This window comes from Winogradskyella sp. (assembly GCF_965228925.1).
In the GTDB taxonomy this organism is placed as follows: domain Bacteria; phylum Bacteroidota; class Bacteroidia; order Flavobacteriales; family Flavobacteriaceae; genus Winogradskyella.
Window position 1 is genome coordinate 1,557,128 of sequence record NZ_OZ245845.1, and the last position, 57,671, is coordinate 1,614,798.

Genomic DNA, 57,671 nt, shown 5'->3' on the forward strand with positions numbered 1-57,671 from the left:
TCAAACACTGGTGAGGAGGCTTCTAACGAACCAGTGGTGGAAGCTAATGATATTGAAAAAGTAGAGCCACCCCATTGGTGGATCGGATTTAAAAACCAAAACCTACAGCTTTTGGTCAAGCATCCAAATATTGGCGGGGCGACACCAGAGATTTCACATTCAGGAATAGCACTAGTTAAAGTGCATACTGCGGATAGTCCTAACTATTTGTTCTTGGATTTAGAAGTTTCGGAAGCGGCTAAGCCAGGTAAATTCAATATTGTGTTTAAGCAAGCAGATGGAACGGAGCTGACACAAACTTATGAGTTGAAGGATCGCGAAAAGTCTGCTGAAGATTATGTTGGTTTCAATAGTTCTGATGCGATCTATTTAATTACTCCAGATCGCTTTGTTAATGGTATTACCACCAATGACACACCATTGGGTATCGAGGGAAAACCAACAATGTTAGAACGAACTATAGATAGAACAGATGATTATGCAAGACATGGTGGAGACATCGTTGGCGTTACTAATCATATAGATTATATCCATGACTTAGGGTTTACGGCCGTTTGGCCACAGCCGCTTCTTACTAATGATATGAAACAAGGGTCGTATCATGGTTATGCTGTGACAGATTTATATGAGATTGATCCGCGTTTCGGAACACTAGACGAATATAAAGACTTATCTACCAAGCTTAAGGAAAAAGGTATGAAGCTTATTATGGATCAAGTAGCAAACCATTGTGGCTTATACCATTGGTGGATGCAAGATTTACCATTTAAAGACTGGGTAAATCTTCAGAAAAACTATGAGGAAAACATTGAAAATTGGGGCAATGCCTATACCATCAACTCTAATCACAGGCGTACAACCAATCAAGATATTTATGCTTCGGAAGCCGATAGAAAAGGCAATAACGAGGGGTGGTTTGTCGCCGCTATGCCCGATTTAAATCAGCGTAATCCCTTTATGGCTAAATATATCATTCAGAATAGTATATGGTGGATTGAAACGGCGCAGTTAGATGGTATTCGTCAAGACACTTATCCCTATCCAGATAAAGATTTTATGAGTGATTGGGCCGGAGCTATTATGACCGAATATCCTAACTTTAGTATTGTAGGAGAAGAATGGAGTTACAACCCATTATTAATTGGCTATTGGCAAGAAGGCGCCAATAACAAAGATGGTTACGATTCAAATCTAAGGTCCACAATGGATTTTGCGATGCAGCGCAAAGTTGTTGAGGGTCTTAATGAAAAAGAATCATGGGATAAAGGCTTAGTGAAAATTTATGAAGGTTTAGCTAACGATTTTCATTATCCAAGCCCAAAAGACATTTTGATATTTCCGGATAACCATGATATGAGTCGTATTTTCACGCAATTGGATGGCGATATAGAAAACACCAAAATGGCATTAGCGACCTATGCTATGATGCCTAGAATCATCCAGATGTATTATGGTACTGAAATCTTGATGAATGATTTTGAAAAACCAGGGGATCATGGCCTTGTAAGAACGGATTTTCCAGGCGGCTGGCAAGGCGATGCTGTCAATGCTTTTTCAGGTGAAGGTCTTACTGAAGCACAAAAGGACATGCAGTCTTTTGTAACAAAACTGTTTAATTACAGAAAAAACAGCAAGGCTATACACGATGGTAAAACCGTGCACTTTGCACCATTTAGCGGTACCTACTTTATGTATAGAACATTAGGTGATGAAACCGTTGTTTTAATCCTGAACAAGAATGAAGACATTATCACGATAGATCTCAATTATCAGGAGGAAATGGGATTAAAAGGTAAAACGCTTAAGAATATCATAACTGGCGAAACTGTAAAATGGGGAGACGTCATGGATTTAAAATCTAAGGGAGTTACCATACTTACTACAAAACTTTAGTCATGAAAAAAGGGATATTTATTTTAGGGTTTTGCATCGCGTTTTTTTCGTGTAAAAATGAAAAAACAAAAGACATTCCAGATGAGAAAGATACTTTAAGTCTCGCTTACAACGTAGAGCCTGTTAATGGAGCTAAACTATATGGTGGACAACTCATGCGAATTGATAGCTTTCCATCAAAATATATCACACCAAGACCAGTGGATGTTTGGTTGCCAAAAGGTTACACAGAAGACAAAACATATGCGGTCCTGTATATGCACGATGGACAAATGCTATTCGATAGCACAGCGACGTGGAATAAACAAGAATGGAAAGTTGATGAATGGGCAAGTCGACTTATGGATGAAACCAAGACCAAAGACTTTATTGTTGTCGCTGTTCACAATATTGCAAAGATTCGTTGGCAAGATTTATTTCCTCAAAAAGCCTTTGACTATATCGATGATACTGTAAAAGATTCTCTGGTAGACATTGCAGGTAAAGGGAATATAAAACTCAATGGTGATAATTACCTAAAGTGCATAGTGAAGGAAATTAAACCCTTTATCGATAAAAAATATGCGGTGCTTACAGACCCATCAAATACCTATGTTATGGGGTCTAGTATGGGGGGCTTAATGTCCATGTATGCCATTTCTGAATATCCTGATGTTTTTGGAGGTGCAGGATGCCTTTCAACACATTGGGTAGGTGCCAGACCTGTAGATGACAATCCTTATCCAGAGGCCATATTTAAATATATGAGCGATAATTTTCCTAAGGCAGGAAACCATAAAGTCTATTTTGATTATGGGAACAAAACCTTAGATCAGTATTATCCCCAATATGCGCCTAGAGTCGATGCGATTTTAAAGGAAAAAGGATTTACAGATGTGAATTCTAAAAACCTATTCTTTGAAGATACAGAGCATTCTGAAAATTCATGGAATCAAAGGTTAGATCAACCCTTACAATTTTTATTGGGTAAAGATTAATAGCAAATCTCGGACCTCATAGAGAGTTATATGTTCTATGAGGTCTTTAAAGTCTTAAAATGAAAAAAACGATTCTCTATATAGCATATGTGCTGTTTGCGACTTCGGTAACAGCTCAGAATTACGAACGTACATTTGAGTCTTTTTCTAGAACAGAAGATGGAGCGCCACGTGTAAAAGTAGATGATGGGACTTATATTTTTTTAGCCTATTCCCCTGAAATTGTCGAAGTCACTTTTCTGCCAAATGGAGAACAATGGGATAAAGATTCACATGCCGTTATCCTAAAACCTGATGTTTCAAATTTTGAAGTTACCGAAAGAGGGGAAGACATAGTATTGAGAACAAGTGGAGATCTCTATATTACAATAGATAAAAGTCCATTTCAAATCTCGTATTATTATAAGGAAAAACTAATACTTTCCGAGAAGCGTGGCTACTATAAGAGTCAGCACGACCCCATGGATTTGGTAAAGGACAATGTTGTCGCCAATGAAACCGAAAAGATAGAGTTTAATCTAACCGATGACGAAGTTTTATACGGTGGCGGCGCCAGAGCCTTAGGAATGAACCGACGCGGCTATCGTTTACCATTATTCAATAGGGCACATTATGGCTATCAAACCCATAGTGAGCTAATGAATTACACTATGCCCATTGTTGTATCGTCAAACCAATATATGATTCATTTTGATAACGCCCCCATAGGGTATTTAGACCTTGATAGTAAAAAGGATAATACATTAACCTACGAAACTATTTCTGGTCGTAAAACCTATCAAGTTATCGTCGGTGATACATGGTACGACCTTATCGATAACTACACAAATTTAACAGGAAAGCAGCCTCTGTTACCGCGTTGGGCACTTGGGAATTTTTCGAGTCGCTTTGGCTATCATACCCAAGAGGAAACGGTGAATACAATTAAAAAATTTAGAGAATACAATATTCCTGTAGATGCCATAATACTCGATTTATATTGGTTTGGGAAAACCATTAAAGAGACCATGGGCAATCTTGAGTTCTTGAGGGATTCGTTTCCTAATCCGAAGCAAATGGTAGCGGATTTAAGAGCTAAGGATGTTGAAACCATACTTATAACTGAGCCTTTTATCCTAACAACATCCAATCGATGGGATGAGGCGGTAGAAAAAAATATCCTAGCAAAGGATACTCTAGGTAAACCTGCAACCTATGACTTTTATTTTGGCAATACCGGAATCATCGACATTTATGATGACAAAGGTTATAATTGGTTCAAGGATATCTATAAAGATTTAACAGATTTTGGCATCACCGGATTTTGGGGGGATTTAGGAGAACCCGAAGTGCATCCTAACTGGGTGCAGCATGCCACAGGATCGGCTGATGAGGTCCACAATATCTATGGACATGATTGGGCAGGACTCGTTTATGAAGCAAGCTTAGAAGCCAATCCTAACCAAAGACCATTTATTCTGATGCGAGCAGGTTATTCAGGGTCTCAGCGCTATGGCTTAGTGCCTTGGACAGGAGATGTGAGCCGTAGTTGGGGAGGATTTCAACCACAACCAGAAATTTCCTTGCAAATGGGTATGCAAGGTATTGCCTATATGCATAGTGATTTGGGCGGATTTGCAGGTGCTAACCTAGATGATGAATTATATGTACGGTGGTTGCAGTATGGGGCGTTTCAACCTATTTACAGACCACATGCAAATGAAGAGGTGGCGAGTGAACCCGTTTATAGAAGTGAAAAAGCGAAGCGACTAGCCAGCTATGCCATACAAATGCGCTATCGACTTTTGCCTTACAATTACAATTTAATGGCCATTAACCATATGGAAGGTGCGCCTTTGATGCGACCCTTATTTTTTGAAGAGCCAAAGAACAAAGACTTGTTTACCTATTCAAAAACCTATTTATGGGGTCAGGATATTTTGGTGTCACCGGTTTTAGAAGCGGGTAAAAAAGAGCAGGAGGTCTACTTTCCTAAAGGCTCTAATTGGTTCGATATAGAATCTGATGAGATCATAGAAGGTGGTCAAACAAAAACGGTGAAGCTCAATGAAGCTTTTATTCCGGTATATGTTCGCGCTGGTGCTTTTATACCACTTGCAAAAGCCATGCAATCCACAAAAGATTACGATGATAGTCTCATTCAATTGCAGTATTATCACGATAGTACAGTGCTAGAATCCGAACGTGAATTTTATTTCGATGACGGACAAACTGTAGATGCTGTTGAAAAAGAAGCCTATCAAATGCTGGAATTTGAAGCGGAAATAGAAGGGCGTTGGTTAGAAATAGATTTAGAAGCAGAAACAGGTAAAAACTATTCGGCAGAAACGAAAACCATAGAATTGACCATTCATAATATTGAAACACAACCCAAGCGAATAAAAGTGGATAAGGAGAAGGTGAATGGCACTTATAATTCAAAGTATAGAACCTTAACACTTAACATTACTTGGGATACGTCAGAAGAGAAAGAAATACGAATTAAACTCGGTAAATAGAATGTCAGGCTGAGCGCACGCGTGTCGCCATAGCTTTTCAGCCGTCGTAGCCTTTTGCTACTATGGCGAAGTCGGCTAGCGTAAGCACAGTCGAAGCCTCATTATATATAATAAACATGAATAGAAATCTTATATCCACAATTGCACTCATGCTAATATTTACCGTGGCATGCAAAAATGATCCAAAAGACACCACTATAGCTACTGCCAAAACTGAAGAAATAAAGTCAGAAATGAAGAAAAAAGAAGTTGTTTATCAGGTTTTTACACGACTGTTCGGAAATACCAATACGACCAACAAACCTTGGGGTACACTTGAAGAAAATGGTGTTGGAAAGTTCAATGATTTTACGGATAAAGCGCTTTCTGAAATTAAGGACTTAGGCGTTACACACATTTGGTATACGGGTGTGCCACACCACGATGTTATTACCGACTACACTAAATATGGGATTTCTAATGACGATCCGGATATTGTAAAAGGTAGAGCAGGCTCTCCTTATGCGGTGAAGGACTATTATAATGTTAATCCAGATTTAGCAGAAAATGTAGAGAATAGACTCCAAGAGTTCGAAGCTTTGATAGAACGTACGCACAAAGCAGGACTTAAAGTCATAACCGATATTGTGCCCAACCATGTGGCAAGGAATTATCAAAGTTTAACTAATCCAGAAGGCACAAGCGATTTTGGTGAGGAAGATGACAAAACGATAACTTATAGTGTAAATAACAACTTTTATTATAATCCTGGAGAAGCTTTTGAAGTGCCTGTCTGGAAAAACGATTACCAACCTTTAGGAGGTGAAAACCATCCATTGGCGGATAGCAAATTTGATGAAGTCCCAGCAAAATGGACGGGTAATGGATCAAGAGCATCACAACCCGATATGTACGATTGGTATGAGACGGTGAAAGTTAATTATGGTATTAGTCCTGAAGGAAAAAAAGATTTTGACGAGTTGCCCGAAGGTTTTGAAAATGAAGATTACAAAAAGCATTATGAGTTCTGGAAGGATAAAACGGTACCAAGCTCGTGGGTGAAATTTAAGGACATTGCACTCTATTGGACGGCCAAAGGCGTAGATGGTTTTCGATTTGATATGGCGGAAATGGTACCCGTAGAGTTTTGGAGTTACATGAATTCGCATATTAAAATGAAAAATCCAGATGCATTTTTATTGGCGGAAGTGTATCAACCACATTTGTATCGCGATTACATCAAGAAAGGAAAAATGGATTATCTGTACGATAAAGTACAATTGTACGACACTTTAAAACATGTAATGCAAGGTCATGGTAAAACGGATCACATCCCGCCAATTCTAGATGAGCTGAGCGATATAGAACACCACATGCTCCACTTTTTGGAGAACCATGATGAACAGCGCATCGCTAGCCCGGATTTTGCAGGTGATGCTTTAAAAGGAAAACCGGCTATGGTTGTTTCAGCGACATCAACAACAGCACCAACTATGGTATATTTTGGTCAGGAGTTTGGTGAGCCGGGAGCCGAGGACTTAGGATTTGGAGATCCAACACGTACGACAATTTTCGACTATGGTTCAGTGCCTAGTATGGTACGTTGGGTCAATAACAAAAACTTTGATGGAGGTCAATCGACCAAAGAGGAATTAGAGTTGCGCGACTTTTATAAGCGTTTGCTCAATTTTACCATTAACAGTTCTGCATTAATGGGTAACTATCAAGATATTCACCTGTATAATCAGCAAAACACCGAATGGTATAATGACAAAGTATTGAGTTTTGTGCGTTGGTCAGATGATGAACAGTTAATAATGGTTTCAAACTTTAATGCCCAAAACACCTATGGTTTTGAGCTGCAGCTACCGGAAGATCTGGTCAATCAACTGAAGCTTCAGGATGGTGAATATAAAGTAGAAGACCAGTTGTATAATACCTACAGTTCTACCTTAAAAGTAGAGAATGGAAAGGCTCAGGTGCGTATAGATATTAAACCTTTAGAGTCGTTTATTTTAAGAATTGAAAAAGAATAATGTCACTTCGAGTGCTACGCCTTTCTCAGTCTTATAAGGCGGGCAGACAGTCCAGAAGTTTCATCTAACAACAAACAGATATGAAAAAAACAGTCACATTAATGATGCTTTGCTTTATGCTTACAAACTGCAAAAATAACCCGTCAAAAGAAGAAGTTGATGCCAATGTTGTAAAGCCTACAAGTTCTGTAGATACACCATTTGTCTGGGAAGGTGCTAATCTGTATTTTTTGCTAACGGACCGTTTTAATAATGGAGATCCATCTAACGATATTAATTTCGATAGAACTAAGAAAACAGGTAAGCTTCGAGGTTTTGAAGGTGGTGATATAAAAGGTGTTACTCAAAAAATTAAGGAAGGCTATTTTACGGATTTGGGCATCAATGCCATTTGGATGACTCCGATTGTAGAACAAATTCATGGAGGTACAGATGAAGGTACAGGAGTGACTTATGCATTCCATGGCTATTGGGCTAAGGACTGGACCAATATCGATCCCAATTATGGAACCAAAGAGGATTTGCATGAGCTGGTTAAGGAAGCCCATGCAAAGGGCATTCGGATAGTTCTGGACGCCGTTATTAATCACACGGGTCCAGTGACAGAAAAAGATCCTGTTTGGCCTAAGGAATGGGTGCGTACCGATAAACAATGTTCGTACGACAATTACGAAAATACTGTCAGCTGTACTCTAGTAGCCAATCTACCGGATATCAAAACCGAAAGCAATGACAATGTAGAGTTACCGCCACAATTGGTAGAAAAATGGAAAGCCGAAGGTCGCTATGAGCAAGAAGTCCAGGAATTAGATACATTTTTTGAAAGAACAGGTCATCCGAGAGCACCGCGATTTTATATCATGAAGTGGTTAACCGATTACATCACCGAATTTGGTGTAGATGGCTATCGTGTCGATACCGTAAAACATACCGAAGAATATGTATGGCAGGAATTCAAAAAAGAATGCGATTACGCTTTTGCTCAATTCAAGAAAAATAACCCTGAAAAAGTAGTTGATGACAATAATTTCTATTTAGTTGGTGAAGTGTACAATTATAACATTAGTGGAGGCCAATTATTTGACTTTGGCGATAAAAAAGTCAACTATTTTGACCCACCAAGTTTTCAAAGCTTAATCAATTTTGAATTTAAGTGGAACGCCAAACAAATGGGTTATGAGGATATGTTTAAGAAATACCACGAGCTTTTATCTACGGATTTAAAGGATTTTGGAACCTTAAATTATCTGAGTTCTCATGACGATGGAAGCCCCTATGACGCCTCACGCAAAAAACCATTTGAGACCGCTAATAGATTATTATTATCTCCAGGAACCTCTCAAGTGTATTACGGTGACGAATCTGCACGACCCTTAGTCATCGAAGGGACTGAAGGAGATGCGACATTGCGGTCTTTTATGAATTGGGGTGAGATTGAAAGCAACAACGAGACAAAAGATGTGTTAGCCCATTGGCAAAAATTAGGGCGGTTTAGAGCAAAGCATCCCGCCATAGGTGCTGGAACACATCAAATGATTACTCAAAAACCTTATGCATTTTACCGAAGTCTGCAAAAAGGCGATTATAAAGATCATGTAGTCATCGGTTTAGAACTGGACAAAGGAGAAAAAACTTTAGATGTATCTAAGGTCTTTGAGAATGGGGATGTGTTACACGATGCTTACTCAAATCAAGATATCACAGTTGCCGATGGAAAAGTGGTTATTAATTCGGCGTATGATATTGTTTTATTAGAGAAGAAATAATAAAGGTCTTTTCTAGTTAATCACTGAGGTTTTTTGCTTTTCCAAGCTCTTGCAGATTGCAGACAGACGGGTACAAGTTAACAAGTCTCAGTAGTGCAATTTATGCAGACAACTTTTAAACTAATAGTATCATCGTTGACTGTTTGTTAGGGTTGTGTGCTAAAGTAGAATTGAATAAGCTACCATAGTCATAACAAACTATTTGAAATACAGGATTTTACTAGTGAGTTTTGTTAAGAAGTAAAATAGGGTCCATAGTCCTGTTATATAGTAGTAATTTTTTTGAAATTTCCTGTAACAAACTGTATGTAAGGTAGTCTTACATAAAACGACTATTTCAAATATTCGTAACTTTGCATTAGTTATTGAGTGATACTATGGATATAAACGACCAAATAGAATCCCCTTTCATCATAAAAGTTAGTTTTAATAAACTATTTAATGAGTACGAAAATCTCATCGCTTCAGACAATGATTACGTGACTACTAATGCGCGTAGGGTACTGAAGATTGCAGAGGATAATCCTGTATTGCGAGAGGGCTTTAGTGATTTAACTTTTTTAGATACCTATAAGTCCGAGATCAATGATATTTTACATGATGCTTTTAATCCCTTGTTAACGCGCAACGAAATAAAGTTAGCAACGGTTCCTTTCCAAAACCATGTATTTAAAACTTCAGAAAGGTTCGATTCTATTTTAGAAACTGTAGGGTCTGATTTTGAGCTTAAGGTAAAGAATATGCCTTTAGATCAAAGTTATATCATAGCTTGTGCTATAATTTTAAAGGCCTGTTATGGTTACGACCTCAATTTTAAGCGTCCTTTCTTTTACGAAATCCCAGATGCCAATGGCATTATGCGTTATTATAAGATATTGTATAACGCAGATTTTATGGAAATCAATCCTAGGGAAAATGCCCAACCCATAACACAAGAGGATTTTGATGAGCTATTAGATAATTTCGAGAATATTGATCTTTGGAAAGAGAAGTTCCCAGCTGATAGTTATGAATTTAAAGGGTTTATAATATCCAATATTTTCGACGTTACCGATGACCAATCCATTTCAAATATTAAATCCTCTCTGATTGGTGAAGATAAGCGCAACGATGAGAGTTTTATGGAAGGATTTTATGAAATTTTCCGCTCCTTATTCGGGTTTAAGAATCTAGAGGTTGGCTTTTCGATTTATAATCAAGAAGAGAGCACTTTTGAGCGCGTTTATGGCGTAGGAATGAATAGCTTCTTATTAAACAACCAAGATGCGCTATCCTGTGGAGATGCGCTTTGTGAGTGGTCTTATAATAGACTCATCAGCGAAAAAAATTATTTCTCGGTGTCTGACGTCGATAGGGCTTATAAGCATTCTAAAGGTCATGCCCCTCATGTCAAAGTTCTACATGATCAGGGTTATAAGAGTGCCATTTTTGCTCCAATTGCAAGCGATGAAGGGCTCATGGGTATTTTAGAGATCGTTTCTAAAGAGCCCAAAGTTTTAAACAGCATAAATGCCAACAAGCTAGTAGATGTGATGCCGTTTATTATATCGGCTGTTGAACGTTCAAAAAATGATGAGGTAAACCTTATCGAAGCCATTATTCAAAAAGAATGTACATCGATACACCCAAGTGTGCATTGGAGGTTTGAGAAAGAAGCGCGAAACTTTATTAAAGACGAGCTGAATGGTAAGGAGCCAACCTTTAACAAAATTGCATTCGAAAACATTTATCCGCTCTATGGGCAGATAGATATAAAAGGATCTTCCGAAGCGCGAAACTGGGCAACCAAGGAAGATTTAACCATGCAATTGAAAACCATAAAACGCATTTTAGAAAAAGCATCACAACAAGAAGAGCTACCGATTTATGATCAATATATCTATCAGATAGATGAATTTTTATCTGGACTCAAGAATTCTTTTCAAGTCGATAGCGAACATCAAATTTCTGCTTTCTTTAAGGATGATATGGAATCTGTATTAGGCCATTTATCTAAAAATAGAGCGTTGCAGTCTTTAATAGAGGATTATTACGAGAGTATTAATGACGAATTAAATGTACTATATCACCATAGAAAAAACTACGATGATACCATTGCTCTAATCAATAGAGAGATGGCGGCGCTGTTGGATCAGAAGCAAGTTGGTGCTCAGGCCATGTACCCTCACTATTTTGAACGCTTTAAAACAGATGGCGTAGAGCACAATATGTACATCGGTGAGTCGATTACCAAAGAGAATAGCTTTAATCCAATATATCTCTACAATCTTAGATTGTGGCAATTACAGGTCATGGTAGAAATGGAGAACGCTTACTACCAGATGCAGTCCGAATTTCCTGTAGCATTAGACGTGGCTTCTATGATTTTGGTGTTCAACCAACCATTATCTATTAGTTTTAGAATGGACGAAAAGCACTTTGATGTGGATGGGACTTATAATGCACGCTACGAAATCGTAAAAAAACGAGTAGATAAAGCTTATATCAAAGGTACCACCGAACGTGTGACTCAAAAGGGAAAAATCACTATTGTCTATTCCCAAAAAGAAGACGAAAGAGAGTATTTGCGATACATTCAATTTTTACAATCCAAGAAGTATTTGGATGAGGATGTTGAGATTGTTGAGCTAGAAGATCTTCAAGCAGTAACGGGTTTAAAAGCGCTACGAGTGAGTGTGCTTTATCATAAGGACAAAGATGATAAAGCCTTCTATACTTACGATGATTTAATGAAAGAAATCAAGTCCTAAAGAAGCGACGCCGTTTCAACAATAGCTTTAACATTATTTTCTGCACCAGAAAACTGAAATGCTATCGCAAAGGCGATCACGCTTATGATGATGCCTATCGCAAAGACGGTATACGTCAGTCGCAGGAGGCTATATTTTCTATTAAGTACCAATCCCAAAAAGTATAAATCTTTGGTTAGGGACCCATAAAGGTATTCTTTATCCTTCATCATTTCTTGCATGGCCCATTCAAATTCCGGTAGACTCATCTTATGAAAATTCCCAAAAAATAACAGGTTCACCTTTTTATTAGCAACATCTTCTTTGGTAAATTTCCCGCTGGTAACGTTTGGTCTTGTTGCAAGTACGGATAATATAATGGACACCACAGTAGAAGCAGCAAAAATTGCCGTAGGCCAGATTAAATAGGTGTTAGATGGGTTGTCTAATTTGGATACTAAATTCGATAGTACCAAAGAAATGATAATAGCATTGACGGACAATAAAATATTGGCCTTAGTGTCTGCAATATCACTTAGTGTAATATGATTCCTTAAAGCCACTCTAAACATGGTTTCAATACCACGATCAGGTAGATCCAATTTCTCTTTCTTAAAGTTGAGTTCTGCTTTTTTCTGTTTCAGCTTTTCGCCGTCAGCTTTAATCTTATTTTGACTTTGAAGCAGGCTGGCTAAATTTTTACTTTTCCGACCTTGCCATTTGCGGGTTGCCAGATCAGTATTGAAACTATGACTTGTTAGGAACTTAATATTCTCTTGCAGCCAATCGGCCTTAGAAACTTTTTTATCCATGGTTAATTCCCATTCTTTTCGCAACAATGCAGCGTAATCACTGTAATTTTTACTGGAAAGATGGGCGCAGTCAGCATCTCTAATATAACCTTCAAGTTCATTTTTAGGTTCATGGTTCATTTCGGTAGCCAAAATAAGATTAGTTATGGCCTTTATATTTTCGTCAGAAACCTTGTGTGATTTTAAAAAATCAGAAGCAATACCTGCACCTACTTTTTCATGGCCTTCAATGGTTTTGGTAAATCCTGAATCGTGAAACCAAGCCGCAAGAATCAATTGTTGTTTTTCGATTTCGCTTATAGCACTATCTTCAGTAAGCTCTTTAATTTTATTGACGACCCGTTGGGTATGTGCTAGATTGTGATATACAAATGAGGGGTCTAAATTTTCATTCAAATGTGAGGTTATGAACTTCTCTGCTTCAAGGATGATATTTTCCATATACTAAAACTATGAGCCTAATTTAAGAATAATTTATAACCTTTTTCAATTCCTAAATTGGTAACTTAGCCAATGAGTGGCTTGATAAGATATTAGACTCTTTTTCGACTTAAGGCTTAGACGTAGCAAACCCGATTTAATTACCGTACTGAAACTAGATTTTAAAATTTTGATGGGACTTTATGAAATTGAACATTGAAGATACCTTTACTAGAGAATTGCCTTCGGATGCAAATATCGAGAATTCGAGACGACAAGTATTTGAGGCTATGCATTCCTATGTTAAGCCCAAAGTTCCGTCAGATCCAAAATTGATTCATGCATCTTTAGAAATGGCCAAGGCAATTGGCTTAGGCGAAAAAGATAGCAAATCCCAAGACTTTTTAAATATTTTCTCAGGATCTGAGATTTATCCTGAAACCCAACCCTATGCGATGGCTTATGCTGGCCATCAGTTTGGCAATTGGGCAGGCCAACTTGGCGATGGTAGGGCCATAAACCTATTTGAAGTTGTACACGACCAAAAACGTTGGGCTTTACAACTAAAAGGAGCAGGTGAGACACCTTACTCAAGACAGGGCGATGGCTTAGCAGTTTTAAGATCTTCCATACGTGAATATTTGTGTAGCGAAGCTATGTTTCATTTAGGTATCCCTACAACCCGAGCCTTAAGTCTTATGTTATCTGGTGATGACGTACTAAGAGATATGCTTTACGATGGCAATGCAGCCTACGAGAAAGGAGCTATTGTTTGTAGGGTGGCACCAACGTTTATCCGCTTCGGAAACTTTGAGTTGTTCGCTGCAAGACAGGATTATAAAAATCTAAAACGACTTGTGGATTATACGATAAAGTATTTCTATCCAGAACTAGGAGAACCTTCCAAAGCGACTTACATAAAACTTTTCGGAGAAGTTGCCAATAGAACTTTAGATATGATTATCCATTGGCAGCGTGTTGGTTTTGTCCATGGGGTAATGAATACCGATAACATGTCCATCTTAGGGCTGACGATAGATTATGGGCCCTATGGCTGGCTCGAAGGCTTTGATTTTGGTTGGACGCCAAATACGACTGATAGACAAAACAAGCGTTATCGCTATGGTAATCAACCCAATATTGGACTTTGGAATTTATTGCAACTGGCCAATGCGCTTTATCCATTGGTAGAAGAAGCAGAACCCTTTGAATCCATTTTGAAGCAATATCAAACCGATTTCGAGACCAAATCCTTAGAGATGATGAGATCAAAGCTAGGTCTAATGATTGAAGACAAGAGTGACGTTCATCTAATTAAAGATTTAGAGGATTGCCTATTACTCTCAGAAACAGACATGACTCTATTTTTTAGGTTGTTGTCTAATTATTTAAGAGGTGACGAAGAGCGTGGATTGAAAACGATAAATGAAGCATTTTATAACCCGACTGAGATTTCGGACGCTACAGCTGAACAATGGAAAGTTTGGTTTAAGTCTTACGACCAAAGGTTACAAAAAGAACAACTAACAGATCAAGAACGTCGAGCGTATATGAACAGGGTCAACCCAAAATATGTGCTTAGAAATTACATGGCACAATTAGCTATAGATGAAGCAGATAAGGGCAATTATCATCTAATTGATGAGTTGTTTGGGTTGTTTAAAAAACCCTATGACGAGCAACCAGAATTCCAAAAATGGTTTGCTAAGCGACCAGAGTGGGCAAGACATAAGGTGGGATGTTCAATGTTGTCTTGCAGTTCTTGACATTAAAGTATGATATATGAAAGCTATATGGAATAATAAAGTCATTGCAGAAAGTAATGATACGGTCGTTGTAGAAGGAAATCACTATTTCCCTCACGAAAGTATAAATAAGGAATTTTTTAAACCAAGTGACACACATACCGTTTGCCCTTGGAAAGGGACAGCATCGTATTACACTGTTGAGGTCGATGGACAGCAGAATACTGATGCCGCCTGGTACTACCCTGAAGTATCAGAATTGGCAAAAGGAATTAAGAACCATGTGGCTTTTTGGCGTGGCGTAATAGTTGAAAATTAAATCTAATGTTGTTTCGGGCCCGCCTGTCGGCAGACGGGTGTCCTTGCTATAAATGTGGGGACTGCATCGAGAACTAATATTCGTATAATGAAAAGTACCAAACTAAAAATAACCAATCGAAAAGGCTTAACCCTTAATGCCCAACTCGAACTGCCAGCCAATCAAAAACCCAACTACTATGCTATTTTCGCGCACTGCTTCACGTGCAGTAGTAGCTTAAGCGCGGTACGGCATATTAGCAGATCGCTAGCACAAGACGGTTTTGCTATTGTGCGTTTTGATTTTACAGGTCTAGGGCGTAGTGAAGGCCAATTTGCAGACAGCCATTTTTCCGCAAACATTGATGATTTGTTAGATGTCCATGCTTATATGGCAGAACATTATGAGGCACCAAGTTTATTGGTGGGGCATTCTTTGGGAGGCGCTGCAGTACTCGTTGCTGCTTCAAAATTAGATGCTGTTAAAGCGGTCGCCACAGTTGGTGCTCCGGCTACGGTAACTCATGTAAAGCACTTATTTTCTCATGGTATAGATGACATCGAAGAGAACGGAGAGGCAGAAGTGAATATAGGTGGACGGCCTTTTAAAATCAATAAAGACTTTGTAGATGAGTTCGATAAAACCGACTTACCCACAATTGTAAGGAAGTTAAGAAAGCCATTGCTTATTATGCATTCCCCATTCGATAAAATTGTCGGGATTGAAAATGCAGAACAATTATATAAAACAGCTTTTCATCCAAAGAGTTTTATAACCTTGGACAATGCCGATCATTTATTGACAGAAGAAAACGATAGCCAGTATGTTGGTGAAGTCATTGGTACATGGGCAAAGCGTTATTTTCCTAAAGTCGAAAATAGAATGTTAAGCACAGAAGGAGAGCAATTGGTGGGTCATTTAAATATAGTTGAAGATAATTTTACGACCTCGATTCAGACCAAAAATCACACCTTAATAGCTGACGAACCCATCGATATTGGCGGTAGTGATTTTGGACCTTCGCCCTACGAATATCTTAATGCTGCGCTAGCTGCTTGCACGGTAATGACCTTAAAGATGTACGCAGAGCGCAAACAATGGGATTTACAGGAAGTCTTTGTGTATATATCACATTCCAGAAAGCACAGTGATGATTTGCAAGTCGATGTCGATAAGCCAAAATACTTAGATCATATTAGTAAAAAACTAAAATTTGTTGGTAACTTAGATGCTAGTCAAAAAGAAAGGCTCAAAGAAATAGCTTCACGTTGTCCAGTACATAGAACATTGGAGAGCGAAGTCATCTTCGAAACACAAATAATACAAGAATAATAGTGCAAATTGCTTTATCTAACCCAATCACAACAAAACGGTTTCTAAATATTAGAAATCGAACCGAACTAATTTGTCAATCTTTACAGCCAGAGGACGTATCCGTACAACCTGTAGACTTTGTATCCCCTCCAAAGTGGCATTTGGCGCATACGACTTGGTTTTTTGAAGAATTTGTCTTAGCTCGAAACAAATCTGATTACAAGCGTTTTAATGAAGACTATGCCTTTTACTTTAATAGTTACTACAACAATGTAGGAGAACGTGTTATAAGAGCCAACCGCGGTTTAATGACTAGGCCAACGCTTGAAGATATTTTGAATTACAGAACTCACGTCAACCAAAATATGGCTCAATATCTGGAAAGTGAAGTTGATAAAGAGGTTTGTAACGTTATTGAAATAGGTTTACAGCACGAGCAACAGCATCAGGAGCTCTTGATTTACGATATTAAATACATACTTGGGCATCAGCTTTCATTTCCGACCTTAGACTTTGAAATACAACTAAGGCCAGAACATCAAAACCAAGGCTTCGTTAAAATAAATGAAGGTGTCTATGAAATAGGTCATAAGGAAGATTGTTTTTGTTGGGATAATGAATTGGGAAACCATAAAGTATATCTTCATGATTTCGAAATCTCAGACCGATTGGTCACCAATTTGGAGTTTATTGAATTTATTGATTCTGGGGGTTATGAGGACTTTAATTTATGGCATGCCGATGGATGGGACTGGATTAAAAACAACGGTGTAAGTGCGCCAATGTATTGGCATAAAGTAAATGACAAATGGATGTGTTATAGCCTTAACGGTTTTAAGGAAGTCGAAGCCCATCTTCCGGTGAGTCATGTCTCATTTTATGAGGCCTTTGCCTATGCACAATGGAAAGGCATGCGTTTACCTACAGAGTTTGAGTGGGAAATAGCCTCTCAATATTTGGACTATGGCCAACTTTGGGAATGGACCAATAGTGCCTATTTACCTTACCCTAATTATAAGAAAGCCGAAGGTGCTATCGGCGAGTATAATGGCAAATTTATGGTCAACACTATGGTGATGCGTGGAGCCTCTATAGCCTCTCCCAAAGGACATTGTAGACCGACCTATAGAAACTTTTTTGCGCCAGACAACAGATGGCAATTTTCAGGAATAAGACTCGCAAAATAGTATGATAGATATATTTGCACAAGATGTGCTTAAAGGCTTATCGGCCAAGAACAAATACTTGTCCTCAAAATATTTTTACGATGATAATGGCAGTCGCATCTTTCAGGAAATTATGAATATGCCTGAATACTATCTCACAGATGCCGAGTTCGAAATCTTATCAATGCAATCCAAGCAAATTGTAGAGGCCTTACAGTTTTCCCAGCCGTTCAATATTGTAGAACTTGGTGCGGGGGATGGGTTTAAGACCTTTAAGTTGTTGGAGTACTTAAGCAATAACAAAATTGATTTCAATTATGTGCCAATAGATATCTCAAGAGAAGCTATCGATGCTTTAACTCAAAGGCTCAAAGCGCGTTTGCCAAACATGAGTGTAAAACCACAAGTCGGCGACTATTTTGAAATTTTAAAGCAAAATAAGAAAAGTGATTTTCCTAGCTTGCTATTATTCCTGGGAAGTAATATAGGCAACTACCAAGAAGATAAAGCCATTGAACTATTAAGGCTTTTCAATGAGAATATGAAAGTCAACGATAAGCTGCTTGTTGGTTTCGACTTAAAAAAGAACCCCATTACGATTCATAATGCGTATTATGATAAACACGGCATTACAAAGCGCTTTAATTTAAACTTGCTCCTAAGAATCAACCGAGAATTGGATGCCGATTTTAAGATTGATGATTTCGATTTTTATTGCCACTACAACCCATTATCTGGCGAAGTAAGGAGTTATATAGTCAGTTTAAGGCAACAAGACGTTGTGTTGAAGACATTAAATACAACCATCAGTTTTGACTATAATGAACTGATTTGGACCGAACTTTCTAAAAAATACAATTTAGAGGAAATCGGTGAATTGGCCTTAGCATCAAACTACAAAACGGTAAACAATTTTTTGGACTGTAAACATTATTTTACCGATAGTCTTTGGGAAAAGGTCTAAACTTAAAGTAAGAGCGTCCATTATTTTACGAGTCCAGATGATTTTTATGAGGTCTGAAGCTTTGGCAACATGGTTTCATTTTTCTCATGGAGTGATTCCATATCACTGAGAATGACGTTGAGTAATTTTAGAACTTCCAAGATATAAGGCCCTTTATTTAGCATTACACATTCGGCCTTAATTGAGTTGGCAGCGTCCGTAATTTCAGAACGCGAAGGAAGCCCTTTTTTAGCAAAATTTTCAAGTACTTGGGTCGCCCAGACTACTGGAATATGAGCTGCAGCGCAAATGGATAAGATTTCCTCTTGGATTTTTCCGATGTTATTCCAGCCCGTTTCCACGGCCAAATCACCGCGTGCAATCATGACTCCGATATGTTTAACTTTCATAGCGGTCAATAGAATATTGGGTAAATTATGGAATGCCGCTCGTGTCTCGATTTTTAGAATAATGCTTAAAGTATTGATAACATTAAGACGTTTCAATTCAGTGAGTAACTCATCGACATCCTCAGAAGAATTGACAAAGGAAAAGTTGACGATATCCGCATGCTGAGCTACAAATTCAAGGTCGATTTTATCTTTAGGGGTTAAGCCGTGTATGCCCAATTGCGTATCGGGGAAATTCATTCCCTTTTCGGCCTTGAGCTTAGAACCTTGAAGTTTAGCTCGTGTAATAAGCACATCGAATGAATCGGTATTAAGCGCAATAATTTTTCCTTCTATTTTCCCATCATCAAACAAAATGCGATCTCCATGTTTTATGAAGTCAAAAACCTTAGGGAGTTGACAGGAAATACGTGCTGCTTTTAAAGTATTTCCATCATCGTCATAACTGGCAGGGACTCCTAAATGGGGCTCCTTAGTGATGATGAGCGTATCCCCTTCTTTTAAAATTAGAGCTTGTTCTACAGCCGGTAATTCCCCAACAGTTAATAGTTTTGTTTCATCGTTCGAAGCGGTCAAGACCATACCTGTGGACAAATAAGAGGTTTCATAACAATGCGCGACGGCATAATCGTCTAATAGCTCAACAATCTTTACGCTTCGCGATTTATGCCGTGTGTCAATAAAGGCGTAGTGCTCGCCTAGCTTTAAACTTGCGAGTCCTGACTTTGATACGGGTAAACAGTTATTTTCAGAATCCACTTTTAAAACGTCGACCAAAACAATTTTGGCGGGTTGTATAATTTGACCAATATCATCGCGCTCTGGACTGAATTTGCGGACTTGCGGTCCAGGAACAATGGCCCCAGTTCTAATTTTAGGTCCAGCGAGATCCATAGCAATTTTCACTTTTTTAGATTGCTGCTTAGAAGCTTTCTTTACATTTTGGATAATGCGCTCCCAAATGGCAATGTCATCATGGGCACAGTTAATGCGTGCACAATTCATACCTTCTTTAACCATCTGATATACCAAGTCATAATCAAAAGCAGCTTGTGTAGGCAAAGTGACCATAATACGCACGCGGCGACCTTTTGACCGAAACCCAAGAAGTTCTTTAGTGTGTTTATTGAGTAAACGCTTTCCGTTTTTTAACGAAAGTCCTGCTTTTCCTAAGGCCTTAGGATCTTCTTGTTTTAAACTGTAAAGTAGTTTTAATGCTTTTAACAGACTGGCTCTAATATGTGCTTCGGCATTTCCAAAACGCGTGATGCCAAGGTTGCGTAACTTCTTTTGTGTAGCTCGCAAATCGTACTTTCTAAAGGTCTGATAGTGTATTAAGTTCCTCGAGCTTTTTCGATAATCGGGATGCGCCGCATCTAAAGTAGGTTCAAAATTTACTTCCTCAACCTCCATGGCTTCTAAGATAGCGTTCAGCTGATCAATGATAGAATCGATTTTTTTAATATTGGTTTTTGTCATTGGTATACGCAAATAAAAAGTATCTAAATTTAAGTGCTTTGGTTATGATGTATATTATCTACAGGTTAAATTGTTTGAGATGTTATCCCGCGCTATAAACTAAAGACCTTGTATACTTACTTTTTTTGGACACTGTAAAATATATAAGAGCTTCTGTAAAATGTATACGTTAAAAAGCAGTGCCCTAGGTAATTTTGTACCGTAAAATTAATAAAATAGAAAATGAAAACTACAGCATTAATAACAGGAGCTTCGAGTGGTATAGGTAAAGAACTAGCAAGAATTCATGCTGAAAAAGGAGGAAACCTCATTATTGCGGCAAGACGGCAAGAGAAGTTAGATGAGCTTAAAACTGAATTAGAGGAGAAATTCAATGCTAAAGTAACAACAATAGTCAAGGACTTGAGCAAACCAAATGCAGCTAAGGAATTATATAACGAAGTCAGCAAATTAAATAGTAACGTCGACTATCTCATCAACAATGCAGGGTTTGGTCTAAGAGGCAAGTTTCATGAATTGTCTTGGGAACGCCAACAACAGATGATTAATCTTAATATGGTCGCATTAACAGAATTAATGTATTTGTTTTTGCCTGAAATGATAAAACGTAATAATGGCAAAATATTAAATACATCATCAACAGCGAGCTTTATGCCGGGGCCATTACAAGCTATATATTTTGCTACCAAGTCGTATGTTACATTTTTAAGTAATGCCGTTGCGGAAGAATTAAGTGATACCAATGTAACGGTCACTAATTTAATGCCTGGAGCAACAGAAACAGAATTTGGCAAAACTTCCGGAATGGATGAGACAGGCTTATTTGAAAAAACAGTCACTGCGCGTTCTGTGGCTGAGGATGGCTATAACGCCATGTTGAAAGGTAAGTTAGACGTGGTTTCAGGATTAACATTTGGTCAAAATCTTATGATGAAGGCCATTCCTTTTACACCAAAAAAGGTCTTACTCAGACAAATAAGACAAATGCAAGAAGTAAATTAATTATATTAATAATCACTAAAAAACATAAAAAAATGGGCAAAACAATTTTAGTTACGGGAGCAAGCTCTGGTATAGGGAAAGCAACGGCTGAGCATTTTCAGCAAAAAGGATGGAATGTAGTAGCCACTATGAGAAATATCAATGATGGATCAGATTTAGCACAGTTGGACAATGTTCTAGTAACACGTTTAGATGTTACAGATGACGCCTCTATTAAAAGTGCCATAAACGCCTCTATTGAGAATTTTGGAACTATAGATGTATTAGTTAATAATGCAGGTTATGGCGCGGGTGGACCTTTTGAGGCGATATCGATGGAAAAAATAAGACGCCAGTTCGATGTCAATGTCTTTGGACTTTTAGCAACCACTCAGGCAGTTTTACCAACCATGCGTCAGCAAAAATCTGGTACAATCGTCAATATTTCTTCGATTGGAGGAAGGGTAACATTACCCATGTTTAGCATGTACCATGGCACAAAGTGGGCTGTAGAAGGGATTACAGAGAGTTTACAATATGAATTAGAACCAGTAGGGATTAAACTAAGAATCGTCGAGCCAGGAGCTATCGCAACGGATTTTGCTGGGCGTTCGCTAGATTTTAATAATGATGAAAGTCTTACAGAATATCAAGGTGTTGTCAATGCCTTAATGAGTGCTATGCCCGAAATGGTTGGAAATGCAAGCCCTGCAAGCAAAGTAGCACAAGTTATTGACGAAGCCATTCATGGGGATCAATTGCGATATCTTGTAGGTGAAGATGCAGAGCAAATGATGCAAGCCAGAAACACCATGTCTGATGGAGAATATTTGCAGATGAACAAGGAGCGATTTGGTTTAAACTAAGATTATAAATTACTGAAGCAGGTAAAAGATTGTCTTTTGCCTGTTTCGTGGTATTAAGTATACATCTGATGAATGAAATTATACAAGTAAAATCAATTACTGAAGCCAGTAAATTATTTGGTTTACCATCACCTAAACACCCTCTAGTAAACCTAGTTTGGGCTAAGGACATGCCTGATTTTAGTCCGTATTTTGGAATTAAATACAACATGGATCTGTTTGCGATTTCATTAAAGGATGGCGTAGAAGGCTCATTGGGATATGGGCGCAACAGTTACGACTTTACGGATGGGACTATGGTGTTTTCTAAACCCAATCAAGTATTGTCCGTAGAGGAAAAAACGATTTCTAGTGATGCCAAAGGCTGGATGTTGGCCTTTCATCCAGATTTAATTCGTAAATCGGTATTGGGTAAAACCATAAGCCAATATAACTTCTTTGATTATGAAGTGCATGAAGCTTTGCACCTATCCGATGATGAAAAAGCAACGCTTACGGATTTGGTAAAAAAGATAGAAACCGAGATCAATCAGAATATCGATAAACACAGCCAGAAACTCATTATCTCGACCATTGAGTTAATTCTAGATTATTGCAATCGTTTTTATGATCGACAGTTTTATGTGCGAACTAATTTGCACCAGGATCATGTCACAGAGTTTGAGAGTTTTTTAAAAGGCTATTTCAACTCGGAAAAGCCTATGGAATTAGGATTGCCTTCGGTAAAGTATTGTGGTGAGCAACTTCATATGTCCTCCAATTATTTAAGCGATTTACTAAAGAAAGAAACAGGTAAAAGTGCTAAGGATCATATTTATGCCTTTGTAATAAATAGAGCTAAGAATAGGTTGTTGGGCAGTACAGCATCGATTAGTGAGATTGCTTACGATTTAGGTTTTGAGTATCCACAGCATTTCAGTAAACTCTTTAAAAAACAAACTGGGATGAGCCCGGCGAAATATCGCATTCAAAATTGATACCATGAAAAAGGTGATTATAACTGGTGCTACAGGAATGGTCGGAAGTATTGTACTTCAGCATTGTTTACAAAGTGATGAAATCGAGACCGTGGTTTCAGTTGTTCGTCGAGCATCTCACATCAAGCATAGGAAACTAAGGGAGATCGAGCATAACGACTTCTTAAATTATGAAGTGATTAAAAATGTCTTTAAAGGAATAGACATTGCTTACTTCTGTATTGGGGCTTATACCGGCGCTGTTCCAGATGCTAAGTTTAAGGAGATTACGGTTGATTATACAAAGGCTTTTGTCAATGCACTCAAAAGCGAAAGTCCACAAGCGAGGTTTTGTTTTTTAAGTGGTGCTGGAGCTGATCGAACAGAAAAAAGTCGCACTTCTTTTGCACGTTATAAAGGGATGGCCGAAAATTTTATGGCCAATTCAGGTTTAGAGTTTTATAGTTTTCGTCCAGCCTATATTTATCCAGTTAAAAAAAGAAAAGAGCCCAATCTCATGTACACCATAAGTCGTAGCTTATATCCTATGATTAAACTTTTTGGAACAAATGCATCCATTAAATCTACAGAATTAGGGGCGGCCATGTTTAAGGTAGGACTGGTTGGCGCTGAGAAATCATTTTTAGAGAATGCAGCCATTTTGAAGGTACTTCAATGAAAAAAATAAAGAAAATATTAAAGGGTATGTTATTATCAATTTTAGGATTAGTAGGAATGCTTGTTATCGCTTATGTACTATTCGTTAATTTTTATCCAAGTTTTGGAGGTGACGTTTCCAAAGAAAGACAAGCAAACTATCAATCGTCAGAGCAATTTGAGAACGGAAAATTTGTCAATAAAAAGGATGTGCCCAAAGACCCGAGCTTTGCTGAAATGTTGAAGATCGCAAGAAAGTTTTTCTTCGAAAAAGTGGAAAACGGAAGGCCAAATAAAGCATTAGCCATCCAAAATATAGATTCTATTTCAGTAGCAAATTACGATAATGGAACACGACTGATTTGGTTTGGACACTCGGCATTTCTCTTGCAAATGGATGGTAAAAACATCCTCATAGACCCCATGCTTGGCGAGGTGCCCGCACCACATCCTTGGCTTGGTGCTAAGCGTTTTAATAAAACATTACCTATTGAAATCGAACAATTACCAAAGATAGATGCTGTAATTATCTCACATGACCACTATGACCACTTAGATTACGAGTCTATAAAACGGCTAAAGTCCAAAGTGGAGCATTATTTTGTGCCTCTTGGAGTTGGGGTGCACCTAGAAGCCTGGGACATAGATACCGACAAAATAGATGAATTGGATTGGTGGCAAGAAACCGAATATAAAGATATCCAATTGGTATGCACACCAGCACAGCATTTTTCAGGAAGAAAGTTTAGTAATGGTCAGAACACTTTGTGGAGTTCTTGGGTCATCAAGTCAGATAGCAAAAGTTTATTTTTTAGTGGGGATAGTGGCTATGGGCCGCATTTTAAACAAATCGGGGAAACCTACGGACCTTTTGATTTTGCCATGATGGAATGTGGTCAATATAATAAGATGTGGCCAGATATACATATGTTCCCAGAGGAGACGGCACAAGCAGGAGTTGACGTGCAAGCAAAAGCTATGATGCCCATACATTGGGGGGCATTTAAGTTGGCATTGCATTCATGGACTGACCCCATAGAACGCGTGAGGAAGAAAGCAGAAGAGTTGCGATTGCCTGTAACAGCCCCAATGATAGGTGAGTCCATTGATGTGGGTAGTCCGAATACGAATAATACCATTTGGTGGTAGAACATTTTTTGTGTTAGAAAAAAACAGTAACTTTATTAGCTACATAACTAATCTCAATAAATGAAGTTCAGGAATAGTCTCCCTCTAATTATATTTCTATTTATAATAAATTCTTGTGCGACTTACAAGGCACAGTATAATGACGAACATCAACAACAAGCGCCACCCGATAAAGACGTTAAGCATACCTTCTATTTAATTGGAGATGCAGGAAACTCTAAGCTTGGTCAAACAGATAAAGCCATACTGGCATTTGGTAAGGAGCTTGAAAAAGCTTCAAAAAATAGTACAGCAATTTTTTTAGGTGATAATATTTACGAAAAAGGCCTGCCAAAAGCATCTTCAAGTGAGTATGAATTGGCAAAGCATAGGCTACAAGTACAAATAGATGCTGTTAAAAACTTTAAAGGTGAAACGATTTTTATAGCAGGTAATCATGATTGGTATGCTGGGGTAAAAGGCTTAAAACGACAAGAAAAATTTGTTGAAGATGCTTTGGGGAAGGATACCTTTTTACCAGAAAATGGTTGTTCTATCGATAAAATTCATATTGCAGAAGACATAGAATTAATCCTTGTGGATACCCATTGGTATGTTACCAATTGGGACAAACATCCAACAATAAATGACGATTGTGATATCAAGACGAGGAGCGATTTTTTGGATGAATTTGATAGCCTTATCAAAAAGGCTAGAGGTAAGACAACTATAGTTGCACTGCACCATCCCATGTATACCAATGGCTCTCATGGCGGTCAATTTACATTTGGGAGTCATATGTCACCTGCACCAATACTGGGAACACTTAAGAATGTGATTAGAAAAACAAGTGGTGTTGCCAATGTTGATCTTCAACATCCAAGATATAATGAGCTCAAGAAACATCTTGTGACTTTGGCTCAAGTCAACGAAAAAGTAATTTTTGTTTCAGGGCACGACCATAATTTACAATACATAATAGAAGATAATTTACATCAAATTGTATCTGGTTCTGGCTCTAAAACCTCTGGAGTAAGAAATGTAGGAAACGGTAAGTTTGGATATGGCACTCAAGGGTATGCGAAGTTGATTGTATATGAAGACGGCTCATCCCATGTGTCGTTTTACTCGGCTGAGGATGAAAAAGAAGTATTTCAATCTGAGGTATTTTCAGAGTACATTGACCATACCAATGGGGATTTTAAAACCAATTTACCGACGCATTCTTCAGCTTCTATATACAGCGAAGAAGAAACCGAGATTAGTGGTTTTGGAGCGTTTTTATGGGGGAAGCGTTACAGACAATACTATAGCACCAAGGTTAAAGCACCTAACGTTATGTTAGATACGTTGTTTGGAGGTTTAAAACCAGTTCGAAAAGGCGGTGGCAATCAGTCAAAATCGTTACGTCTCGAAGATAAGAACGGTGCACAATATGTGATGCGCGCACTAAGAAAACAGGCCTTACAATATTTACAGGCCGTAGTTTTTAAAGACCAATATATCGAGGGCCAGTTCGATGATACTGAGACCGAAGCACTCATTTTAGATGTTTTTACGGGTGCACATCCTTACGCGCCTTTTGTGGTTGGTGACTTGGCAGATGCTATTGGAGTATATCATACAAATCCGGTGCTGTATTACGTACCTAAACAAAAAACCTTGGGTAAGTACAATGAGGACTTTGGTGACGAGCTTTATATGATCGAAGAACATACGTCTGAAGGTCATAGTGATCAGGCGAGTTTTGGATATCAGGATAAATTGCTAAGCACCAATGACATGATGGAGAAAATTCATAAGGATGAAGATATTGTCGTTGATGAAGCTGCTTACATAAAAGCCAGATTATTCGATATGTTGATTGGAGATTGGGATAGGCACCAAGATCAATGGCGATGGATAGAGTTTAAGGAAAACGGTAAAAAAGTGTACCGCCCTATGCCTAGGGATCGCGATCAGGCGTTTTCAAGAATGTCGGACGGTTTTTTATTGGGTGCAGCGGTAAAATTAATACCAACAGCACGTTTGTTACGAAATTATTCTGATGACCTTGAAGATGTAAAGGGCGTCAATCTTGAGCCTTATCCATTGGATATGGAAATTATTGCCCAATCTGAAAAGGCTGTTTGGGATGCAGAGGTAAAGCATATACAAGACAATATCACTGACGAGAGTATTGAAAAGGCATTTTTAAATATACCTGAAGAGATTAGGGATGAAACCATTGAGGAGATCAAAAGAACATTGAAGGCGAGACGGGCCAATCTACAGAAAATTTCTGATCGCTACTTTGCCCTCATTAATAGATTTGCAGTGATAAAGGGTACAAATAAAGACGATTGGTTTGATGTAGAGCGCTTGCCCGATGGTAAGACCAAAGTCACGGCCTATAGAATAAAGGATGGTGAGAAAAAAGACATTTTCCACCAACGCACATACAACCACGATGATACCAAAGAAATCTGGATTTATGCCTTAGATGACGATGATGTTTTAGAGGTGTTTGGAGATGGTAAGCAATTGATAAAAGTACGGCTAGTAGGTGGTCAAAACAACGACACCTACAACATTAAAAACGGAAAGCGTGTTGCCTATTATGACTATAAATCAAAAAAGAATACTGTTGTAACGAATAAAGGCAAGAAAAAATTCTCCGATACTTATGATACGAATGTTTATGACTACAAAAAATTAAAGAATAATACCGTCCAGATATTACCAAGTTTTGGAGCCAATCCTGATGATGGATTAAGAATAGGGGCTAATACTGTTTGGACCAATTATGGATTTGAAAGAAACCCGTTTACCTCACAACATACATTATCTGCAGCTTACTACTTTGCAACTAGTGGTTTTGATTTTAACTATACTGGGGAATTTGCGAATATATTTCCCAAGGTCAATTTTGGGATGGAAGCCCATTTCAATAGCCCTAACTTTGCGGTTAACTTTTTTGGTTTTGGAAATGAAACACCAAACCCAGAAGCCGATGAAAACGATGGTCTAGATGTAGATAGAGACTTTAATAGGGTTAAAATAAGAACCTTAAGATTTACCCCGTCTTTAGTTTGGCGTGGGAAAACAGGTGGAGTTTTGAAATTCGGACTTACTTACGAAAGTAATGAGGTAGAACGAACAGAAGGTCGATTCATAGAACAATTACCAGCAGACGATGCTGTTTTCGATATGCAAGATTTTTATGGTGTAGACGCCAAGTATCAATATGTTAATAAAGATGACGACGCCTTTCCAACTTTAGGCTTCCAAATAGCATTGCAGGCTGGCTATAGGAACAATGTGGATACAGAAAAAGGGTTTGGTTATTTCATTCCAGAGCTGGGCTTTGATTATAAGCTAGTTCCTAGTGGCCAATTAGTCTTAGCAACTAACTTTCGAGGCCATATCAATTTAGGTGACGATTTTGAGTTTTATCAAGGAGCTACTTTGGGAGCTAGGACGGGGCTTAGAGGTTACAGATTTCAACGCTTTACAGGAAAAACAGCTTTCTCACAGTCTACCGATGTACGCTGGAACTTTGGTAGCTTAAAAACAGGATTATTGCCAATATATATAGGGGTTTATGGCGGTGTAGATTATGGACGTGTTTGGCTAGAAAATGATGACTCCGATAAATGGAACAACTCTGTTGGTGGTGGTTTCTTTGTTAATATGGCCAAGATGTTAACGGCCAACTTGTCGGCCTTTAATAGTAGTGATGGCCTACGTTTGGCCTTCCAATTGGGATTTGGTTTTTAATATACGTCCTATCTTTGATAACCAATACAAGTATATCTTGCAATATTGACTAATTTTTTTGCGTTAATATCCTTTTCCTAGTTTTGTTATCATGCTAAAAACCATTCAGATTATTGCTTTATTGCAAGGCCTCTTTTTATTATTTATTCTCTTTCAACGGAGGCAAGACTATAAAAAAATAGATTTTTGGCTTTTACTTGGGTGTATAGTCTCTGTTATATTATATGCCATTGGCGATGACGACTATAACTTATTTGTAAATGATGTTGATTGGTTTCTGTTTCATGATACATTAATTATTACGTTTTTCTTTTTATTCGTTCGCTATTATAAATCTGGAAAAGAGGCATTTTATAAAAAGGATATCTGGTTTTTTACACCGTATTTACTAACCGTCGGATTTAAAACTTTAAATACTTATATCCCGATAGAAGAAGGCTTAGTCCTAGGAATAATGCATGGTATTGTTGAGTTGCTATTTTTAGGGATGTTAGTATATACGATCTATGATATTATAAAAAAGAAAAAAGAAAAATGGCTACTGGCCTTTATTATTCCACTGACCATTATTTTTACCATAGATGAATTGATGTTTTTTATAACAAAGTCCTATGATTCACCTTTCTTTTTAGATAGCTATGGTATTATTCTTGCCGCTGTTTTCTTGTTTTATTATGTACTGTATAAGCTTATTATTGCACCTCAGGACGTACTCCCAAAATCTAATGATGCTAAGTATAAGACCTCTAGTTTAAATGCTAAAAACATTGAGAGCTACAAATCGCATTTACTACATTTAATGACTGAGGAAATGGTGTTCAAAAACAATAAAATAACGGTTAACGATGTGGCTAGTCAAATGAATATCCCTAGACAACATTTGTCTGAAATCCTGAATGTCCACATGGAAATCTCGTTCCAAGATTTGTTAAATAAATACCGCGTCGAAGAATTTATAGCATGTTTGCAAAACGAGGCCTATAAAAACTACACACTTTTAGGTATTGCTAATGAGGTGGGGTTTAGTTCAAAATCATCCTTTAATACCACCTTTAAAAAGTTAAAAGGCGTCACACCAAGTCAGTATAAAAAACAGTTGGTCTGATAATTTCGTTCCAGTTTCAATTTTCTTTTCAGGTCATAAAACCACTATAAAACGTGTAAAATACGTATTCTGAACCTTATGGGCTGTAATCTTTGATTTAATTTAAATCACTGATTATCAATGGTTAAAATATATATTTCGATAAAATCGTACGAAATACGTATTCTGAACCAACTTCATTTTTGACCTGTGCAAAGCCCACTTACTTTTGACTTGATGTTAAAGTTCAATCCTTTAAAAATGGAGAAATTCAAGTCATATATTACACCGAGAAATCTATTGATTTTCAACCTGATTTTAATTATTCTCTTTTTTCTTTTTGGCTGTGTAATTGATGAAGAGGAAGATTTTTTCGATGCTATAACTGCAATAGAAAATATCATCTCACCTCTACCAAAATATGCGCCAGTGCCAGATAATAATGACATGACGCCTGAAAAGATAGCGTTGGGCAAGCAGTTGTTTTGGGATCCAATTCTATCCGGTAGTAAAGATGTGGCTTGTGCAACATGCCATCACCCGAATAAAGGTTATGCAGATGCTCTTGATTTATCAATAGGTGTCAGTGGTATAGGACTTTCAGAACAACGCATTGGTAATGTTATTGCAGGTAGAAATGCACATACAATAGTCAATACTGCGTTTAATGGTATTACGACGAACGGCGAAGTAGACCCCTTAGATTCTCCTATGTTTTGGGATAATAGAGCAAAGAGCTTAGAAGAACAAGCACTACTTCCATTACTTTCAAAGGAAGAAATGCGAGGTGGATGCATGCCAGAAGACGAACTTTACGATACCATTATAGGTCGATTGGACGCAATTCCCCGATATAAAATGGCATTTCAAGATGCTTTTCGTACAGATGTAATAACAACAGATAGAATTGCCAAAGCCATAGCATCCTTTGAAAGAACACTAATAGCCACAAATAGTCCTTTTGATAGATATATGAGAGGCGATACATCAGCAATGACGGACCAACAAGTTAAGGGGATGAACGCTTTTGTAAATATTGGTTGTGCAGAATGTCATAGTGGACCAATGTTCTCAGATTTTCAGTTACATACATTGGGTATACCAGACAATCCCAAATTGTTAGAAACAGATGAAGGTACGGGAACATATGCCTTTAGAACTCCCACGTTAAGAAATCTATCATTAACTGCTCCTTACATGCATAATGGCATGCTCACTTCACTTAAAGAAGTCATGGATTTTTACGATGAGATTTCAGAAGGCGACGATGATATTATCAATACTAACCTAAACATAAATACTATTGATCCGCTAGCGAAGGCTTTAGATATGGACGATCGTGTTGCCGATGCAATTATAGCTTTTATGGAAGCGCTTAATGACCCCAATTTTGATAAAACAATTCCCAAAACTGTACCGAGCGGTTTACCCGTTGGTGGAAACATAAATGATTAAAATGATATGAGAAGATTTAGTATTGCTGTAATTGTCTTGTGCAATTTTCTGGCAGAGGCACAGCAGCCTTTAACAGCGAATGAACAACGCCATAAAAACACTGGCGATGTTTTCGTTGTAGCACTGCCAGCATTAGCGCTAAGTTCTACGTTTATTTGGAAAGATGGACAAAAAGGCACTTATCAATTTACAAAGGCTTTGGCTAGCACAGTTGCCTTTTCTTATGCACTAAAATTCGCCACAAATAAAGAACGCCCAAACGGTGAAAATAATTACAGTTTTCCATCAGCACATACCTCAGTGGCATTTGCTAGTGCAGCCTTTGTGCAAAAACGCTATGGATGGGAGTACGGAATTCCAGCTTATGCGATAGCGGGCTATGTCGGCTATACAAGAATAAAAGCTAATAAACACGATGGTTGGGATGTGCTTGCAGGAGCGGTTATTGGGACTGGTATGAGTTATTTATTTACAAAACCCTATAACAAAGACAAGAAATTTCAAGTGGTTTCTGGTTTTATAAATAATACACCGACACTTGGATTTACATATAAATTTTAAAATTATGGCACTACAAGAAGAATTAAAAGCGCAAGGCAATTTTTTATTTAAAAATAGAAGCTATCTACCATTAATAGTTTTAGGGATAGGACTCTTGGTTTTTATACACAAGGAGTATAATGAAATTGAAACACCCAATACTTGGCTTTCCGAAGGTTTCGAATTTCTATCCCTTTGTATCAGCTTAGTGGGGTTGACAATTCGAATTTTTACAGTCGGTCACACACCCAAAAACACATCTGGAAGAAATACAAAAGACGGGCAAATAGCGGATGAGCTCAATACAACAGGAATGTATTCAATGGTTCGTCATCCCTTATATCTAGGGAACTTTTTTATGTGGTTTGGGGTAGCAATGCTTACAGAAAACTTTTGGTTTATTATCGCTTTTGTGTTGTTTTATGTCTCTTACTATATGCGAATTATGTACGCTGAAGAGAGTTTTCTTCGCACAAGATTTGGGTCAATTTACATGGAATGGGCAGAAACAGTACCAGCATTTATTCCAACATTAAAAAACTACAAGGCACCTAAATATCCATTTAGCATCAAAAAAGTATTAAAAAAAGAAAAAAATGGGTTTTGTGCTGTCTTTTTGCTCTTTTGGGTATTTGATGCAGTTGGCAGACTTTGCCAAAAAGAACCTTTTGAATCCGAAATGAAATTTTGGTTCTATAGTGCCATCACTGCAACAATTATATATTTCATTTTAAAAATAATGAAAAAGCGGAATATGCTGAATGAACCACATCGATGATTCTACTTATTATTAAAAACACCATTCTCTTATACACTTAACTAATAGATTTTATATGAAAAAAATATTGATTTTTATTGTCTTATGTACAACTTGGTCAGGCTTTGCACAAGATAAATTTACGATTAGCGGAACATTGAAGGACCAAGCCAATGGCGAGACCCTATTAGGTGCAACTATTTTGCTGAAAGGCACAACCATAGGAACCACTACTAACGAATATGGTTTTTATTCGCTAACGGCGCCCCAAGGTAACTATACCTTAGTCATTTCGTATTTAGGTTATAAAACCATTGAGGAGCAAATTGTATTAGACAAAAACCTAAAGTTCAATTCCGAGTTGGAAGAGGACGCGGGGCAATTGGACGAAGTTGTCATTACTGCCGAGGAATCCAAAAAAGTAAATCTGCGTACACCGCAAATGAGTGTGGCGAAACTATCGAGTCAAACCATTAAGCAAATACCAGCCGTAATGGGTGAAGTAGATGTGATTAAATCGCTTCAATTGCTACCGGGTGTTTCCAATGCGGGTGAAGGTGCTTCAGGGTTCAATGTTCGTGGTGGTGCCGAAGACCAGAATTTGGTATTGCTCGACGAAGCCATTATTTACAATGCCTCACATTTGTTTGGTTTCTTTTCAGTATTTAATACAGACGCTATTAAGGACATTAAATTATACAAAGGAGGCATCCCGGCGCGTTTTGGTGGACGAGCCTCTTCAGTTCTTGATATTCGTCAGAAAGATGGTAATAGCAAAGATTTTAAACTCTCTGGAGGTATTGGTGCTATATCTAGCAGATTGGCTGCCGAGGGTCCGACGTTTAAGGGTAAAGGGTCGTTTTTGTTGGCAGGACGTGCGTCTTACGCCAACATTTTTTTGGCATTGGCGGGTAACGAAAACCGCGCTGGGTTTTATGACCTTAATTTAAAGACCAATTATGAGTTGAACGGGAAAAACAAACTCTACCTTTCTGGTTATTTTGGAAATGATAATTTTGAATTATCCAATTTCTTTACCAACTCTTATGGGAATCTATCAGGAAATTTACGGTGGAACCATATTTTCAATGACAAGTTGTTTTCAAACTTATCCTTGATTTATAGCCGTTATAACTATGCGCTTGAGATTAATTCCGAAGGTATTGATTGGAAATCAGACATCGACAATTACAATCTTAAATACGACCTTGGTTATTACATCAATGATAAGTTTAAATTAGATTTTGGGGCCAGTGGTATTTACTACAATTTCAACCCAGGTGAGTTAAATCCATTAGACGAAACTTCTGGTATTAACCCTCTAAAATTAGACGATAAATTTGCTTTCGAAACTGGTATCTATGCTGGTTTGGAGCACAAGATTTCAGATAAACTTACAGCACAATATGGATTGCGCTACAGCTATTTCAACCGCATTGGAAAACAAACCCTTAACAACTATGAGAATGGGTTGCCAGTTGTCTATAATCAACAATTGGATATTTACGAACGTGCTGATCCCATAAGCGAGACCCAATTCGGTAGTGGAAAGAGCATTGCTGACTTCGGAAACTTTGAACCTCGTTTTGCATTGTCCTATCAACTCAATGAGAAATCTTCTGTTAAGGTAAGTTACAATCGTATGGCGCAATACCTGCACCTCATTTCTAATACCACTTCTGCAACACCACTAGATGTTTGGGCTCCAAGTGGTAAGTTTTTAAAGCCGCAGATTGCCGATCAATTTGCCCTGGGTTATTTCAGGAATTTTAGGGACAATATGTTTTCTATAGAAGCAGAAGCGTATTATAAAACCATTGACAACCGTGTAGATTATATTGATGGGGCGGATCTTATTGCCCAAAATACCATAGAAACTGAAATCCTCATAGGCGAGTCCAGAGCTTATGGATTGGAATTGTTACTACGCAAAAATAAGGGTAGTTTTACAGGATGGTTGGCCTATACACTCTCAAAATCCGAGCAACGAACGCCCGGTGGCGCAGCAGGAGGTTTGGGTATTAATAATGGTAACTGGTATAGTACACCTTGGGATAGAACCCATGATATATCCTTTACAGGAACCTACAAACTCAATGATAAATGGCGCTTTGGGAGCAATTTCGTTTTTCAAACAGGACGACCAGTGACCTATCCCAATGGACAGTTTCAGTACAACGGATTGTCTATTCCAACCTTTTCTGAGCGCAATGCAGACCGATTGCCGACGTATCACAGATTGGATATTTCGGCGACGCTCACACCTTGGAAAAATAAAGATCGAAAGTGGCAAGGCGAATGGGTATTTGGCATTTATAATATCTACAATCGCAGAAATGCGGCTTCAATAACATTTGGACAAAATGTGGATACCGGTGTAAACGAAGCAACACGTACCGCTATTTTCGGCATAATCCCATCTATTTCTTACAACTTTAAATTTTAGAACAATGAACAGAACATACAAACATATAGCCTTAGTTTTTATATTAATTGGTTTTTTGAACTCGTGTACAGACACGGTGGATGTGGATGTCCCGAATGGTGGTGCCAGATTGGTGGTAGAGGCTTCCATTAATTGGGAAAAAGGCACTTCGGGACAAAAACAGACCATTAAGCTAAGTGCGTCTACCGCTTTCTTTGATAATAATCCAGATGTACCAGTATTAGGCGCTTTGGTTACTGTGACAAAAAATGACGACGGCATGCAATTTATATTCGAAGATCAGAGCAACGGGGATTACATTACCAATAGCTTTGAACCCGAAGTTGATCAATCCTATACCCTAGAAATCCTTTATAATGGACAAATCTACACGGCAACCGAAACCTTAATGTCGGTTACGGATATTAATGATATAGAACAAACTATTGAAGGAGGTGGCGATGAGGAAGAGATTCAAATTAAAGTATTTTTTGACGATCCAGCGGGTATTGAAAACTATTATTTAGGTGAATTTAATTCGTCTGTAAACCCGCTACTCACTTTAACAGCTTTAAGTGACCAGTTTACAGATGGCAACGAAAATTTTATTGAATTTGACAATGAGGAATTGACTCCTGAAGCAACGGTAGATATAAATATTTACGGTATTTCCGAAGCATACTATAATTATATCGATATTCTTATTGAACAATCAGGCGAAAATGATGGGCCATTTCAAACCACACCAGTGCAATTAAGAGGTAATTGCTTCAATCAAAATAATCCAGATGAAGAAGTTTTGGGTTATTTCAGATTGGGTGAAGTGGTAAGGACAACCTATACGATTCAATAATTTTTTCAGCGCTATTGGGTGTCAATCCTCTATTTTAAGGTTATTAGTTTCGGTCTTAAAAGTGCTTAATCGATCTTAAAACTATAGAGGTTGCCGCCATCAATACCCTGATATTCATCAGCGATGTATAAGGTGCTGTCATTTTTAAAGGCAACACTTTCTTTTTGCGAATCATAAGAGAATGAATAACGCTTCATTTTCGATTCAAAGAAGTTATTCGTATTGAGCTCAGAAAACACAAAAACTGCATTATCCGTGAGAATGGCCATTTTATTCCCTTTGGCGTTTATATCTGCTGAAGTGACCCAACAATCAGAGGCCTCACAGGTGTTAAATGTAGCTATATATTTGGCCTCGTAATTACCTTTTTTTGCTGGTAAGGAATATAGATTGGTCCTCCCATAATCTTTTGGTGAGCGACTTTTAGTAAACAAGTATAAACTGTCCTTATAAAAGAAAAAAGCTTCACAATCAAAATGGCGTTTGTGTTTCTTTGGAGGAAACTTTTTCTGTTCTGGGTATTTAAACTTTATAACTTCAGGTTTTAGGGATGTTTTACTTGAGGCAATAGAATCTGCGGAAATCTTTAAAATGGAAAGTCTTTTACTGTCATTGTCATTATTGCCGAAATTACCGATATAAAGATTGCCACTTGGGTCCATGGTTAGATCTTCCCAGTCCCTATTCTTAGCTTTTATTTTTATGGTTTTAGAGATATTGCCAGAACCATCAATACCATAAAGTAGTGGTTTGTTGCCACTATCGTTTACCATCCAGATGACGCGGTTGGATTGATCAATGGCAATGCCAGAAACTTCATTAAGCGTCACGGGTAAATCGGCAATAACGTTTAGATTACCAGTTTGGCAGCCACTGATTAAAAACAGGAGGCCTATAAGTCTTTTAAGATACATTGTGGTTTCAGGCTTTAATACATCGTCTCAATAAGCACAAAGGTATCCTAAAATTAGGAAAAGTGATGACTTTTAATAATCCATTAGGATTATTATTGATGATCCCAATCTCCTAATTTATAATCAGTTTTTTAGTCATTTTTTCACCTATCGTTTCAATACTTATAACATAAGCTCCAGACTGCAACCCATTTACGGCAATCTCTTGCCTTGATGAATTCATTTTCAATGCTTTGGAAAGCACTCTTCTACCTTGTATATCATAAATTGTTGCTTCTGTCGGTTCATTTATTGGACCTGAAATAACCACAGTCTGTGTTGAAGGCTTATTAAACACATGTAGTTGGTCTAATATAGAATTACTCGACGAAAGTGTTGTGTTTGTAAAGGATAGATAGAACCTTCCAATAGGATTGACTGCACTATTAAGAGTTGCGACATAATCGGTCGTATTTAACAATGTAAAGGTCTGTTCTTGACGATCTTCTAAATAGACTTCGACAGTGTCTGGAAGTGTATTTTCCAAGATGCTTATTTGAATTTGTTCTCCAGAATTGGCGTTTAGTCCTAATGGAATTTCAATAGCATTAAAATCGTTGTCTCCTAAAGATTGAATGTGCATCGGTAGACCTGTATTATCTTCGACTAAATATGAAAACACTCCAAATGCCGGTGCATTACCACCCCAAACTTCAGCATCATAGCCTTTGTCTAGTCCCAGACTTGCTTCTGGAGTAAAGTAAAAATTAGTCTGATAATTTTCAGCATTTTGACTTAATTGAAGCTCTAAGAAATAAGAATTATCAGGTGTTGTTCTCCCCGCAATGAAATCATCGGATTGTCCTTTTCTTCGCATTGAAGGGTTAAAGGTAACCGTACCACCAGCGACTTCAGAAGTGACAAAGAAGCCCTGCCCTGGGGCAATTAAGGTATTTGGGTTCATCGTTGAGAACGCCTGATTCCAAACTACCCAACCATTACTGGCATTACCGTCATAACCATAGACAGCGGCATTACTGGCACCAAACTGCGAAATATTAACACTTAAAAAGTCTTCTAAACTTATATACGAGGGATAGGGGTTACCAATTAAATTCCATTCCTGAAATGAAGGGCCAGAATTAATTATTGGTATCTGGATAATTCCTGCGTTTACCAATCCGCTAAAAGTAAATGTGTCGGCGTCCGTAGATGCTGCTCGGTATCCAGTACCAGCACTTAAACTCGATGTTTCGGTGTTTGCATAAATGTCATAAGCTCCTGTTGTTTTATTAAATGGGCCAAACAAATAAAGTGTGTTAGCCCCATTACTAACAATATTGGAATTATTAGTAATAAAATCATTAAATGCCTCTCCAGAGAGCGGAGGAGCAATGAGATCATTAGCATCAGATTCTCCAACCGCAGCGGTATTGTTAACGTGTCTTTTGTAAACGATATTACCTGAAATGCCTCCATTTGGAATGAAACTAGAATACGAACTAGAATTAGAATCAAACTCTAGGCTACCATCTGACGATACATCGCCATGCGTCGTTAGTGAAGCGCCTGGATTAGCTGTAAACGTTGCGCCAGAATCAATGTTTAAGTGATAAGTCTCTATATCAGAAGCCAGAGTATAAGTACCATTCATAATTCTAACATTCTCGTCTGCAGTCGTTTCGTCAGGAGCATAAGGGGTCCAATTACTATTCTCATAAATCAGTTCATTTCTTGGAACTCCTAGATTAATAATCTCAGTATCAGTGTTATTATAAGTAATCGTAAGTATGGCATTTTTATCGTAAACACCACCATTATAAGAAACACTAATATCATGAGTATCACCAGCACCCAATAGTTTAAAGGGGACATCGCCTGAATTAATTATAAAATCGCTGGCATCTGTTCCTGATAGCGCATAAGATTTTAAAATATCCCCTACATTTCCACCATTGCTATTTAGGCTAATGGTTTTCGTCTCTCCAATTGCAAAACTTTCATCTGAATTAGCAGAAAGACTACTCGCGGCACTTGCGGTACCTGCAGGGTCATCCTGTCCATAGAATTCCATGTTAAGTTGATTGCCACCACCTTGATTTGGTGAGCCTCCCGTGACATATAACCCATTACCAGAAACAATACCTTGTGTTCCATGTCTTTTGTGTACAAGATTATCACCAGTCGACCAAGATTCGACAACAGGGTCATAGATCTCTGTGACATCAAAAGCATCGCTACCTGTAGCAGGTTCTCCTCCGGCAACAATTAGTTTATTTTTAAAATTAGCAACAATAGCACCCGCTCTAGGCGTCGGTAAGTTTCTGCTATTAGAAAGTGTGCTCCAACTTTCTGTAGTAAAATCATAAACATCTACCTCGGCTATTAATGGTGCAAAAACACCACCCATTCCTCCAGAAAGCCTTCCAGAAGCGGCATATAATTTACCATCGATAACCGCAGCGTGGAAATGATCCCTCGATCTTGGGGCATCAGTAAGTACTGTCCATATTCCTGTACTTGGATCATATTCGTCAAACCAACTAACGTAACCACCATCATGCCCATCGGTATTACCTCCAACAATGTAGAATTTGTTATTATAGACCACTAGCCCGGCAGACCCTCTTTTTCTTGAAGCTGGAATTTCTGGGCCTTGTATCCACTCTTGTGAAGCAGGGTTGAACATCCATATATAATCAGCTGGAACTTCATTTGGGAAATCATTGGTTCTAAATGCGCCAATGACCCAAATTAATCCTTCAAATTCAACGGCTTGGAAATGGTTAAACTCATGAGGTGCAGAATTAGGTAATGAATTCCATGAGTCTGTGCTGTAGTCATAAACATCTAAAGTTTGTGCGCTTTCTCTTCCACCGAATAGATAGAACTTATCACCAGCTTGAACGAACGAACATTCATGTCTTGCGGTATAATTTTCGTCTTCATTCTTATCATTCCAAAGGTTATTCTGAGCCGTAATGGTCCAGGTAAAATCTTGAGTGATATCTTCTGACCCAGGTTTTGTTATAGTGACGGTTACTAAATGAATACCGTCATTGTTTGTGCCACCAGTTAAAGCTGATGCATCAACAGTACCTATGATTTGTCCATTAGTAGGTTCTACACTTAAACCTGATGGTTGATTGCTCATGCTGTAGGTGACATTAGCATTTGGATCACCACCACTCGCTGAAATGACTAAGGTACTCAAATCACCAACTTGATTGTTTTGATTGGAAATAGGGTCTAAGACCAATTGTGGAAATTCGTCCTCTACCGTCAACCATCTTGTAGTTTTTGATGGCCCACCAATACCGTCTACACCACCATTTGCCACTATTAATCGATGGCCAAACACCTTTGCAGCAGGTGCCAGTAAATTTTCTGGCAATTCGCATAACTCCGACCAGGTATTTGTTGCAATATCATATTGTGTGACATCGTCATAGAAAAAACTAGAACCTGTTCTACCTCCAGCAATAATAATTTTACCATTATGAACGGCCGTACCGGGCTCGAAGTGAGAGCGGGCGGTTGGCAAATTCTGTAAAGTGCTCCAAGTGTCCGTATCTGGATTGTATACTTCTAATAAATTAGTATCTAGAACTTCAGACTCGTTGTCATGACCTGTTTGCCCACCAATGGCATATATCAAACCGTTAAAACTTGCTGCACTCAAGTGGTTTCTGGCATTTGGAAGTGCTGCCGCTGGTACCCACCCTAAACCTTGATTATTGACATCTAAAACATAATGTTCATCGACATCAGTAACCCTATCTGGAAGTAAGCCCCCAAAGACATGAATTTTGCCATCATTATATGCCGCTGCACCAGAACCTCTTGGTGCTGGTATTGAAGGACCAGTGCTCCATGTATCCGTTAAGGTGTCATATATTTGAACAGCATCTGTCGCCACTCCTGGATGACTCCCGGCAAAGCCAGCAATAATCCAAACATCAGTGCCAACAACGGCAATACCCATATGGGTAACGGGAATTGGCATTGGTGTACCATAACTCCAGGAATCTGTATTCGTATCATAAATTTCAGTAGCACCAGTAATGACTAAGCTCTCCACAAATCCAGCAAACACATATAATTTATCGCCTATCTTGGCACTTTGTGCTTCTATTTTTCCTAAATCAGAATCCGCTAAAGCATTCCATTGACAAGATCCGGGTGTTTGAACAGTGATGTCAATCGTATCCGTATCAGTCGCATTGGCATCATCGGTAACAGTAAGTGTTACGGTATATGTCCCGTCTTGCGTAAACGTGTAATTTGGGTTGATGCCAGTAGCTGTATCTCCATTGCCAAAATCCCATGCGTAACTTACGATATTGTTGTTATCGTCGGTTGAATTGCTACCTGAAAAAACAACATCCAAAGGTGCTGCACCTGAGGTTGGGTTGGCTGAAATTACAGCATTAGGAGGCAAATTGACATTGGCCGCAAATCCAATGATTTCAATAGCATTGATTAGGGGATTTTCGACATTGTGCTCAAAACGAATATTTAACTCATTATCATTTACAGTAACAGGATAAGACAGCATAGCTGCTACTTGATGACCGTAGGTTGCTACTAAATCTAAGTCATTCTCAACTAAGTTACCTTCTAGAAGAATATCATAGACTCTTTCGCCGACTTGATCTGTCCCTTCATAATTATTGCCGACATAGAGATTAACGGTATAATTGCCATTTGAAATTGGTATGGTAAATTCCATTTCAGGATCAGGGCCGTCATCCCAACGCTCATAATTAAAAAGTCCATTGAAGGTGGTTTCGTCAATATAGCTTGGAATAGAACTATGTCGATTGGCATATACAAATGACGTTGAAGCGATTCGACCTGTATTAACAGCATAGGACGTTCCATTATAGGCCCCTTCATCTGGATTTGACTCCCAATCGGGACCACTATCAGTACTGCTAACGATTGACGGGCTCCCAGCACTGATACGTACCAAAGGTGTTTCATTGGCTACTTCAGCAACAAGGCTAACTTGTATGGGGCCATTGGTACCATTATGAATTATCTCCAAAATCGCTGATTTAGTTCCAATAGTAGTATCCGGATCAAAAGCGATCGGAATCAAAACTTCCGACTGTGGGCCTATAGAGATAGGGAGACTTAAATTAGAGCTAAATAGGTTGGCGTTTGTTCCCGTGAAATTAAGTTGTGTTATTTGAATAGGGCCGGTAGCCGGATTCCCGATATTTTTGACATCTAAATTCAGCTCATTAACACTACTTGTGGTACTCGATTGACCAAAATCTACCATGCTAGCCATAGCTTCTAATTGAAGTCCGGAATCTTCTGTAATATCAATATAATCCCAAGTCGCTGTATAGCTGCTGCCAGAACTGCCCGAAGTACCAATGATTCCTACGGCTAGTCCTATGGTATCATTTGGGTCTAAAAAACTTGTTGGCAATGACATCGGAGAACCCAATGCTATGACGTTTATACCATTATCGAGGGAATAATATATCTGTGCAGAGTTTAAGCTCGGATTGACCGATATATATAAGTCTACACCAGTTGCAAGAAGTAGATTTGCAACATCGTAAGTTGATGTTGAACTAATGCCATTGTCTTCCAAGACAATTTCAAAACCATAGGTCGTATCTCCATTTGTGATACCGTCCATTAAGGCAACTTTCAGGTAGTTGTCTTGATCTCCGTTTCCAATAAAGATACCATAGGATTGCGTATCTAAAGGGTTAGAGCCATTAAAAGGGGTTTCAATTTTACTGTAAACTGTGAAAGGGTTTGAATTGGAGTCCACATTAATACCAAATTGAAAAGCATTTTCTTGCGTGTTGGTACTGTTTAGCGCATCTCCAGATGAGACGGCGTCAACAGTTGCTTTACCACCAGCACCACCAAAGGATAGGCTGTTTGAGTCAAATTGATTGAGATAATCTGTACTACCTGATGGGTCTAACTGCAATCCCGTAAATCCTAATCCAAAAAATCCAGTACCCGGATCGTTATTCCAAAACGGATAGTTTACAGGTAAATTAGTTCCAAGTCCATTCTGTGGATCGATTGCAAAGGCATCTACGACATCTAAGATGCCATCGTTATCATCATCGGGATCGAGCAAATCTGAAATAAAATCACCATCATAATCGTTGGGTTGACTTCCACCTGAGCAATGGTTGGTGCCATTGCTAATTTCGTCATCATTAGTAAATCCATCATTATCATAATCTTCGCTACCAACATACTCTGGGTCACCAGGAAGGAAACAGTCGCCAAAATCGGCCGGCTCAAAAATAGTAATGTCGTTTGCACCATAGGTAACTACCCAAATCGTACCAGCATAGTCATGAGAATCGTCTAAGGCAATTAAATCTAAAGGGATACTCCCAAAACCATTGAGAAATCCATTGTTTTGCGATAATAAGGTAACACCATCCGTATCAAATTCATAGCGATTAATATTTCCATTAAATGAGGCCGTAAGTATATCGCCTTGCATCGCACCACCAAAGTTGGTTGCTGTATACTCACAAATACCATTTGTTGAGGAAGAGACAATATCTAAAATATTAACATCCGAACTGGATAATGATCTATCATAATTGCCTTGTCTTGAATCATTAGGGAAATCGGACATAGTAAAGCCAGAAGCATTAAAATACCCTCTTACCCCACTGATGAGTGTGGACCAGTCGTAAGCACCGTTTTCGACCCAATTTGAACCATTATATTCATATTTATAGACTCTGGCTTTATCGGGGAAAGCTCTTATAGGGACAGGATGCCCACCATAGTAAGTATTGTTAGCATCACTTGTTGTGCCTACATAATGTAAAGCATCACCAAGCGAAGCACCATTTTCTATATTAAATTCATTCGTAACATAGTCACCAGCACCAGGATCGTATGATGTGGTATTATGTGTCCCTTTTAGATTGTCACTGCTGTCATAGATTAAAGGCGCACCGCCCCATCCGCCGTTAGGACCATTGTCTGACGTAAAAACCCTACCATTATCTGTTATAACAACATCATAAGCGTTTCTAAAACCAGGTGCAAAAATTTGGACAGGTCCCCCAGCTTCTGGAAAGGTTTGATTAAGTCCATTATTTCCTCCAAAAGGATCACCTAAATCGATAGTAGCATTGTACATAGGATGAGAAGCATCATAAGGAAAACTAGCGTGCGTATTGTCAATATCCTGTCGTTCAGGGTCATTTAAAGAAGGTAGATCATAAATATAGGGGGTGTTACCAGTTCTTGGATCTAAATAAGGGCCACCGTTAGTTGCTTCCATTTGCTCCAGTTGCGTAAGATTAACGATCAACAAGGCGCCGCTTAAGTAGTATTCGGATGAACCAGCGAAATTATTACTAGGAGCTCCTTGATTGGTATTACCACCAACTTGTATGAGTAAATATGTGGTGCCACCATCAACGAATACATCCAATCCGTTTGTTGAGTGATTTTCTTCACATCTGGGAAGTCCACGGACCAAATCAACTTTTTCCCAAGCACTACCATTCCATGTAAGACGTGATAATACTCCAGAATTTGTATCTAGATTAACATCGTTTCCTGCACTACCACCACCACCGATTCGAGAATCTGATGAGGTGACGTACAAAATAGGATTACTAGCTGTTCCGGCTGTCAATATACCCGTAATCTGCCTCGCTTGCGTAGAATTATTTGTACCGTCGTCATTGTGATTTGGGGTGTTGTTCTTTATTAGTGTAATCTGATTTGAACTAAGTATAGTATAGGTTCCTTCGCCTGGCGCAGCAGTATCTCTTTCAATATCGTACTCCCAGATGATACCATCTTGCTGTGCTACGTAGAGTTTGTTGTTTGGCCCAAAATCTAAAGATGTTGGATTAGTAATATTGGTACCTACTAGACCAGAAGAGTTAAAACTGATGGATTGGGCTTGAATAAATGAATGACAAGCTATGAAAATGGTGAATCCAATGCTCTTAAATTTCAAAATTCGTGACATCATAATAAAAATTCCTTCGTTAATAAATTGACAGAATTGTTATATACGGGCCAACGATGAGCAAAAAATTAGAGCGTGTTGGGGTAAGGAACAATTTGCTTAAAGGGTGCCTAAAATTCAAAAGATAAATTGAAAAAACCTCTAAATCAAAGTTGTTTAGCGCCTTTTTTCGATGAATAACATGCGCTGAAACATAATCTCGATGAGGTGCAAAGTTTGTTTATTTAAGGGTTTAAATTGTTCAACGTTTTACAGGGGTATTTAACCAGAATTCTACTACTAAGTCAAAACAAATATCACAAGCAATTGCATATTTATTGCATATTTGTGGAGTAATAATTACATTGAGTCATCATACTTTTTTAGTCATTGACCAAACAAAAAAATATTTTAGTTATAGGTGGCGGAGCAGCCGGATTTTTTGCAGCTATTAATATCGCCGAACACTATCCCAAATTATCTGTTGCAATTCTAGAACGCGGAAAGCAGGGACTGCAAAAGGTGAGGATTTCTGGTGGCGGACGTTGTAATGTGACGCATGCTGAGTTTATACCATCAGAATTGGTTAAAAACTATCCAAGAGGAGAGAAAGAACTCTTAGGCCCATTTCACAGTTTCATGACAGGCGATACCATTACTTGGTTTGAAGAACGCGGCGTGGCACTTAAAATTGAAGAAGATGGCAGAATGTTCCCAGTGTCAAACACTTCGCAAACCATTATAGACTGTTTTTTGCATGAAGCTAAAAAACATCATGTGGACTTACTGTACAATCATGTCGTTAAAGCCATTAATATAGAAGATAATGGATTTTTAGTAGAGACTTCCCAAGGGTGTATAGCGTGTGAAAAGTTAGTTGTCGCTACGGGGAGTAACCCGAAAATTTGGAACCTACTTGAGAATTTAGGGCACAGGATTGTGCCTCCAGTACCATCACTTTTTACTTTTGATATTAAGGATGAGCGCATAAAAGACATTCCGGGCGTCGTGGCAAAAGACGTGGAAGTTAAAGTTTTGGGTACACATTTAGTTTCAGAAGGCCCCTTGCTGATTACACATGTCGGTATGAGTGCACCAGCAATTTTAAAACTCTCTGCATTTGGAGCCGTTGAATTGGCCAAAATGAATTATAATTTCAAAATTGAAGTCAATTTTATAAGACAAAATCATGAAGATTGTTTATCTTTTTTGATGGAGATGAAACAACTATCACCAAAGAAAACAATATTCAATACGGTACAATTTGGGTTGCCAAAACGCTTGTGGAAACGCCTTGTTGCATCCAGTGGAATTGCGAAATCCATGAATTGGGCAGATTGTAGCAAATCCTTTTTGATCGCATTGACCAAACAACTAACAAAAGCTGTATTCCATGTTACAGGGAAAAGCACCTTCAAAGAAGAGTTTGTGACTGCTGGTGGTGTGGATTTAAAAGATATCAACTTTAAGACTTTTGAGAGTAAAATCATTCCAAATTTATATTTCGCTGGAGAAGTCATTAATGTCGATGCCGTTACGGGTGGTTTTAACTTTCAGAATGCTTGGACGGGTGCTTATATTGTATCACAATCAATTACAAAATAATGACAACTTATATCGCATTATTAAGAGGCATTAATGTCGGTGGGCATAAAAAAGTGCCAATGGCAGAACTTAGAGAATTGTTGTCCCAATCTGGTCTAGAAGCCGTAAAAACCTATATTCAGAGTGGTAATGTGGTATTTCAATCGCCTATAGCCGATTCTAAAGTTTTGGAAACGAGAATTAAGACCGCAATTTTAGACCATTTTGGTTTTGAAGTTTCCGTTTTGGTAAGAACAAGAGACCAACTGCTTAAAATATTTGAGGACAGCCCCTTCTCAGACGACAAAAAAGAGCATAGTTATTTTGCTATACTATCAGATATTCCTGATCAGGATTTAGTAAAAGAAGCCTGCAAAAAAGTCTATGATAATGAAGAATATGCTATTGTCAATGACGGCTTATATTTTTATTGTGCCAAAGGCTATGGTAATGCAAAATTCAATTTGAGTTTTTTTGAAAGAAAATTAAAGGTCAGCGCCACTGCCAGAAATTATAAAACAATGCTAAAGTTGTTGTCAATGAGTGCAGAAGACTAAATCTGAAATTTCCATAGTCATCTCAATATTAAAAATAAAAGGTTGCATAGCTACTCGTCTGTAGTTTTTCCTCTCCACCAAGTGGCAATTGCAGATCCCGTAATATTCATCATAGGGCCAAAAATAGCAGGAGCAAGACCTACTGTTGCTACTTTACCCATTTGTAGGGCTAGTCCAGACGCCAGTCCACCATTTTGCATACCTACCTCAAGTGCAATGGTACGACAATCTTTTTCTTTAAGGCGCAATAGTTTTGCAGCAAAATAACCAAGTGTATAGCCAAACATATTCTGTAAAAAACAGGCCAGTATTAATAGCAAACCGACTTCAATTAGGCTGTCACGACCTGCGGCGGTTATTATTACTATAATTATAGCTATCCCTAACATAGAGATGAACGAAAGCATCTTTTCTAGCGCATCCCTTTTTCCGTTGGCCAGTACTTTAAATACATAGGAAGCAATAACTGGTAGTGCCCCAAAGATTATGAGGTCTTTTAATAAGTGTATTCCAAATTGTGAGAAGTCAATAGCTTCTGTTAAATAGCCTAGAAAGTTTTTAAGAACAATAATAACTATATATGATGTCATTTCAATAATACGACCTTTTCGACTTTTCTTTGCATTTAAAAAAAGATTAAAAATAAGACCAGCACAAATAGGTAAAATTACCATATTGAAAATGCCCAACATCATATTCCAAAAATCTATCTCAACCATTTCGCCAGCAAATAGTTGCATTAATAAAGGTGTCATCAAAGGCGATAATAGGGTAGCGAAAGCGGTCAATGTTACTGACAGTGCAAGGTTAGCTCTTGCAAGAAATGACATCACATTAGAAGCCATCCCGCTTGGTGATGATCCTACTAAAATGAGGCCGGCAGCTATTTCGGGCGAAAAGTTAAACATAGTAGCTACAAAAATTCCCATAACTGGCATTATGGTAAACTGACATAGGACTCCAGCAATAACGCCTTTTGGCATTTTTATGACACCTACAAAATCATTTAGGCTCATTTGAGAACCCATACCAAACATAATGATTTGCAATAAAGGAACAATTAACAAACTGAATTCAAAATCACCAGCACTCAAAAAATACTCAGGATAATACATCGCAATAGTTACAGAAGCAAAAATCCATAAGGAATAAGAGAAACCTTTAAGGAGCGGAAACCATCGTACCGCTAAAGCAATCATTACAAAACCAATAACAAGGAAAAGCCCAGAATGTGGAACTAATTCCATAACATGCATTAGTATAAAAATGATAAAGGAAACGATACCGAGAACCAAAAAAATATAACCAGGCTTGTTTGAGGTGGAATTATTTATCATTGCATATAATATTACAAAAGATATATAGCTAAAGTTAACTAGTAAATTTAGACTGTTATCTTTTAAATATGAAAGATGTATGAACCATAAAAATAAAAAATAATTTTGGCCTTAAAATATATACAGACTAAGAAAGCGAGCTATTTTGAAGTTGTTGATATTATTGCTTAAAACACAAACCCATCATTGATGAATTTATGTACTTTTGCAACCATGACAGAGAACGATTTTATTCTTAAATCCTTCAATTCAAACCTAGAAGCTGGATCAGTAAAATGGTCGTCTCCGAGTAATATTGCCTTGGTTAAGTATTGGGGAAAACGCGAACCGCAAATTCCAGAAAACCCATCTATTAGTTTTACACTTTCTAACTGTAAAACCATCACTGAGGTCACCTATACCAAAAAAGAAGGAAGTGATTTTAGCTTCGACATCTATTTTGAAGGTGAAAAAAATGAAGCTTTTAAGCCAAAAATTCAGACGTTTTTTGAGCGTATAGAAGCCTATGTTCCTTTTTTAAGAGATTATCACTTTAAAATTGAAACCTCCAATACATTTCCACATAGTTCAGGTATTGCCTCCTCAGCGTCTGGTATGAGTGCACTAGCTTTGTGTTTAACAAGTATTGAGGAATATTTAGGTGCAGATTATACGAGTGACTATTTCTTAAAAAAATCGTCGTTCTTAGCAAGGTTAGGCTCGGGAAGTGCCTGTAGAAGTGTTGAAGGTGAATTAGTGGTTTGGGGACAAAATGAAAGTATGGAGAGTTCCGATTTGTACGGGATAAAGTTTAATGGCGACCTGCATTCCAACTTTAAAAATTATCAGGATACCATCCTTTTGGTGGATAAAGGGGAAAAGCAAGTGAGTAGTACCCTTGGTCATCAATTGATGCATGGTCATCCCTTCGCGAAGGAACGTTTTAAACAAGCGCATCATCATTTGGCACAATTAAAAGCGGTTTTTGCTTCTGGTGATTTAGAGAATTTTGTAAAAATTGTTGAAAGTGAAGCCCTAACGTTGCATGCTATGATGATGACCAGTGAGCCTTACTTTATATTAATGAAGCCAAATACGCTTGAGATTATAAATAAAATCTGGACGTATAGAAAAGCGACCGGCTCTCAAGTTTGTTTTACGCTAGATGCAGGCGCAAATGTGCATGTATTATATCCAGAGAATGAGAAGGATGATGTGCTGCAATTTATTAAACGAGATTTAGCCGTGTATTGCCAAAACAAACAATATCTCCTTGATTGTGTAGGTAAAGGCGCACAATTGATCAAAAATTAACTTAGGCTTAGTGTTTGACTGTAAACCATATAGCATTATAATCCGTATATTTGCAAGAGAAAATAGCACAACTTAAAATGAAAGGACCTCTTTTTTATTCTAAAATTTTGCTCTTTGGAGAGTATGGTATCATTAAAGACTCTAAAGGATTGTCTATACCATATAACTTTTACAATGGCGCTTTAAAGGTCGATGAACATCCCTCACAAGAGGCTATAAAATCTAATGAAAGTCTTAAGCGTTTTGCCGCTTATCTTGGAAATCTAGACAAGAATTTGGTGTCTTTCGATATTGAGAAGTTACGAAGTGATGTTGATGCTGGTATGTACTTCGATTCTTCGATTCCACAAGGTTATGGAGTCGGTAGTAGCGGTGCTTTAGTGGCAGCAATCTATGACAAGTATGCTTCAGATAAGATTACGGTATTGGAAAATCTAACCCGAGAAAAGTTGTTACGATTAAAGGCTATTTTTGCTGAGATGGAATCGTTTTTCCATGGTAAATCTTCGGGTTTAGATCCATTAAACAGTTATTTAAGTCTTCCTATCCTAATCAATTCTAAGGATAATATTGAAGCAACTGGAATTCCATCACAAAAAACCGAAGGTAAAGGGGCCGTATTTTTATTAGACAGTGGTATTGTTGGTGAAACAGCACCAATGGTTGGCATTTTTATGGAGAATATGAAGAATGAAGGTTTTAGAAGTATGCTAAAGGAGCAATTTATTAAGCATACAGATGCCTGTGTTGAGGATTTTCTAAAAGGAGATATAAAATCACTGTTTAGAAACACTAAGCAACTATCTAAGGTGGTATTAAACAATTTTAAGCCGATGATTCCAAAGCAGTTTCATGAGCTTTGGAAAAAAGGCATTGAAACTAATGACTACTATTTGAAGCTCTGTGGTTCAGGTGGTGGTGGTTATATTTTGGGTTTTACCGAAGATATAGATAGGGCCAAGGCTGCCTTGAAAGGCCAAAAATTAGAGGTTGTTTACAATTTTTAATTCTAAAAATATGACATTAAACCTCACAAGTATAGACTTTGTGAGGTTTTTTAATTCTACTATATGCTATCCAGACGGCAGAAACACATTCTACTCAAATTTTTCAGCCTCTTTTCGGTAGTACGCGGGTACAACATTCTTGTTGTAGTCATTGCACAGTATTTAGCCTCCATATACATTTTTGCGCCAGAAAAACCATTGGGTGCTGTGCTTTTTGATATCAATCTGCTCATGTTGGTTTTAGCCTCTTCGGCCACCATAGCTGCTGGATACATCATCAATAATTTTTACGACTCGGAGAAAGATCTCATTAATAGGCCCAGAAAAACGATGTTAGATCGTTTGGTGAGTCAAAATACCAAGCTGTCGTTCTATTTTGTCCTTAATTTTTTGGCTGTAGTCTTCGCCAGTTATGTGTCATTTAGAGCGGTTATATTTTTTGCGATTTATATTTTTGCGATATGGTTGTATTCACATCGTTTAAAAAAACAACCCATTACTGGAAACTTGGTGTCTGCAATTTTAACCGTAACGCCTTTTTTTGCCATTTTTATCTACTACAAAAATTTTGAACTCGTCATTTTTGCACATGCTATATTCTTATTTCTATTAGTGTCTATGCGCGAATTGACTAAAGACTTAGAGAATATCAAAGGGGATTTGGCACTCGATTATAAAACAGTTCCTGTAGTATATGGCGAAAAAATGTCGAAGCTAATGCTCACTATATTGGCGATCTTGACTATAATAGCTGGTATCATACTGATTCTGTTTTTTAAAATAGGACACATGTATTATTTCTTTTACTTAAGTGTAATGTTACTAGCTCTTTTTCTACTTATAGTGTGGAAATCGAATAAGAAAATGCACTATCTCATACTTCATAATATTTTGAAGTTTATCATAGTGGCTGGTGTATTTTCTATTTTATTAATTGATGTATCAGTTGTATTAAACCGTTTATAAATGAATACCACCTTAAAAATAGCCATGGCACAAATTGCTCCAGTCTGGTTAGATAAAAAAGCAACACTTAATAAGATTGAAAACGCTATTAAAGAAGCCGCAGAAGGGCAATGTGAACTCGTCGTATTTGGGGAAGCCTTATTACCTGGTTATCCATTCTGGTTAGCTTTAACTGGAGGTGCCGAATGGAATACCACTGTAAACAAAGAATTACATGCGCATTATGTTAGTAATTCAATTTGTATTGAAAAAGGAGAATTAAGTTCTGTTTGCGAATTGGCAAAAGAACACCATATAGCCATATATCTAGGTATTATGGAACGGCCATTAGATAGAGGAGGGCATAGCATCTATGCCTCTTTGGTTTATATCAATGAAGATGGAGCGATAAAATCCGTGCACAGAAAACTTCAGCCCACCTATGACGAACGCTTAACATGGGCGCCAGGCGATGGCAATGGTCTACAAGTACATCCATTAAAGGCGTTTACCGTTGGTGGCCTTAATTGTTGGGAAAATTGGATGCCATTACCCAGAACGGCTTTATATGGACAGGGCGAAAATTTGCATATTGCTGTGTGGCCAGGAAGTGATCATAATACCAAAGATATTACGCGCTTTATAGCGAGAGAATCGCGTTCTTACGTCGTATCGGTATCGAGCTTAATGTCTAAAACAGACTTCCCAGAACATACACCACATTTAGAGGCGATTCTTAAAAATGCGCCCGAAACTTTAGCCAATGGCGGGAGTTGTATCGCAGGACCAGATGGTGAATGGATTGTAGCGCCCGTCTTGCACAAAGAAGGGTTGATCATACAAACTATAGATTTTAATCGCGTTCTGGAAGAGCGTCAGAATTTTGATCCTGTTGGTCATTATTCGAGACCAGATGTTACTAAACTTACCGTTAACAGGGAGCGACAAACTACTGTGGAAATAAATAGTTAATGTTAACTATTGTTATACCTTTGCAAAAAATTTAAGGTATGAGCAGACAACAAGGTGGTAGAGGCAAAAAAAAGTTTTCAGGAAGAGGCGGTGCTCCCATTAAAAAACAATCACAACCCAAACGTTCATCGCATTCCGATGAGATTCGTCTAAACAAATACATTGCTAATTCAGGGATATGCTCACGTCGAGAAGCCGATGAGAACATTGCCATAGGTTTGGTGACGGTCAATGGAAAGGTCATTACCGAAATGGGTTATAAAGTAAAGTCTTCGGACGAGGTTCGTTTTGATGGACAGCGTATCACCCCAGAAGCCAAAGTTTATGTATTGTTGAATAAACCCAAAGGGTTTGCTACCACTACTGCCGAAGGAAAGGGACGAACTGTGATGGATTTGGTGGCCAATGCTACGACAGCTAATATAAAACCCATTGGACGATTGGGGCGCAATTCTTTGGGATTGTTACTGTTTACCAATGACGAAAAGGTGGTTCAAAAATTCACCAATTCAAAGCACGGCGTGGCACGTTTGTTTCAAGTTGAATTAGATAGAAACTTAAAATTCGAGGATCTCAAAAAAATACAGGAGGGTTTTAAAGTTGATGGCAAGTTAATTACAGTAGAAGAGGTTAGCTATATAGAAGGGGAGTCCAAAAACAATATAGGAATTAAAATAAAAAATACGGGAAATTCTATCCTTAGAACAATTTTTGAAACACTTAAGTACGATTTGGTAAAGATAGACTGTGTGGCCATTGCGCACTTAACCAAAAAAGATATTCCGAGAGGTCATTGGAAGCATTTAACAAAGCAAGAGGTTAATACTTTAAAAATGCTGTGAGAGGATGATCAATTTTCAAAACTGTTTTAAAACTTAAGCTTTGTTTTGAGGTTATAAAAATCAGTTTAAATACATATATATCCGATAAAACGCTATTTTTCTCATAAAAAAGCTTATATTTCGAATCCAAATCAACTCAACTTAGCATGAAATCTTTGGTTCGTTATGTTAGCTTAGCCACCTTATTGACATGTGTATTATCTTTTGGTCAACACAATAAATTAGATTCGGATAAAGATAATACATCACTCACTTCACTCTCAGAATCCTTACCAAAAATCTCTGTAGATTCAACTGTAACTGAGATTACGGCTCATGTTGATGCCATGATTAAATGGATGTTAGAAGAGCATTATAAATCGAAATACGTACCTATACTCATCTATGCAGAAAAGGGACTTTATTTAGCGAAAAAAAGTGGAAATCCCGAACATATTCACAATATGAGATCTGTAGTTGGGAATACACTTATCCGAGTAAAAGATACAATAAAAGCCAAAAATTTATTTCTAAAATCGCTTCGTGATGCTGAAAAGGTCGGTGACAGTGCTCTCATATTGAAGTATAAGGGTAATATGGCCAATATCTATTACTTTACAGATGGATATAAGGAGAAAACTATTAATATCTATTTAGAAAGTCTTGAAATAGCAAGAAAACTGAAGGATACAACTAAGTTATTTATTTTACATCACAATCTATCGCGAGCCTTTAATGAGACAAAAAAGCCTAGACGCAGTGCTTATCATATAGAGAAAACCGAACACTATTTAAATGCTTTAGATAATCCACCACATTATCAAGCTAGTCATCATCATAATAAAGGCCGAATGCTTCTTTTGTTAAACGACCCAGATGAAGCAATAATAAATTTTAAAAAGACCATTTCTATTTGTAAAAATACGGCATATACAGAAGCCTTAATTGAAGGTTATGAAGGCTATAAAGATGCATTAGAAATGAAGAAAGATTATAAAGGGGTATATGAGATTAGTAAGATCCTAGAAGTTTACGAAGAGGAGAGAAGCAAAGATGAGGCAAAAAATATTATTGAATCCGTGGGCGCTAAATTAGAGGTCGAACGATTTAAAGAGCAAATCAAACTAAAAGAGTTAGAGAAAGAATTGCTGCAAGAGCAAGCAGAAAGTAAGACGCTTTTGCTTTTTATTTCTATGGCTATTCTAGTTTTTATTTCAATAATTTTAGTTCAAACCTACAGATCCAATATTAAGCGTAAACGACTGATTATAAATTTAGAAGATAAAAATCTAAAATATTTGGAGGCTAAAAGACATAGTGATGAACTTACAAAGGCAAAGACAAAATTTTTCGCAACTGTAAGTCACGAATTAAGAACTCCGCTTTACGGTGTCATAGGTCTAAGTTCAATCTTATTAGAAAACAATGAGCTTGAGAAACACGAAAATGATTTAAAATCCTTGAAGTTCTCCGCTAATTATCTCTTAGCATTGATCAATGATTTGCTTCATATTAATAAAATTGAAACCAATACATCTAAAGAGGAAGAGTCTAATTTTGATATTAGAGAACTAACATCCACAATAATATCCTCTTTTGAGTATATCCGTGTCCAACACCAAAATACAATTACAATTAATATCCCTGAAAGCATTCCTATAATGTTAAAAGGGAATTCTGTAAAGCTCTCACAAATTCTTATGAATTTAATTGGTAATGCTTGTAAATTTACCGAGAAAGGGTGTATAACGCTAGATATAAAGAAGCTTGAACAAGATGATAAATCAGTGTTGCTAGAGTTTGTTGTGAGCGATACAGGTCCTGGTGTAGAAAAAACGAAGTTGTCTGAAATTTTCGATGAATTTACACAGATAGATTCTATGTCTGCAAATTATCAAGGAACAGGTTTAGGCTTACCAATTGTTAAAAAACTAATAGATCAAGCTGGTGGAACTATTGATGTAGAGAGTGAACTGGGTATTGGTACAACTTTTACCTTTAAATTAAAGTTTGTAATTTCTAATGTTGCAATAAATAATAAGACCGCACCAATATTAGATTTTAAGCAATTATCTAATAAACACATCTTGATCGTAGAAGATAATCGTATCAATCAAACAGTTACAAAACGGATATTAGAAAATGAAAATGTTAGGTGTACAATTGCTCAGAACGGGGAAGAAGCTGTAAGTCTGGTGAAAATAAATACATATGATTTGATATTAATGGATATCAATATGCCAGTAAAAAATGGAATTGAAGCATCTACTGAAATTAGAACGTTTAATAGTAATGTCCCAATTATTGCTTTGACAGCTGTAGAAATTGAAGAACAGAAGTACAAAATTTTTAAAAGCGGAATGAATGATATCATATTAAAGCCTTATGATATTGATTTATTTAAGAAAACCATAATCAAGAACCTTTTAAATAACGAAAGGAATGATTTTAAGAAAACGGCTCAAGACCTATTTTGATACCTCTACAGTATACGTGGAAATCAAGTCGCTGCCGATATAAAAGTGAATATCGTAAAATCCGGTTTTATCAAACAGGTGTTCTAACTCTAAGGTAGTATTGTCTATAGAAATCGATGATGGAGGTGTTTTTCGAGTCCCAAACCCATTGTCGAGCAAGAGTTTTATAGTTTCTTTTTTTATGGGGGCTTTAAGTTCGTATTTAAAACTTACGCTCTCATCCTTTTTAATGTTGTGATGCATTTGCAATGGTGCCTCGTGAAGTTCAAGGTGTTTATACGCATTACCATAAATGACAGGAGCTCCCAGAAAGTCATTAAAAGACGGGATGTTATCCTCCAAAAGCCACCATTTAGAATCAATAGGAAAATGATTCACGGCGAACAGTCTAGGGTCGGCGAGAAAGAACCCATCGTTATAGTTAAAATAGAACCTATTGGTTTTAGGATTGGGAATACCGCTTGCCCAAGTAGGGTCGCAGAGATACCATTTGCCGTTCAATTTTACAGCGTTCCAGGAATGATTGGGTAAGTCAAGCGTTTCGATATTAGTAGTACTGACACGGCCGTACCCTTGAACAATTTCGCATTCTATATTGGCGAAATCAGCCAAAGATTTTACCAAATAGGCATATCCTGTACAAATGGTACGCTTTTTTTTAAGCAACTTCTTAAAGAGTTTCTGCCTAAACTTAGTGTTCCATACATCGAGCTTTAAGCTATCGTCTTTAAATCGCTGCCGTTTGCGATTATTTTTAAGGTACAGGCCATAGTCATTAGCAATATTGGCACAGACCCATCGATAAATAGCCCTAAAGCGTTCGACATCCGTTGTTAAATCTGCTGTAAGCTTGTGCGCCAACTGAGGTAGATTTCTCAGTCCTTCTTTGTCATACGATAAGGTGATACGATCGGCCTTTTTAAAATCGATGTGATCAAAATCGGAAACCTGAGCATTTAAGTAACCAACACATAAAAACAACAATAAGCTATGTAAAGATTTGTGCAAAGTCTCTATTTACTGCTTTCGTCGTTTGGTTTTATAAGGCGTATTGGTGTCTAAGTCGCCAATCATTTCTACCATATCTGGCGTTAACTCTAATTTTATATAGTTAGTCTTATCGTCTATTGTTAGTTTTTGAGTTTCATAACCCAAGTAACTGAAGATTAAAACATCTCCGGTTTTTAATTTTTTTGGAAATGTAAATTCACCATTTCCGTCAGTGACGACACCTATTCTTGTGCCCTCTAAAGTAATATTAGCTCCAGGTAATGGTCCATCTTCATTAGCAACGAATCCTGTAATGGTTCTTTCGTTAGTTTGGCTATATGAAGGATTAAATGCAAATAAAGCCATCATTAAAACAACCATAAAGCCATAGGTTTTATAAGTCGCTTGTCTATTAGAATTCTGTAATTTCATAATATTTGAGTTTGTTGTCACAAAGATAAATGCTTTGGTTAAAGATATAAAATAAGCATGAGTTAACGTGAGCCTTCAATGAGTAAAGTACGATCTTCGGTGAGTTTGAAGAAGTGAATAAAGTGCGATTAAAATTAATATAGAATTAATATTACTAATTAATTCCTTTGTATATTAGTATCAATCAACCTACATATAAAATGAAAGATAATCGTAAACGTGTTATTGTAGATTTCAAAAAACTGACACCAGAAATTTTAGCAATGCTAGTAAATAAATATCCTGATGGCTATGATGATGATCATATCATTACCTTTAGAAATGCCAAGAATGAGGTTATTGATGCTGTCGAAGTCACTACCAAAGACACAAAATACTTGGTAAAAGTAAGTACCAAGTTGGCGGCAACGATGGAGAACTACGATGAAGATGATTATGAGGAAATTGAGGGGAACGACCCTG

39 protein-coding genes (2 of these 39 running past the window's edge) are annotated in these 57,671 nt (G+C 37.7%); 32 read left to right on the plus strand and 7 right to left on the minus strand.

What is annotated here, in order from left to right:
• From ACO052_RS06435 to ACO052_RS06460, 6 genes are all read left to right on the plus strand, one after another.
• On the plus strand, positions 1-1,893 hold the 3' portion of the coding sequence (locus tag ACO052_RS06435) for a glycoside hydrolase family 13 protein (RefSeq protein ID WP_422107182.1). 69 nt of this gene lie to the left of the window's left edge; only the last 1,893 of its 1,962 coding nucleotides appear in the window; the start codon falls outside the window, past its left edge; the stop codon is at positions 1,891-1,893.
• Positions 1,894-1,895: 2 nt separating this feature from the next.
• Positions 1,896-2,870: an alpha/beta hydrolase gene (locus ACO052_RS06440; RefSeq protein ID WP_422107183.1), complete on the plus strand. Its 975-nt coding sequence runs from the start codon at positions 1,896-1,898 to the stop codon at positions 2,868-2,870.
• A gap of 59 nt (positions 2,871-2,929) precedes the next feature.
• A complete protein-coding gene (locus tag ACO052_RS06445; protein WP_422107184.1) occupies positions 2,930-5,368 on the plus strand; it encodes a TIM-barrel domain-containing protein in 2,439 nt (812 codons plus the stop codon).
• A 116-nt stretch (positions 5,369-5,484) separates the two neighbouring features.
• Positions 5,485-7,383, plus strand: a complete 1,899-nt coding sequence (locus ACO052_RS06450; RefSeq protein ID WP_422107185.1) for an alpha-amylase family glycosyl hydrolase — start codon at positions 5,485-5,487, stop codon at positions 7,381-7,383.
• A gap of 80 nt (positions 7,384-7,463) precedes the next feature.
• Entirely contained in the window at positions 7,464-9,149 is a 1,686-nt protein-coding gene (locus ACO052_RS06455; RefSeq protein ID WP_422107186.1) for an alpha-amylase family glycosyl hydrolase, read from the plus strand.
• A gap of 377 nt (positions 9,150-9,526) precedes the next feature.
• Positions 9,527-11,899: a GAF domain-containing protein gene (locus ACO052_RS06460; RefSeq protein WP_422107187.1), complete on the plus strand. Its 2,373-nt coding sequence runs from the start codon at positions 9,527-9,529 to the stop codon at positions 11,897-11,899.
• Here ACO052_RS06460 and ACO052_RS06465 read toward each other — a convergent pair.
• Positions 11,896-13,131, minus strand: coding sequence for a Pycsar system effector family protein (locus tag ACO052_RS06465; RefSeq protein ID WP_422107188.1), 1,236 nt, complete (start codon positions 13,129-13,131; stop codon positions 11,896-11,898). The two genes, ACO052_RS06460 and ACO052_RS06465, sit on opposite strands and share 4 nt — an antisense overlap.
• 182 nt (positions 13,132-13,313) lie before the next feature.
• Between ACO052_RS06465 and ACO052_RS06470 the strand changes: the two genes are divergently transcribed.
• From ACO052_RS06470 to ACO052_RS06490, 5 genes are all read left to right on the plus strand, one after another.
• A complete protein-coding gene (locus ACO052_RS06470) occupies positions 13,314-14,876 on the plus strand; it encodes a protein adenylyltransferase SelO (RefSeq protein WP_422107189.1) in 1,563 nt (520 codons plus the stop codon).
• A gap of 16 nt (positions 14,877-14,892) precedes the next feature.
• Positions 14,893-15,174 (plus strand): DUF427 domain-containing protein, encoded by a 282-nt coding sequence (locus ACO052_RS06475; RefSeq protein WP_422107190.1) that lies wholly within the window; start codon positions 14,893-14,895, stop codon positions 15,172-15,174.
• A gap of 87 nt (positions 15,175-15,261) precedes the next feature.
• Positions 15,262-16,485, plus strand: coding sequence for an alpha/beta fold hydrolase (locus tag ACO052_RS06480; protein ID WP_422107191.1), 1,224 nt, complete (start codon positions 15,262-15,264; stop codon positions 16,483-16,485).
• A 2-nt stretch (positions 16,486-16,487) separates the two neighbouring features.
• Positions 16,488-17,654 carry an ergothioneine biosynthesis protein EgtB gene (gene egtB, locus ACO052_RS06485; protein ID WP_422107192.1) on the plus strand — a complete coding sequence of 389 codons (1,167 nt, stop codon included), beginning with the start codon at positions 16,488-16,490 and terminating at the stop codon, positions 17,652-17,654.
• Position 17,655: 1 nt separating this feature from the next.
• On the plus strand, positions 17,656-18,597 hold the full coding sequence (locus ACO052_RS06490; RefSeq protein ID WP_422107193.1) for an L-histidine N(alpha)-methyltransferase: 942 nt from the start codon (positions 17,656-17,658) through the stop codon (positions 18,595-18,597).
• 44 nt (positions 18,598-18,641) lie between these two features.
• Here ACO052_RS06490 and ACO052_RS06495 read toward each other — a convergent pair whose 3' ends face one another.
• On the minus strand, positions 18,642-20,465 hold the full coding sequence (locus tag ACO052_RS06495) for a pyruvate kinase (RefSeq protein WP_422107194.1): 1,824 nt from the start codon (positions 20,463-20,465) through the stop codon (positions 18,642-18,644).
• 222 nt (positions 20,466-20,687) lie between these two features.
• Here ACO052_RS06495 and ACO052_RS06500 point away from each other — a divergent pair, with 222 nt between their 5' ends.
• The 12 genes from ACO052_RS06500 to ACO052_RS06555 all read left to right on the plus strand — a co-directional run bounded on the left by ACO052_RS06500 (position 20,688) and on the right by ACO052_RS06555 (position 35,926).
• Positions 20,688-21,467: an SDR family NAD(P)-dependent oxidoreductase gene (locus ACO052_RS06500; RefSeq protein WP_422107195.1), complete on the plus strand. Its 780-nt coding sequence runs from the start codon at positions 20,688-20,690 to the stop codon at positions 21,465-21,467.
• Positions 21,468-21,499: 32 nt separating this feature from the next.
• The gene (locus ACO052_RS06505) at positions 21,500-22,312 is read left to right on the plus strand and encodes an SDR family oxidoreductase (protein WP_422107196.1); all 813 of its coding nucleotides are present in this window, start codon (positions 21,500-21,502) and stop codon (positions 22,310-22,312) included.
• Positions 22,313-22,380: 68 nt separating this feature from the next.
• Positions 22,381-23,289, plus strand: coding sequence for a helix-turn-helix domain-containing protein (locus ACO052_RS06510; RefSeq protein ID WP_422107197.1), 909 nt, complete (start codon positions 22,381-22,383; stop codon positions 23,287-23,289).
• Between the two features lie 4 nt (positions 23,290-23,293).
• The gene (locus ACO052_RS06515; protein WP_422107198.1) at positions 23,294-23,947 is read left to right on the plus strand and encodes an SDR family oxidoreductase; all 654 of its coding nucleotides are present in this window, start codon (positions 23,294-23,296) and stop codon (positions 23,945-23,947) included.
• 26 nt (positions 23,948-23,973) lie between these two features.
• Positions 23,974-25,074 carry an MBL fold metallo-hydrolase gene (locus ACO052_RS06520; RefSeq protein WP_422107199.1) on the plus strand — a complete coding sequence of 367 codons (1,101 nt, stop codon included), beginning with the start codon at positions 23,974-23,976 and terminating at the stop codon, positions 25,072-25,074.
• A 60-nt stretch (positions 25,075-25,134) separates the two neighbouring features.
• On the plus strand, positions 25,135-28,812 hold the full coding sequence (locus ACO052_RS06525) for a metallophosphoesterase (RefSeq protein WP_422107200.1): 3,678 nt from the start codon (positions 25,135-25,137) through the stop codon (positions 28,810-28,812).
• Positions 28,813-28,903: 91 nt separating this feature from the next.
• Positions 28,904-29,917, plus strand: a complete 1,014-nt coding sequence (locus tag ACO052_RS06530) for a helix-turn-helix domain-containing protein (protein WP_422107201.1) — start codon at positions 28,904-28,906, stop codon at positions 29,915-29,917.
• A gap of 240 nt (positions 29,918-30,157) precedes the next feature.
• Positions 30,158-31,351: a cytochrome-c peroxidase gene (locus ACO052_RS06535; protein ID WP_422107202.1), complete on the plus strand. Its 1,194-nt coding sequence runs from the start codon at positions 30,158-30,160 to the stop codon at positions 31,349-31,351.
• A gap of 6 nt (positions 31,352-31,357) precedes the next feature.
• The gene (locus tag ACO052_RS06540) at positions 31,358-31,912 is read left to right on the plus strand and encodes a phosphatase PAP2 family protein (RefSeq protein WP_422107203.1); all 555 of its coding nucleotides are present in this window, start codon (positions 31,358-31,360) and stop codon (positions 31,910-31,912) included.
• A gap of 4 nt (positions 31,913-31,916) precedes the next feature.
• Positions 31,917-32,669, plus strand: coding sequence for a methyltransferase family protein (locus ACO052_RS06545; RefSeq protein WP_422107204.1), 753 nt, complete (start codon positions 31,917-31,919; stop codon positions 32,667-32,669).
• A 55-nt stretch (positions 32,670-32,724) separates the two neighbouring features.
• Positions 32,725-35,094, plus strand: coding sequence for a TonB-dependent receptor (locus ACO052_RS06550; protein ID WP_422107205.1), 2,370 nt, complete (start codon positions 32,725-32,727; stop codon positions 35,092-35,094).
• 4 nt (positions 35,095-35,098) lie between these two features.
• Positions 35,099-35,926 (plus strand): DUF4249 domain-containing protein, encoded by an 828-nt coding sequence (locus tag ACO052_RS06555; protein ID WP_422107206.1) that lies wholly within the window; start codon positions 35,099-35,101, stop codon positions 35,924-35,926.
• Between the two features lie 65 nt (positions 35,927-35,991).
• Here the strand turns inward: ACO052_RS06555 and ACO052_RS06560 are convergent, their stop codons facing one another.
• Positions 35,992-36,840 (minus strand): hypothetical protein, encoded by an 849-nt coding sequence (locus ACO052_RS06560; RefSeq protein ID WP_422107207.1) that lies wholly within the window; start codon positions 36,838-36,840, stop codon positions 35,992-35,994.
• Between the two features lie 112 nt (positions 36,841-36,952).
• Positions 36,953-44,803: a Kelch repeat-containing protein gene (locus ACO052_RS06565; protein ID WP_422107208.1), complete on the minus strand. Its 7,851-nt coding sequence runs from the start codon at positions 44,801-44,803 to the stop codon at positions 36,953-36,955.
• Between the two features lie 381 nt (positions 44,804-45,184).
• Between ACO052_RS06565 and ACO052_RS06570 the strand changes: the two genes are divergently transcribed.
• On the plus strand, positions 45,185-46,399 hold the full coding sequence (locus ACO052_RS06570; RefSeq protein ID WP_422107209.1) for an NAD(P)/FAD-dependent oxidoreductase: 1,215 nt from the start codon (positions 45,185-45,187) through the stop codon (positions 46,397-46,399).
• On the plus strand, positions 46,399-46,935 hold the full coding sequence (locus ACO052_RS06575; protein ID WP_422107210.1) for a DUF1697 domain-containing protein: 537 nt from the start codon (positions 46,399-46,401) through the stop codon (positions 46,933-46,935). Before ACO052_RS06570 ends, ACO052_RS06575 begins: the two co-directional genes overlap by 1 nt.
• Before the next feature lie 50 nt (positions 46,936-46,985).
• Here ACO052_RS06575 and ACO052_RS06580 read toward each other — a convergent pair whose 3' ends face one another.
• On the minus strand, positions 46,986-48,272 hold the full coding sequence (locus ACO052_RS06580; RefSeq protein WP_422107211.1) for a bile acid:sodium symporter family protein: 1,287 nt from the start codon (positions 48,270-48,272) through the stop codon (positions 46,986-46,988).
• 213 nt (positions 48,273-48,485) lie between these two features.
• On the opposite strand from ACO052_RS06580, the gene mvaD reads away from it, so the two are divergent.
• From mvaD to ACO052_RS06610, 6 genes are all read left to right on the plus strand, one after another.
• Positions 48,486-49,565, plus strand: a complete 1,080-nt coding sequence (gene mvaD / locus ACO052_RS06585) for a diphosphomevalonate decarboxylase (RefSeq protein ID WP_422108050.1) — start codon at positions 48,486-48,488, stop codon at positions 49,563-49,565.
• Positions 49,566-49,642: 77 nt separating this feature from the next.
• Positions 49,643-50,572, plus strand: a complete 930-nt coding sequence (locus ACO052_RS06590) for a mevalonate kinase family protein (protein WP_422107212.1) — start codon at positions 49,643-49,645, stop codon at positions 50,570-50,572.
• A 63-nt stretch (positions 50,573-50,635) separates the two neighbouring features.
• Positions 50,636-51,538: a geranylgeranylglycerol-phosphate geranylgeranyltransferase gene (locus ACO052_RS06595; RefSeq protein ID WP_422107213.1), complete on the plus strand. Its 903-nt coding sequence runs from the start codon at positions 50,636-50,638 to the stop codon at positions 51,536-51,538.
• On the plus strand, positions 51,539-52,489 hold the full coding sequence (locus tag ACO052_RS06600; RefSeq protein ID WP_422107214.1) for a carbon-nitrogen hydrolase family protein: 951 nt from the start codon (positions 51,539-51,541) through the stop codon (positions 52,487-52,489).
• A gap of 38 nt (positions 52,490-52,527) precedes the next feature.
• Positions 52,528-53,331 carry a pseudouridine synthase gene (locus ACO052_RS06605; RefSeq protein WP_422107215.1) on the plus strand — a complete coding sequence of 268 codons (804 nt, stop codon included), beginning with the start codon at positions 52,528-52,530 and terminating at the stop codon, positions 53,329-53,331.
• Positions 53,332-53,477: 146 nt separating this feature from the next.
• Complete coding sequence (locus ACO052_RS06610) at positions 53,478-55,787, plus strand: ATP-binding protein (protein ID WP_422107216.1); 2,310 nt, start codon at positions 53,478-53,480, stop codon at positions 55,785-55,787.
• On the opposite strand, the gene ACO052_RS06615 is transcribed toward ACO052_RS06610, so the two are convergent.
• Together ACO052_RS06615 and ACO052_RS06620 are read right to left on the minus strand one after the other, a co-directional pair.
• On the minus strand, positions 55,779-56,795 hold the full coding sequence (locus tag ACO052_RS06615) for a transglutaminase domain-containing protein (RefSeq protein WP_422107217.1): 1,017 nt from the start codon (positions 56,793-56,795) through the stop codon (positions 55,779-55,781). The genes ACO052_RS06610 and ACO052_RS06615 overlap by 9 nt on opposite strands.
• A 9-nt stretch (positions 56,796-56,804) precedes the next feature.
• Positions 56,805-57,209 carry a carboxypeptidase-like regulatory domain-containing protein gene (locus tag ACO052_RS06620; protein ID WP_422107218.1) on the minus strand — a complete coding sequence of 135 codons (405 nt, stop codon included), beginning with the start codon at positions 57,207-57,209 and terminating at the stop codon, positions 56,805-56,807.
• Between the two features lie 200 nt (positions 57,210-57,409).
• Between ACO052_RS06620 and ACO052_RS06625 the strand changes: the two genes are divergently transcribed.
• Positions 57,410-57,671: the 5' portion of a hypothetical protein gene (locus ACO052_RS06625; protein ID WP_422107219.1), read on the plus strand. Its footprint extends 35 nt past the window's final position; only the first 262 of its 297 coding nucleotides appear in the window; the start codon lies at positions 57,410-57,412; its stop codon lies beyond the right edge, outside the window.

Coding starts and splice junctions, on each gene's coding strand:
- ACO052_RS06545 (WP_422107204.1), top strand. CDS start 31,917: ATGGCACTACAAGAAGAATTAAAAGCGCAAGGCAATTTTTTATTTAAA.
- ACO052_RS06525 (WP_422107200.1), top strand. CDS start 25,135: ATGAAGTTCAGGAATAGTCTCCCTCTAATTATATTTCTATTTATAATA.
- ACO052_RS06535 (WP_422107202.1), top strand. CDS start 30,158: ATGGAGAAATTCAAGTCATATATTACACCGAGAAATCTATTGATTTTC.
- ACO052_RS06515 (WP_422107198.1), top strand. CDS start 23,294: ATGAAAAAGGTGATTATAACTGGTGCTACAGGAATGGTCGGAAGTATT.
- ACO052_RS06550 (WP_422107205.1), top strand. CDS start 32,725: ATGAAAAAAATATTGATTTTTATTGTCTTATGTACAACTTGGTCAGGC.
- ACO052_RS06600 (WP_422107214.1), top strand. CDS start 51,539: ATGAATACCACCTTAAAAATAGCCATGGCACAAATTGCTCCAGTCTGG.
- ACO052_RS06495 (WP_422107194.1), bottom strand. CDS start 20,465: ATGACAAAAACCAATATTAAAAAAATCGATTCTATCATTGATCAGCTG.
- ACO052_RS06475 (WP_422107190.1), top strand. CDS start 14,893: ATGAAAGCTATATGGAATAATAAAGTCATTGCAGAAAGTAATGATACG.
- ACO052_RS06455 (WP_422107186.1), top strand. CDS start 7,464: ATGAAAAAAACAGTCACATTAATGATGCTTTGCTTTATGCTTACAAAC.
- ACO052_RS06590 (WP_422107212.1), top strand. CDS start 49,643: ATGAAAGGACCTCTTTTTTATTCTAAAATTTTGCTCTTTGGAGAGTAT.
- ACO052_RS06460 (WP_422107187.1), top strand. CDS start 9,527: ATGGATATAAACGACCAAATAGAATCCCCTTTCATCATAAAAGTTAGT.
- ACO052_RS06605 (WP_422107215.1), top strand. CDS start 52,528: ATGAGCAGACAACAAGGTGGTAGAGGCAAAAAAAAGTTTTCAGGAAGA.
- ACO052_RS06445 (WP_422107184.1), top strand. CDS start 2,930: ATGAAAAAAACGATTCTCTATATAGCATATGTGCTGTTTGCGACTTCG.
- ACO052_RS06555 (WP_422107206.1), top strand. CDS start 35,099: ATGAACAGAACATACAAACATATAGCCTTAGTTTTTATATTAATTGGT.
- ACO052_RS06470 (WP_422107189.1), top strand. CDS start 13,314: ATGAAATTGAACATTGAAGATACCTTTACTAGAGAATTGCCTTCGGAT.
- ACO052_RS06595 (WP_422107213.1), top strand. CDS start 50,636: ATGCTATCCAGACGGCAGAAACACATTCTACTCAAATTTTTCAGCCTC.
- ACO052_RS06505 (WP_422107196.1), top strand. CDS start 21,500: ATGGGCAAAACAATTTTAGTTACGGGAGCAAGCTCTGGTATAGGGAAA.
- mvaD (WP_422108050.1), top strand. CDS start 48,486: ATGACAGAGAACGATTTTATTCTTAAATCCTTCAATTCAAACCTAGAA.
- ACO052_RS06450 (WP_422107185.1), top strand. CDS start 5,485: ATGAATAGAAATCTTATATCCACAATTGCACTCATGCTAATATTTACC.
- ACO052_RS06440 (WP_422107183.1), top strand. CDS start 1,896: ATGAAAAAAGGGATATTTATTTTAGGGTTTTGCATCGCGTTTTTTTCG.
- ACO052_RS06575 (WP_422107210.1), top strand. CDS start 46,399: ATGACAACTTATATCGCATTATTAAGAGGCATTAATGTCGGTGGGCAT.
- ACO052_RS06560 (WP_422107207.1), bottom strand. CDS start 36,840: ATGTATCTTAAAAGACTTATAGGCCTCCTGTTTTTAATCAGTGGCTGC.
- ACO052_RS06500 (WP_422107195.1), top strand. CDS start 20,688: ATGAAAACTACAGCATTAATAACAGGAGCTTCGAGTGGTATAGGTAAA.
- ACO052_RS06580 (WP_422107211.1), bottom strand. CDS start 48,272: ATGATAAATAATTCCACCTCAAACAAGCCTGGTTATATTTTTTTGGTT.
- ACO052_RS06480 (WP_422107191.1), top strand. CDS start 15,262: ATGAAAAGTACCAAACTAAAAATAACCAATCGAAAAGGCTTAACCCTT.
- ACO052_RS06510 (WP_422107197.1), top strand. CDS start 22,381: ATGAATGAAATTATACAAGTAAAATCAATTACTGAAGCCAGTAAATTA.
- ACO052_RS06465 (WP_422107188.1), bottom strand. CDS start 13,131: ATGGAAAATATCATCCTTGAAGCAGAGAAGTTCATAACCTCACATTTG.
- ACO052_RS06520 (WP_422107199.1), top strand. CDS start 23,974: ATGTTATTATCAATTTTAGGATTAGTAGGAATGCTTGTTATCGCTTAT.
- ACO052_RS06620 (WP_422107218.1), bottom strand. CDS start 57,209: ATGAAATTACAGAATTCTAATAGACAAGCGACTTATAAAACCTATGGC.
- ACO052_RS06540 (WP_422107203.1), top strand. CDS start 31,358: ATGAGAAGATTTAGTATTGCTGTAATTGTCTTGTGCAATTTTCTGGCA.
- ACO052_RS06610 (WP_422107216.1), top strand. CDS start 53,478: ATGAAATCTTTGGTTCGTTATGTTAGCTTAGCCACCTTATTGACATGT.
- ACO052_RS06530 (WP_422107201.1), top strand. CDS start 28,904: ATGCTAAAAACCATTCAGATTATTGCTTTATTGCAAGGCCTCTTTTTA.
- ACO052_RS06490 (WP_422107193.1), top strand. CDS start 17,656: ATGATAGATATATTTGCACAAGATGTGCTTAAAGGCTTATCGGCCAAG.